Consider the following 56,223-nt stretch of genomic DNA (forward strand, 5'->3'; position numbering starts at 1 on the left):
AGTTCCTGAGAGGCCAAAAGCTGATCAGGGTCGACGGTGGCAAGAAAGCCCGTTCACCGGGGAGATCGCGTTATAAGTCGTAAAGCCATTGCGCAGGGAAGGCCGGGTGTTCTCCGCTGCCCTGTATGCTCGTGTGCAGCCTACCAAGTGCAAATCGCACACGAGACCGCGGGTGCAGCGCGCACCCGGTCTTCCCTGCGCCCTCTTACGAGAGGGCGGGAAGTTTCTGGCAAAGCTCGGGCTTATCAGGCCGCGAGAATGCGAAGCAGTGTCGCCTCGGCCCGAATGGGCAATTGCGCATGCAAAGCCGGTATCCCATAGCCGCCGATGCACATGTTGTATGGGGCGATGCCGAAGTTGGATTTGGCTGGAACTTCAATCCCTCTCACAATCAAGATGGAGGTCGGCGCCCGTTCACAATTGCGCCCCAGGCCGGGACGACAAGGGCTAAACGACGTCGTTGACGCCTGATTGCCTGGCCAAGACGAACGCCTGGCCTAGCTGGAACAACCCTACACAAGTTTGCAACGCGCCATCTAGATCGCGCCGTTTGGTTGCGCTATCACTAATCCAACCGGTCAAAAACCCCGGCAAAATTCAGGGAGAATAACGTGAGATTCAAGGGAATTGGTGCAGTTTCACTCGCGGTCGCGGCTGTCGGGCTGTTTTACGCCACAGCGCCTGCGATGGCCCAGCAAAAAACGATTACCGTCTGGTTCGGCAAGGGCTTCTACAAGTCCGAGGACGACGCGCTGCTTGAGGCGATCAAGAAGTTCGAGGCCAAAACCGGCATCAAGGTCGAACTGTCGCAATACGCCATTCAGGACATGATTCCAAAGACGGTGGCGGCGATGGATTCGGGCACCGTGCCTGACGTCGCCTATTCCGACAGCTACGACGTGCAGGCGCAGGGCAAATGGGCCTACGAGGGCAAGCTCGAGGACCTCGGCGACATTCTGCTGCCGATGAAGTCGGCGTTCGCGCCGAACACGCTGGAGACCGCGCTGCTCTACAACGATGTGGCCAAGAAGAAGGGCTATTACGGCTATCCGCTGAAGCAGCAGAGCATGCACGTCCAGATCTGGAGCGACATGCTGGAGCAGGCCGGCTTCAAGCAAAGCGACATTCCGACCAAATGGGAAGATTACTGGTCGTTCTGGTGCGACAAGGTGCAGCCCGCCATCCGCAAGGCCACCGGTCAGCGCATCTATGCCGTCGGCCAGCCGATGGGCGTGGAATCCACCGACTCGTTCCAGTCGTTCTACACCTTCATGGACGCCTACAACGTCAAGCTGGTCGATGACGACGGCAAGCTTCTGGTCGACGATCCCAAGGTGCGCGAAAACCTGATCAAGGCGGTGAAGGACTACACCGACACCTACACCAGGGGCTGCTCGCCGCCCTCCTCCACCACCTGGAAGGATCCGGACAACAACGTCGCGTTCCACAACAAGACCATCGTGATGACGCACAACTTCACGATCTCGATCGCGGCAAAATGGCTCGACGACGCCAACAACCCGGCGCTGACGCCGGAACAGCGGGCGCTCGGCAGGAAGAACTACGACGAGACCATCATCACGGCTTCGTTCCCCAACAAGCCGGACGGCACGCCGATCAAGTACCGCTCCGACGTCAAGACCGGGCTGATGTTCACCTCCGCCAAGAACAAGGCCGAAGGCAAGGAGTTCATCAAGTTCCTGCTGCAGGAGGAAAACCTTCGGCCCTATATCGAAGGCGCGCTCGGCCGCTGGTTCCCGGTGACGACCGCAAGCCAGCAGAGCCCGTTCTGGCAGGCTGACCGGCATCGCAAAGCCGTCTACACTCAGTTCACCGGCGGCACCACGCCGTTCGACTTCACCAAGAACTGGAAGTTCACGATCCTGAACAACGAGAACGTGTGGGCCAAGGCGATGAACCGGGTGGTGAGCGAGAAGGTCCCGGTCGACAAGGCCGTCGACGAACTGATCGCCCGCCTCAAGCAAATCGCGGGTTAAAGAGCAAACGATGCCGGCCGTCGCTACAGCATTTTCCACCACGTCGTCCCGGCGAAGGCCGGGACCCATACGCCGTGTCGCTTGTTGTGGAAGGTGCTGTTCGACGGCCTTTGTTCGACCACGAGGCCCTGTGGTTATGGGTCCCGGCCTTCGCCGGGACGACGGCGTGGCTGCGGCCGGCAGTTTCTAGGATTAGAGCAAGAACAATGGCGATTACGATCTCGGGCGATCAGGCGATGCCAGGCCCGCCGCTGTCGGCCCGGCTGACCACCCCGCAGGTCTGGGGCATCGTGCTGGTGGCGCCCTACCTGCTGGTGTTTCTGGCCTTCGTGGTCTACCCGGTCGGGTACGGGCTGTGGCTGGCGCGTCATCCGGCGAGCTATGTCGCGCTCTATCACGATCCGATCTTCGCGCGCGCCGCGATCAATACGCTGATCTTTCTCCTGGTCGGCATCAACCTCAAAATGATGATCGCGCTGCTCCTGTCCGGCTTCTTCGCCCAGCAGCGCCCCTGGATCAAATGGCTGTCGGTGCTGTTCATCCTGCCCTGGGCAGTGCCTTCGATCCCGACCATTCTCTCCGTACGCTTCATGTTCAACCCCGAATGGGGCGTGGTCAATACGCTGATCTTCAAACTCACCGGCGATGACGGCCCGAACTGGCTCAATGACCCCACCGTGGCGCTTTCCATGGCGATCGGTGTGCACATCTGGAAATCGCTGCCGTTCTGGACGCTGATCCTGATGACCGGGCGGCTCGCGATCTCGCACGATCTTTACGAGGCGGCCGAAGTCGACGGCGCGAGCCGGACGCAGAAGTTCCGCTTCATCACCTGGCCGTCGATGCAGGCGCTGTATCTGACCTGTACCCTGCTCTCGATGATCTGGACGCTGGGCGACTTCAACAGCGTCTATCTGTTGACCGGCGGCGGACCTGCCGATCTCACCCATGTGCTGGCGACCCTCGGGATTCGCTATCTGCGGCTCGATCAGCTCAGCCTAGCGATGGCGTCCATCGTCTGCGCGCTGCCGTTCGTGCTGCCGCTGATCTATTTCATGATGAAACGGTTGTCGCGATGAAACTGCCAACGCCAAAGCTTCCAACCTGGCGCGAAGTCGGCGTCGAAGCCCGCCTCCTGCTGATCGGGATTCCCGTGTTCCTCTGGACCATGATCCCGATCTACCACATGTTCCTGTTCGCGATTTCGCCGAAGGAGGATGCGTTCTCCGGAAAGCTCTGGCCGGCGCATCCGACGCTGAACAATTTCCGCATTGTGTTCCATCAGGAGCATTACTTCCTGCGTGATTTCTGGATCCAGTTCTGGAATTCGATCGTGATCGCATTGGCGGCCGGCGCGCTGACGCTGCTGATCGCAACCGCGGCGGCGTTTGCGATCTCGCGGCTCAAGGTGCCTGGCGGGCGGTGGGTGATGAATCTCGCGCTGTTCACCTATTTCATCCCGGCGGCGTTCCTCGCCGTGCCGATGTACCGGACGATGGGCAATTACGGCCTGCTCAACAATCACTGGTCGCTGATTCTGGCGATGGTGACGATCGCCTCCCCCTACGCGATCTGGGTGCTGAAGCAGGCTTCCGACAAGCTGCCGGTCGAGCTCGACGAAGCCGCTACCATGGACGGCGCGACCATCCCGCAGCTGTTCAGGCTGGTCTATGTGCCGCTGATGATGCCGTCGCTGGTGGCGATCGGAACCTACGCGATCCTGCTCGCCTGGAACGAATATCTCTACGCGTTCCTGCTGCTCTCCAAGGACACCGAGATCACGCTGCCCGTGGCGCTCGGCAATTTCCTTGCCGCGGATGATTCGCCCTGGGAATTGCTGATGACCACCGGCTTCATCTACGCGCTGCCGCCGGCCGCGATCTACTACGCGTTCAAGCGGTATATGGTGGGCGGGCTGACGGCGGGTGCGGTGAAGTCGTGAGGAACGAAATCTAGATTGGCGTCATTGCGAGCGAAGCGAAGCAATCCATTCCTCGGCTGCGGCACTAAGGATTGCTTCGCTCCGCTCGCAATGACGAAAAACTACAGCGGTGCCGCGCTCTCGCCCTGCGAGCTCGATAATTTTGAGGCGAACGACGCAATCACGATCACGACCGCAATCAGCGCGATTACCATGGTGCAGATCGCGTTGATCTGCGGCTTCACCCCGAGCCGCACCTCGGAATAGATCCGGATCGGCAACGTCGCCGAACCCGGTCCCGTCGTAAAACTCGCGATCACGACGTCGTCGAGCGACAGCGTGAACGCCAGCATCCAGCCGGCAACGATCGCCGGGACGATCAGCGGCAGCGTCACGGACAAAAACGCCTTCACCGGATCGCAGCCGAGATCCATCGCGGCTTCCTCGAGGCTGCGGTCGATCGAGGCGAGGCGCGACTGCACCACCACGGTGACGAAGCACATCGTCAGCGTGGTGTGCGCTGTTGTCACGGTCCAGAAGCCGCGCTCGGCGTTGAGCGCGACGAACAGCAGCAGCAGCGACAGGCCCGAAATCACTTCCGGCATCACCAGCGGCGCATAGAGCATGCCTGAGAACAGCGAGCGGCCCTTGAAGCGCTCGCCGCGCGCCAGACCAATCGCGGCCAGCGTGCCGAGCAGGGTTGCGACCGTCGCCGACACCGCGGCGACGCGCAGGCTCATCCAGGCCGCGTCCAGCATGGCGCGGTCGTTGAAGAACTCAGTGTACCAGCGCAGCGACCAGCCGCCCCACACCGTCACCAGCCGCGAGGCGTTGAACGAGTAGATGACGAGAATGACGATCGGCAGATAGAGAAACGCCAGGCCCAGCGCCAGCGAGGTGATGTTGAACGGCGACATCCGGTTCACCTGGCGCGTCATCAGCCCCCTCCCCGCAGCGTGCGGCGCTGCAGCCGGTCATAGAGCAGCAGCGGCGGTATCAACAAAAGCAGCAGCGCGACCGCAGCGGCAGAGGCGACCGGCCAGTCCTTGTTGGTGAAGAATTCGAGCCACAGCGTCTGTCCGATCATCATCGAACCGGAACCGGCCAAGAGATCGGGGATCACGAATTCGCCGACGATCGGGATGAAGCACAGCAGCGCGCCGGCGCCGACGCCGGGCAGCGACAGCGGAAACGTCACCAGCCAGAACGCGCGTCCCGGTGAGGCGCCGAGATCGGACGCCGCTTCGATCAGCGAGAAATCCATTTTGGCGAGCGTGGCGTACAGCGGCAGGATCATGAACGGCAGATAGGAATAGACGATGCCGATATACATCGCGCTGTCGGTCGACAGCCACACCACGGGTGTCGAGACGATATGCAGCGCCAGCAGCACCTTATTGAGCAGACCGTCATGCTGCAGGATGTTGATCCAGGCATAGATCCGGATCAGGAACGAGGTCCAGAACGGCACGATGACCAGCATCATCGCGATTGGTTGCCAGCGCTGCGGCAGCCGCGCCATGCCATAGGCGATGGGGTAGCCGATCAGCAGCAGGATCGCCGTCGAGGTCACCGCGACGAAGATGCTGCGCAAGTACGAGGAGATGTAGAGACTGTCCGAGACCAGCAGTTTGAAATTGTCCAGCGACAGTTCCGCCAACGCCGCCTTGATCGCGGCCCATCCCGCGGTGAGGTCGAACAGCGGCACGTAGGGCGGCTGCGCGATCGCGGTCTGCGACAGGCTTATTTTGAGCACGAATCCGAACGGCACCAGGAAGAACAGCACCATCCACAGATAGGGCGCGATCGCGGCCAGCCGCGCCGGACGGGCGAAGATGCTGCGCGCGCTCATTGTTCCAGCACCATGCAATCGTCAGGCGTGAACCAGGCCACGACGCGCTGGCCCGCGAGATAGGCGTCCATGTCGAGCCGCGCGGTATTGGCCATCGACACGCGCACCACCGCGCCCGACTCCAGCTTGACCTTGTACGCGGTGAGCCCGCCGAGATAGCTGACATCTGTCACCACGCCCTCGAGCCGGTTGATCGCATGTGTATTGGCCGCATCCGACACCGGGGCGCGGCGCGACAGTTTCACCTTCTCGGGGCGGATCGCGACACAGACCGTGGCCTTGGTAACCCGCTGGCGCGGCTCGGTGACCGCAAGCGTGACACCCTCCTTGGTCGTGACCAGCAGCCGGTTATTTTCGCGCCAGCCAACCTCGCCATCGAACAGATTGACGTCGCCGATGAACTCCGCGATCCAGCGCGAATGCGGTGCCTCGTAGAGCTCGCGCGGGCTGGCGACCTGTTCGAGGCGGCCGGCATCCATCACCCCGATCCGGTTGGCGACTGTCATCGCCTCTTCCTGGTCGTGGGTGACGATGATGAAGGTCATGCCGAGCCGGCGCTGCAGGTCCATCAATTCGAGCTGCGTGCTCTCGCGCAGCTTTTTGTCCAGCGCAGCCAGCGGCTCGTCGAGCAACAGCACCTGCGGGCGGCGGGCCAGCGAGCGCGCCAGCGCCACGCGCTGCTTCTGGCCGCCGGAGAGCTGATCGGGCTTGCGCTTCTCCATGCCTTCGAGCTTGACCAGCGCAACCATCTCGGCGACGCGGGTGGCGATCTGGTCGCGCGCCATGCCGGCGCGCTTCAGGCCGAACGCGATATTGTCCCGCACCGACAGATGCGGAAACAGCGCGTAGTTCTGGAACATCATGTTGACCGGGCGCAGATGCGGCGGCACCTGCGCGATGTCCTTGGCCCCAAGCAGGATGCGGCCCTCGTCCGGCGTCTCGAAGCCGGCGAGCATGCGCAGCAGCGTGGTCTTGCCGCAGCCGCTCGGACCCAGCAGCGCAAAAAATTCCCCGGCCCGGATATCGAGCGACAGCCGGTCCACCGCGCGGAAACTGCCGAACGTCTTGCCGACCCCCTCGATGCGCAGCAGCGGCATGTCGGCGGCCGGCTCGAACTGCGGCGCCGGGCTTACAGCCGCTTGAGGCGGCGGCTCCGGCTTCGCGGGGTCTGCGACCCCATCGGCCTTCGGCGTAATTTCCGGCGATTCCTCGGTCATGTCCCCTGCCAGCCCTCGCTGCCGCACGCTAGCGGCGGATCGGCACCGGCTCAACCGCTTCGCGCCGCACAGTCACAATATTATCGCTGTCGCCGGTCATGTCTCTGCTAGGCTTGGCACTCACCGCGCGCATCACGGAACAAGAAAATGAACCGGGACCGATATGATCTGCCGCTGACGACTACCTCTGACCGCGCCGCCGCGCATTATCGCGACGGCATGGACTGCATGTTGTCGGCCTGGCACGGCGCCGAGGACGCCTTCGACCGCGCGATCCGGGAAGATGGTGATTTCGCGCTGGCGCATATCGCGCGCGCCCGCCTGCATCAGCTCAATATGCAGGGGAATGAAGCACGCAACATGGCTGCCCATGCACGGCAACTGGCCGCCGGCGCCGACGCCCGTGAGCGCCAGCATATCGAGGTCATGGCTGCCGTGATCGAGGGCAAGCCGAAAGTGGCCGTCAGCGGCGCGGAAGCGCATCTCGAGGAATATCCCCGCGATGCGCTGGTGCTGTCGATGCTGCTTGGCGCCTTCGGGCTCTACGCGTTTTCAGGCCGCGCCGACCACGACGCCGCCAAGCTTGCGGTATGCGAGCGTGTCGCCAGGCATTACGGCGAGGATTGGTGGTTCCTGAGTTATCTCGGCTGGTCGCATACCGAAGCCGGCAATCTCGCCACCGGCCGTGCCTTGAGCGAACGCGCGATGGGGTTGCGGGCTGAGAACGCCAACGCCGCGCACGGCCTGTCGCACGCGATGTTCGAGCAAGGCGACCTGGCGGCGGGCCGCCAGTTTCTTTCCGCGTGGCTTCCCGCCCACGACCGCAAGAGCTTTCTGCACGGGCATCTGTGGTGGCACATCTCGCTGACCGCGCTCGACGAAGGCGATCTAGAAGGCGCGCTTGCGATCTACGAACGGCAAATCAAGCCGGCCGATCGGCCTTATCCGCCGCTGAATATTTTCACCGACGGCGCCTCGCTATTGTGGCGGTTGTCGCTCGCCGGCAAATCCGGGCTGGAGCCGCATTGGCGCGATGTCGCCGCCTATGGCGAAAAATATTTCCCGCAGGCCGGGGCGCATTTCGCCGACGTGCATCATGCGCTGGCCGCCGCAGCAATCGGCGGCGAGGCGCTGGACACGCGACTGGCGCAGCTGGAGGCCCGTGCCGCCGACGGTAAACTGCCGCCGGGCCGCGCGGCCATCGACATGTGCCGCGGCATGCGGGCCTTCACCGACGGTGATCATGACGGCGCGATCCGCCTGCTTGAACCCGCGATGGCCGAATTGGTGCGGATCGGCGGCAGCCACGCCCAGCGCGAATTGTGGGAGGACACGCTGATCGTGGCGTATTTGCGCGGTGGACACCGCGAGAAGGCCGCCGGGCTGATCTCCACCCGGCTCGAGCGCAGGCCGTCCGCACGTGACGCGGCCTGGTCGCGCGAAGTTCAGGCGCGGCGTTGAACGGCAAACACTTCGATCGCCGCCGTACGGCCGCGCAATTGGGCAGTACCGAGCGGTTCAACCAGGATATTTGAATTGGGCCGGACACGGCTGAGCAGATCGGCGGAGACCAGCAGATTGCGGCCGGCCTCCTTGCAATATTCCTGCAGCCGCGCGGTCACGTTCACGGTGTCGCCGAAATAGGCCAGCTGACGCCGCGAGTTGCCGCATTCGCTGATCACCACGGGACCGGCATGCAGGCCGGCGCGGAAGCCCGGCACCATGCCGAACTCTTCCCGGTAGGAAACCGCTTTTCCCGCGATCGTATCCGTGATCGCAAAGAAGCAGTCGATGCAATTTCCGCCCGACATTTTCTCGTCGAGCGGCCATGTAACGATGACCTCGTCGCCGACATAGGCATGGACTTCGCCGCCATGCGCGACGATGGCCTCATCGATGTCGTAGAAAAAGCGGGTGAGAAGGCTTTGCACGCGCAGTTCGCCCATCGCCTCGGCGAGCGAGGTGGAGCCCGCGAGGTCGAGGAACATCAGCACGCGTTCTTCCCGCACCGGGCTGCGATATCGCCCGAGAGCTACGTTGAAAAGAACCCGGCTGCCGACCAACCGGGTTAGTTCGAAGACCACCCCAACCAACAGCGACGGGAAAAATCCGATCGCAACGATCCAGGGAAATTCGTTAATCAGCCAGTGGGCCTCGATCCACTCTCCGTAAAGCACGATCTGCAAGGCCAGGATTGCCACCGCGATCGCAATCGCCATTGTCGCGGATCGCAACGCCAGATCCGCCAACAACGGCCATCTGGCGACCCACGCGCTCCGGCGCGACGTGAAATAGCGATGCACGCCCCAGCCGGCGAGCGTGACGCCCATCCCGTGAAAGCCGCTGCGGACATAGTTCGGTACCGAGGCTTCGATCGGAAGGTCAAAGAAATAGCGATAGGCCATTCCGAGAAGGAAGCCATTGACGGCAAGGACGATGGTCGGATTTATCGAGCGCCGCATGCCAGCTCCGATGACACCGTCGCCATGAACGCCGCCAGCGCGTCGCGGTCCGCCGCCGGCATGGTCAGGCCGAGCTTGGAGCGCCGCCACAAAATATCGTCCGGGAAGCGCGCCCATTCGTGCTTCATGAGATAGTGCACTTCCGCGCCCGTCAGTTCAGGCCCAAACGCCGGGCCGAGATCGCCGCGATCCCTGGCCTCGCCAAGGATCGCCTTGACGTACGACCCATAGGCGCCGACCAGGCGGCGGGCGTGTTCCTCGCTGAGAAACCGCCAGCGCGCGCGCACCTCATCGACTTCGTTCTCGAAGCGGCTCCAGGCAAAATCGCCGCCGGGCAGCGGCGCCGTCGCAGTCCAGCGCGGCGACATCGGATAAAACGGCGTCAGCCTGGAGACCGCCCTTTCGGCGCGCAGCCGCGAGGTGGTGACGTCGCCGCCGAAGATCGTGATCAGCGGCGCCTTGCGGCGACCGTGGTCGAAGCTCATCGCACCGTCCCACGCTGCCCGGCTGTTCGCGGGGTTCATCACCAGGTTGGCGCCGGAAACCGTCCGCACCACGTCGAACGGCTCGATCCGCTCGCGGAAATACCGGTTGGCGGCATCGCAGAGATAAGCGACGTCATTGGCCGCCATCGCGACAATGGCGGGATCACCCTTAAAGGCATGGCCAACCGTGCCGATCAGGGTGAAATCGCGCTCATAGGGGCTGGCGAAAATCAGCCGGCGGTCGCTGTTCTGGAATACGTAGACGTTGTCGGTGTCGAACAGGCGGCGAACGACGATCTGGCTCATCTGGATCGTGGCAAGCTTGGGTGGCGGCTGGCGCAGCACGGTCTCGGCGACGGTCGCGGTCCAGGCCCCGGTGGCGTTGACCAGCGCCCGCGCGGTCACGACCTGACGATGGCCACGATCGATCGTCACCAGCCGCCAGGTGTCGCCCCGCTCGGCGCGGGTGCAGCGGGCGCCGGTGCGGATCGCGGCGCCCCGTGCCGCGGCATCGACGGCGGTCAGCACGACCAGGCGGGAATCGTCGACGACGCAGTCGGAATATTCGAAGGCCGTTCCGAACGGCCGCTTCAGCGGATTGCCGACCGGATGGTGGGTGACGTCGACGGTGGCGGAGCGCGGCAACGGCGCGCGCGAGGCCAGCCGGTCATACAGCAACAGCCATGACCGCAACTGCCAGGCCGGGCGTTCGTCGGCGTGGGCGGGGATGGCAAAGCGCATCGGGCGCACCAGATGTGGCGCGATCCGGAGCCAAATGTCGCGCTCGGCCAATGCCGCACGGACGCGAAGGAAGCGACGTCGCTCGAGCCCCGCCAGATCGCCATGGACCAGCCGCGGCGAGGCCGAGGAGGCACCCGCACCGAGATCGCCCTGCTCCAGCAGGATCACGCGCAGGCCGCGGCCGGCGGCATCGCGCGCGATGCCAACGCCGTTCAACCCGCCGCCGATGATCGCAAGATCGTAATCCGCCATGCAACGCTTACAGTCGAGAACCGAGGTGCACGACAACATAGCGCTTTCGCGCGAAGTGGATACCGGTTCGCATCGCAATCAAGTAGATTGCGTAGACTTATCTGCGGTAGAAAACGCGTCAAACAAAAGCGTAGAGCCTGCGCGCAGGCTCTAGCCGGTCTTGCGCGTGGACTCGATACCGTTGATGACGTTGCGCCCGACCAGCGCGGCGTATTGCCCGATCGGCAGGGGCTTGCCGATGAAATAGCCCTGCACCGCGTCGCAGCCCTCTTCCGACAGGAAGCCGAGCTGTTCCTGGGTTTCGACGCCCTCGGCGACGATCGACATTTCGAGGCCGTGGCCGAGGTCGATGACGGCGCGCACGATCGCGGCCGATTGCGGATTGCGCCCGAGATGCATGACGAAGGCGCGGTCGATCTTGATCTTGTCGAACGGGAACGCCTGCAGGTAGCTCAGCGAGGAGTAGCCGCTGCCGAAATCGTCCATCGAGATGCGCACGCCGAGCGCCTTGAGCCGCCGGAGCAGCGCCAGGCCGCGATCGAAATCCTCGATCAGCACGCCTTCGGTGATTTCGAGCTCGAGCCGATCGGGAGCCAGCCCGGTTTCGAGCAGGATCGAATGCACCAGACTGACCACATCGCCGTGCATGAACTGCGCCGGCGACAAATTGACCGCGATCTGCATCGGCACCGGCCAGGAGGCCGCCTCCCGGCAGGCCTCGCGCAGGATCCATTCGCCCATTTCGACGATCAGGCCGCTTTCTTCCGCCAGCGGAATGAAATCGCCTGGTGACACGAAGCCGCGTACCGGGTGCATCCAGCGCGCCAGCGCCTCGAAGCCGATCACTTCGCTGGTGGCAACCGTCGGACCCGAAGTGGCCTGCGGCTGGTAGTACAGCGACAATTCGCCGTTCTTGATCGCGACCGAGAGGTCCTGGTGCAGCACGCGGCGGTCGCGGATCTGCTGGTCCATCTCGGGCTCGAAGACGCTGATGGAGCCGCGCGATTTTGCTTTCGCCCGGAACAGCGCCGCCCCGGAATTGGCGAGCAGGGCTGCCGCGTCCGACCCGTTGTGCGGAAATACCGAGATGCCCGTGGTGGCACCGGCCCGAACCGGCTTGCCGTCGATGTGGAACTCCTTCGCCAGCGCGATCGCGACCTGCTCGGCCAGCGCGATGCCCGCGGAGGGCTGTTTGCCGTCGATGATCAACCCGAATTCGTCGCCGCCGAGCCGGGCCACCACGCCGCCGCGGGCGCAGTCCTGCAGGCGCTGGGCGACCTCGGTCAGCACCTTGTCGCCCATCGCGTGACCGAACACGTCGTTCACTTCCTTCAGCCCGTCGAGGTCGATGCAGAGCACCGCGAATTCCTCTTCGGTACCCTCGCAGGCCTCGATCATCTGGGCCAGCGCCTGCAGGAAGGCGGCGCGGTTCGGCAGATCGGTCAGGCCGTCATGATAGGCCATGTGCGCCATCCGCGACTCGGTCTGACGGCGGTCGGTGACGTCCTCATGGGTCTTGATCAGATATTGCGGCTCACCGGCATCATCGAGCACCGTCATCCGGCGGGTCAGGAACAGCCGCAGGCCATCCTTGGTCGAAATCGGGTGTTCCTCGGTCAGAAGGCCGCGCTTCTTGATCGCCGCCTCGTCGCGCGCGATGATCAGCTTGGCTTCGCGCGGATTGAAGATATCGGCAGCCGTCAGTCCGGTGGCGTCCTCGCGGCGGCGGTTGAGGATGGTTTCGGCGCTGCGGTTGGCGAGCAGGTATTTTCCGTCCGAGACGCGCTCGACGATCAGCGAGACCGGAATGTTGTCGACCACGAGTTCGAGGAACTTCTTGGTACTCTCCAGTTCACGCGACAACGAGCGGCGGTCGGTGACGTCGTCGAACAGTGCGATCAGGAATTCGGGCTGGTTGTTCTCATCGCGCGCGATCACGCGGTTGGAGGCGAGGACGCGCTTCTCGGAGCCGCGCTCGACCTCGAACTCACTGCGGTGGTAGCCTTCCGGCGCCTTCAGCGCCGACTGGTCCGCGGTGTCGATAGTGCGTGCGGTCTCGGGTTGGAATATCTCGTCGGCGCGCTTGCCGACGATATGGTCGCGCGAGAAGCGCGAGAAACGCTCGAACGCGCGGTTGGCGAAAATATAGCGGCCGTCCTCGATGTTCTTGGCGGCGACACAGACCGGAACGTTGTCGAGCACCGATTCCAGGAACTGCGTGGTCGACGCAAGCTTGCGCGAAAGCTTGCGCTGCTCCGTGCAATCCTCATGGGTCGCGACCGACCCGCCATTCGGCAGGCGGAAATACTTGACCAGAACCGATTTGCCGTTTGGCAGTTCGGTGATCAGGCCGTCCGCGGTGGCGGCCTGGGCATAGAATTCGTCGACGCTGACATCCAGCGCGCCGCGCTTGCGCCGCTCTTCCAGCAGTTCCGGCCCGGTCATGTTGCGGGGAATGTCCGAGCGGACCAGGCCATAGATTTCGAGATAGCGGTCGTTGCAGTAGATGATGCGCTGACGGACGTCGGTCATCACCACGCCCTGGCTGAGATTGTTCAGGGCTGAGCTGACGAACGCACTGCGCCGGAGTTGCGAACGCTTGACCCGGCGCAGCGCCGACAGCACCCACAGCCCGGCCGCAGCCAGAAACGATACGGCCACGATGCCGCCGATCAGCATCTCCCAGATCATGCTGGGGTCGAGTTCGCCGAAATAGCTCGACGGCGCCAAGCCGCCGGCAACGGGCGGCGCGGCCCATGCCAACCCGCACGACGCAGAGGTGGCGAGCAGACACACGAGGGCCAGCGCCGGAATCGAATCCCTCCCGCCTGCCTGCCAATTCTTGCCAGCCATCATTCACCCGCGGATTTCCCGGTGGAGTGTCTGGCTTGACGGGTTTGGATCGGGTAAACGCCTACCCTTGCAATCGGAAAATGCGACTCAAATTACGGCAATTGCCCTGACATGATTAATGCTTCACTAACAGGATCGGACCTCAGGGCATATGTCGAGGCAATCCAACGGGTTGTTGGGGCATACTTCTGAACGAAACGATAATAAAACAAGCGCGCCGCGGGCGTGATGGCGCGCCAAATTTCCGGACCTGAAGCTTACATGGACAAGGTTGATTGCGTCGTCATCGGAGCGGGAGTGATCGGGCTCGCGATCGCGCGGCGGCTCGCCCAGTACGGCCGCGAAGTCATCGTGCTGGAGGCGGCCGAGGGCATCGGCACCATCACCTCATCGCGCAACAGCGAAGTGATCCACGCCGGTATCTATTACCGCGCCGGCAGCCTGATGGCGCAGATGTGCGTCAGTGGCAAACGGGCGCTCTACGAATATTGCCGCGACCACGGCATCCCGCATCGCAATTGCGGCAAGCTGATCGTCGCGACGACACCTGCGGAAACCGAAAAGCTGCAATCGATCCGCGCCCATGCCGAAGCCAATGGCGTCGACGACATGCAGCTCCTGACCGGCGAAGCGGCGCGGGCGCTGGAGCCGGCGCTGAATTGCGACGCGGCCCTGCTCTCGCCGTCGACCGGCATCATCGACAGCCACGCCTACATGCTGGCGCTGCGCGGCGATGCCGAGGAAGCTGGTGCCGCCTACGCGTTTTACACGCCGCTGCTGCGCGCCCGGGCAAACGCGGGCAGGATTGAAATCGAGACGGGCGGCGAAGCGCCGATGGTTCTGGAATGTAACCTGCTGGTCAACGCGGCGGGATTGGGCGCGCCTTCGGTCGCGCGCAGCATCGAGGGCATGCCGATCGAGCTGATACCGCCGGCGTATCTCGCCAAAGGCAATTATTTCAGCTGCAGCGCGCGGGCGCCGTTTTCACGGCTGATCTATCCGGTGCCGGAGCCCGGCGGGCTTGGCGTCCACCTCACGCTCGACATGGCCGGACAGGCGCGCTTCGGTCCGGACGTGGAATGGGTCGAGAGCATCGACTACGCCGTCGACCCGGCCCGTGCCGACAGGTTCTATCCCGCGATCCGGCGCTATTGGCCGACGCTGCCGGACGGTGCGCTGATGCCGAGCTATTCCGGAATCCGGCCGAAGATCGTGCCACCTGCGGTTGCCACGCAGGATTTCCTGATCCAGGGACCGCGCGCGCACGGCGTCACTGGACTGATCAACCTGTTCGGGATCGAATCGCCGGGACTGACGTCGTCCCTGGCGATCGCTGATCATGTTGGTGAGCTGGCAGAGCAGTAAGCGATAAATGCAAGATAATTTCGCAATACAACCTATACGGATGAGCGCAAAAGCGCCCATCCGGCGGTGAATTACGTTTCGCTATTCTGCTGGAGACCGGTTTAGTGGACCGTATCGCTGGCGGTTTGTTTCAACCGCTCGATCTCGTCCTTGACCATCAACTTGCGGCGCTTCAACTCGACAATGTGCAGATCGTCTGTGGAAAGGTGCACGAGCGCTTCGTGCAATTCGTTTTCGAGGATCTTGTGTTTACGTTCAAGTTCAACAAGATGCGCCTGTAGAGCCATACGAAATCTCCTCGGTGGGTGAAACCTCAGATTCGATCCGGACGAAGGAGTGTACACCAGCCGCCGAATCTGTCGATGGCTATCCAGAATCGGGCCTCTCATTTTTTCGGATTTATCTGTAACCAATCGTGACTATGGAACCGGGTCAGCTTGCGGACCGGGCCCGCAGGGACGATATTTCGCTGGCGGCTTCGCAAGCCGTCTACAACCTCATCGTGCTTTTGCAGTAAGCGTACGCCATGACCGACGAAGATGAGCGCGAGCTCGAAAACGAGCTTGCCCGGCTGCAGCAGGAGCATCGCGATCTCGATGCGGCGATCGACGCGCTGCATCAGTCGCCGGCGCCGGATCTGCTGCGGCTGCAGCGGCTGAAGAAGCGCAAACTGCAATTGCGCGACCGCATCGCCTTCATCGAAGATCAGATCACGCCTGATATCATTGCCTGATCGCAGGCTGATCGCGCGGGCGGCGGATGCTGCGGAGGACAAGCGGCACGAAGATGAACAGCCGCAACCTGGCTGCCGCCGATCGGTTCACCCGGCAGGTGCGAGTTTTTTTCGGAACGGTGGGGCTATAGCCAAGAGACCGCCGGCCTGCGGCAAATCCCTTTTCCCCGACATCCACAAGGCGCCGCGGTTGCGACGAACATTCAGGGTCTCGATCGCGTCGCCGGCAGCCGGTTGAGCACGGGAAAACGAATTTTCGCGCACGCTCTTCGCTTGACTCCAAAAGAACAAAAGAGGAACATGCCTCCCTGCCGCCAGCAAAGGGAGTTCTGTCATGTCCGCACCACCGTCCCTGTCCGACAACAACCGCTACGAGCAAGCCTGCGATCAGGCGATCGCGATGTGCGACGGCAATCTGCGCTCGACCATCAAGGCGCTGATCATGGCCAACGAATATCTGGAAACCGAGCTGGAGGAATTGCAGGCGGCGATATCCGCCGGCTGCGTGCCGACCCAACCCTTGCGCACCAGCAGCACCGCTGCCTGACCAGCGAAACCGGAGCGACGATGATGGCCGATGTCACCTATTACGTTGCATTGCCATTCCTGCAGGACGATGACGGCTCGCCGGTTGCTGGCGCTGCCGAGGAGTGCCAGAGTCCGACCACCGCGCTGCGCCGCGCCGAGATCCTGTCGCGAGCCCCCGGCAGCATCGGCGCAGTCGCGTTCAGCCGCAGCGGCGATCCCATGATCGGCGAATTCGGCGACGCGCAATTGCTGCGGAAGTTCGGCAACGTGCCGGAAGATTTGAGCGGGCTTTGATCGTTTGCGAGCATTCGTAGGGTGGGCAAAGCGAAGCGTGCCCACCATTCAGTGCGATGATCAAAGATGGTGGGCACGGCGCAAGTGCGCGCCTTTGCCCACCCTACGAACTCCGTTCACACCTCATGCCGCCGCTGCGCCTTGCGGACATACATCGCGCTGTCGGCCTCTTCCAGCGCGCGGCCCAATTCCGCGTGAGGACCGAGGATCGCGACGCCGGCGGAGGCGCCCGCAGTAACGGTGCTGCCACCAAACACAAAGGTGAGGCGATCGATCGCCCCCTCCAGCAACGCCGCCTTGGCCCTGGCATCGGTTTCGCTGAGATTCCACAACAGCAGCGCGAACTCGTCGCCGCCGAGCCGGCCGATCACATCCGATGCGCGCACATGGGCCAGCAGCGTCTTCACGATGGCCTTGAGCACCTCGTCGCCGGCGGCATGACCGAAAGCGTCGTTGATCGGCTTCAGGCGATCGACGTCGAGCACGATCAGGGCGCCGCTCGCGTGGTAACGCTTGATGAATGCGATCGCGCGGTGCAATTCGCGCTCAAAACCGCGCCGGTTCGGAATATCCAGCAGGAAGTCGGTATCGGCTGAGGCCTGCAGCTCCTCGATTCGTGCCCGAGCCCGCGCCAATTGCGTCTTGAGCCGGCGGATCGTCGATTTGGGGTCAACGGACGGAGCCGAGGACGGGCTTGCGGACTTGCGGATCCCGCGCGGCGCGGCTTTTCGTCCTGCCGGGGCCGTTTTCGGGCGTTTTGCGGTTCCCGCAGCCGCTGCCCTGGTTTTCTTCTTCATGACCTTCCCTGTGCAGGCATGCGTAAGAAGGCTTGCCCGGATTCACCAAGACAGGATAGTCCATTCCTTATCCCTTGCCATGCCTTGGATGACGCCCGGGCCGCCCCTATAATCGGCCTATGTTTCTGGATTCCCCAATAGAATTGACGAGATGACCGCACCGATCGCCATCATTATGGGAAGCCAGTCGGACTGGGAGACCATGCACCACGCCGCCGACACGCTGGCGGCGCTCGGGGTCGATTGCGAAAAACGCATTGTCTCGGCCCATCGCACCCCCGACCGGCTGTTTGCTTTCGCCAAGGGCGCCAAGGCGGCCGGCTTCAAGATCATTATCGCCGGTGCCGGGGGTGCGGCGCATCTGCCGGGCATGGCGGCGGCGCTGACCGAGCTCCCGGTGTTCGGCGTTCCCGTCGAATCCAAGGCGCTGTCCGGCGTCGATTCGCTCTATTCGATCGTGCAGATGCCCGCGGGCGTCCCCGTGGGCACCCTTGCGATTGGCAAGGCCGGCGCGATCAACGCCGCCCTGCTCGCCGCCAGCGTATTGGCGCTGCACGATCCGGCGCTGGCGACGCGCCTGGCTGCCTGGCGCAAGCAGCAGACCGATGCGGTCAAAGAGCGGCCGGAGGGCTTGGCGTGACGGCTTCCAACAATGTGAAGCTGAAGCCCGGCGACACCATCGGAATTCTCGGCGGCGGGCAACTGGGCCGGATGCTGGCGATGGCCGCGGCGCGCCTCGGCCTCCGCTGCCAGGTGTTTTCGCCGGACCCGGATTCGCCGGCCTTTGACGTGGTGCTGAACGCCACCTGCGCGGAATATGCCGATGTCGAGGCGCTCGAACTGTTCGCCAACGACGTCAACGTCATCACCTATGAATTCGAGAATGTGCCGGCCGCCACCGCCATGGTGCTGGCGGCGCGCCGTCCGGTGCTGCCAGCCCAGAAGATCCTCGAGACCACGCAGGACCGGCTGGTCGAAAAGGATTTTGTGATGCGCCTCGGTATCGGCACCGCCGACTATGCCGACGTGTCGTCGGTGGAAACCCTGCGGGCGGCGATCAAGAAGATCGGCCTGCCCGCCGTGATCAAGACCCGCCGCTTCGGCTATGACGGCAAGGGCCAGGCGATCATCCGCGACGGCGACGATTTCACCCGGGTCTGGGAAGACCTCGGCACCAAATCGGCGATCCTCGAGGCCTTCATTCCGTTCGAACGCGAGATCTCGGTGATCGCTGCGCGCTCGGTCGACGGCCAGGTCGAGAGTTTCGACGTCACCGAAAACGAGCACCGCGATCACATCCTGAAAATCTCGCGCGCGCCGGCGCAGATATCGGATGCGCTGGCGACGCAGGCACGCGGCATCGCCGAGCAGATCGCAACCGCGCTGAACTATGTCGGCGTGCTCGCGGTCGAAATGTTCGTGGTAGCGGAAAATGGCGGGCCGAAAGTGCTGGTCAACGAGATCGCGCCGCGGGTGCATAATTCCGGACACTGGACGCTGGACGGCGCCTCGATCTCGCAGTTCGAGCAGCACATCCGCGCCATCGCCGGCTGGCCGCTCGGCAAACCGGTCCGTCACGGCGAGGTCACCATGACGAACCTGATTGGCGACGACATCCTCGGCTACGAGCAGTGGCTGACGGTTCCCGGCGCCACCGTGCACCTTTACGGCAAGGGCGCGCCGAAGCCGGGCCGCAAGATGGGTCACGTCACCGAAGTGTCGCCGCGCAAGAAATAGCAGCAAGCCCGCATCACGCAGGCTTGCGCCAGGCGGCCTTGCGCTAGGCCGGCTTGCGGCCCTCGACGACGCCGGAGGGCTCCTCGCTGAGCCAGCGATAGATCACCCCGCCCAGCACGCCGCCGATCAGCGGCGCCACCCAGAACAGCCAGAGCTGCGCCAGCGCCCATCCGCCGACGAACAGCGCAGGCCCGGTGCTGCGTGCCGGATTCACCGAGGTGTTGGTGACGGGAATGCTGACGAGGTGGATCATGACAAGCGCCAATCCGATCGCCAGCGGTGCAAAGCCCGCCGGCGCCTTGCCATGGGTCGCGCCCATGATGATGAACAGGAACATCATGGTCATCACCACCTCGGTGATGAAGCAGACAACCATGCTGTACTTGCCGGGCGAATGCGCGTCATAGCCATTCGACGCAAAACCCTTGGTGACGTCGAAACCGGCAGCGCCGCTTGCGATCACATAAAGCAGCGCCGCCGCCGCAACGGCGCCGATTACCTGCGCGATGATGTAAGGCGCGATTTGCCCGGTTGGAAAGCGCCCGCCTGCGGCAAGCCCCACCGTGACGGCCGGATTGAGATGGCAGCCGGATACATGGCCGATCGCATAGGCCATGGTGACGACGCTCAGCCCGAACGCAAAGGACACCCCGACCAGTCCGATACCCACCTGCGGAAAGGCGGCGGCGATGACGGCGCTGCCGCATCCCGCAAATGTCAGCCAGAACGTGCCGATGGCCTCGGCGGCATATTTCTTCGTATCCATGGTTGTCTCCCCAGATTGTTGTTGCCGGCTTGCTCAAAACTCCGGGAACAGCCTCGATCTTGGCACATAACTTCCCAAATCAGGGCCGAACAGCGTCAGATTTGCCGCATTTCATGGCTTAACTTGGTCCGGCTGTTCGCTTCACAGGTGGACATCCCAGGTTTTGTCTGGTAAATGCCCGCGTTCAGGTTAAGGGCTAGGCCTTTTGCCAGCTCTTCGCTTTACCAGAATTCCTATCCGATCAATTGAAAGAGGATGCCGCGTGCAGGTTCTCGTCCGCGATAACAATGTCGATCAAGCCCTCAAGGCGCTGAAGAAGAAGATGCAGCGCGAGGGTATTTTCCGCGAGATGAAACTCCGCGGCCATTACGAAAAGCCCTCCGAGAAGAAGGCCCGTGAAAAGGCCGAAGCCGTGCGCCGCGCGCGCAAGCTGGCTCGCAAGAAGCTGCAGCGCGAAGGCCTGCTGCCGATGAAGCCGAAGCCGGTGTTCGGTGCTGGCCCCGGTGGCGACCGTGGTGGTCCCGGTGGCGGTCGTGGCGGCCCGGGTGCAGGTCCGCGCGGACCGCGCTGAACGACCCAGCAGATTTGAATTGGAAAGCGCGGGCCCCGGCTCGCGCTTTTTTCATTTGGCTTTTTTCTTTGGGTTTTTTGTTTGTCGGTCCGTGGGCTTGACGGGTTCGGTCCGCCGGTTGCGGCTATTTTGACCGATGCATTTTGCGGCGTGCCGGGCTACCTATGCGCCATGAACGCGCGAGCATTCCGCCATATGGCCATCCCGGCCTCCTGTTCGTTTTCTCGTGGCGTGCGCCGTACGGCCGTACTTGTCGCGCTGCTGACGATGCCGCTTGGCGGCTGCTCGTTCGATCTGGGATCGTGGGGTGCGGACAGCCCAAAGCCGCAGCCCGTGGCGCAGAAACCGACCGACAATATCAGCGCGCGTAGCGTCAGAGACTCGCAAGGCTATGCCACCCGCGGCCAGGTGCTCGCCAAGTCCGGCAAGAACGAAGAGGCGCTGGCGGAATTCGATCGCGCCCTCGCACTCGATCCGTACAACGTCCAAGCGCTCTACGGCCGCGGGCTGATCTATCAAGGCGAGAAACAGTACCAGCAGGCGATCGAGGATTTCACCGCCGCCAACGGCCTGACGCCGCAAAAGGTCGAACCGCTGCTCGGCCGCGCAACAAGCTATCTCGCGATCGACAAGGCCAAGGAAGCGGCCGCCGACCTCGACGAGGCGGTGCAGGCCGATCCCAACAGCGCACCGGCGTGGTCAGCCCGCGGGCAGGCCTATGAACGGCTCGGCGACAAGGGCAAGGCGGCTGCTTCCTATGGCCGCGCCATTGCAATCCGCCCCAAGGACGACGCCGCACGCAGCGGCCTGGCCCGCACCGGCGGGTAGCGCGTTTTCCAGCGAAGCATGCCCTCGGACTTGATCCGGGGGTGGATACCGGTTCGCGTCGAGAAAACGCGTAAAATCAAGAATCCAGAGCCCCGTTCCGATTCAATCGGAACGCGGCTCTAGACGCAAAATCGCGAAAACAACCCCATGCAAAGTAGAGACCCGGTCGCGGCGATGCCTGCGTCCGGGGTACGAGAAGACACGATCCTATGGATTATTTCGGCAGGACGGCGTGAAACACCGACTTCGCCGCCGACAGCACGTCCTCGGCCACCGAGGTCTTCTCGCGCACGGACGGCTCCGCCATATCGGCCCGCAAATCGAGCGGACGCGAGACCGGAATTTCGGCCGGCGGCGTCGGACGGCGCGGATCGACAGACGCATTGGCTGCGTAAGGCGGCCTGCCCTGGTCGAAGGTCTCCCCTCCTGAAGGCGTCGAGACCGAGATCGGCGGCGGCAGCGGGCGAAGCGCCGGCGCGGTTGCGACCCGCGGCGTTTCGCTTCGTGGCGTCTCGATCCGCGGGGTCTCGATCCGCGGCGTCTCGACTCGCTGAGCTTCTGGGCTGCGCACCACTTCGGGTGCACGTGGCGAACCATCATTGTTGACCCGCAGACGCTCGATCGCAGCGCGCGCGAGGTCGTTGGCGTCGCGGCGCTCATCCGGCACCGACGCGGTTTCGACCGGCGGCGCGGCGACAGGCGCCGGCGGCGCGGCCGCGACGGCCGGCGCTACGGGCTGCACCGGTGACGGCAGCACGACCCTGATCTTTTCCTTTTCGCGTTCGCGCGGCGCGGCGCGGGTGGCGCGCGGCTCGGCCGGAACGCTCGCGGTCTCGGCCGGCGCGTCGGCGGGCTTCGCGTCAGCCTTTACGTCAGGCTTCACGTCCGCCTTCACATCCGCTTTGGCTTCAACCTTCTCGACCACCGCCGGCCGTTCGGCCGCGGTCTTCTCGAGGAGGGCTTTTTCGGAAATGCCCTTGGCCCTGACGCCCGCCGCCGGCGGGCTACCGGTTTCCGCGGCCTTGGTGTCCTGGGTCTTGGCTGCAGCTTTGGGGTCGGCAGCCGATACGGCGGCGGCGACAGGGGCGTCCGTGCCCGGCCTGGTGACGATGTAATGATTGACGATGTAAGCCCCGATGACGGTCGCTGCCACCGAAGGCAGGATGTCGATCGTGAATTTCGAAATATACTTCTTCAGCATGCCGGCCACTCCCCGCGGCAAGTTTGATGCTGGAACTTCTGGGCATATTGAGGGATCAACTAAGACGGATCGGTGGCAATTGTGCAGTTCCTCATTAGGCCCGCGGGCTGCCCCTGTTCCGGCGCCCCCGGGGCGGTGGCGGTCAGGGCTTTAGCTCGACCTCCAGGAACACGATCTCGGTTGCCGTTTCGTTGAGCACGTCGTGCTCGACGCCCGCTTTGCGGAAATAGGACTTGCCGACGGCAAGCTGCGCCTTCGAGCGTTCGCCGTTCGGCGCCACGATGGTCATTTCGCCCGATGTCACCGGCACGATGACATAATCCATCCCATGGGTGTGGTGGCCGGTGGCGCTGCCCGGCGCCAGCCGCCATTCGGTGACGCGAACTTCCGGTGTGTCGACCTGAACGTCTGACGTGGCGCTGAGCATTTTGGATGAACTCCAGGGAACGACAAGGGAACTACGGCACGAATACCATGAACAGGAATACGGCGAACACCACCATGTGGACCAGCCCGAACAGGATGTTGGTGCGTCCGGTGCCGAAGGTGAGCATGCTGAGGACGAAGGTCAGCACCAGCAGCACCATCTCCTGCGTGTTGAGGCCGAGCACCAATTGCTTGTCGAGCGCGTAAGCGGCGACGGCGACGGCGGGGATCGTCAGCCCGATGGTCGCAAGCGACGAGCCGAGCGCCAGATTGATGCTCTTCTGCAGGTCGTTCTTGCGGGCGGCAGAAATGGCGGCGACGCTTTCCGGCAGCAGGATCAACAACGCCACCAGCACGCCCGCGAAAGCCGGCGGCGCGCCGATGCTGGCAATCGCGATATCGACCACAGCTGAGAATTTCTTGGCCAGCAGCACCACCGCCAGCAGCGACAGCAGCAGCAGCGCGATGCTGATCGCCAGCATCCGGTTCGACAGCAGCGATCCGTCGGCCGCATCGCCCGTGGCATCGTTGATGAAATAATCGCGATGACGGATGGTCTGGGTATAGAGAAACACGCAATAAAGAATGAGTGTGACGACGCTGACAAATCCGAGCTGTGCCGCCGAATAGATCGGGCCTGGCGCCGTCAGTGTGTAGTTGGGCATGATCAGCGTAATAGTCGCCATCACGAACAGCACGCTGAGATAAAGGTTGGCCCCGGAGACCTGGAAATCCTGCTCGCGATAGCGCAGCCCGCCGATGAAGATGCAGAGACCGACCAGGCCGTTGCACACGATCATCACCACCGCGAACACGGTGTCGCGCGCCAGCGCCGGCACCGGTTTTTCACCGAGCATGATGGTCGCGATCAGCGCAACCTCGATGATGGTGACCGCCAGCGTCAGCAGCAGCGTGCCGTAGGGCTCGCCGATCCGTTCCGCGATCATTTCGGCGTGATGCACGGCTGCGAACACCGTACCGAACAGGATCGTCAGCAACAGCGCCGCAAACAGCAATCCGCCGGCCGTCGGCGCGAACGTCAGCCCGAGTGCGGTCGCGATCGCAAAGAGCGCCATCGCCAATGCGGGGAAAATCCACGCCGATTTCGGCATCGGGCCGTGCGCGCTCATGCGATTAGATCCTTGAAATCACTGCGGTCCGACTATGCAGCAAACCATCGCCGCCGTCAGCCTTTTGCGGCGTTGATGAATTGCCGCGCTGCTGCCGTTGCACCATAAGCATCGAGATCGTTGTGGCCGCCGTCAGGGAACCTTACGAACGTCTTGGGCTCGTGCGCCTGCGCAAACAGGCGTTCGCCAAATGCGATCGGGATCGTGGCATCGAGCGCGCCATGCAGGACCAGTAGCGGCGCGTTCACCCGCGCGATGCGCTGCTCGGAATGGAATGGATCCTTCATCGCCCAACGAACGGGGAAGATCGGAAATGCGGCAGCGCCAACGTCGGCAAGCGATGTATAGGGCGCCTCCAGAATGATCTTTCCAACCGGCTGCTCCGCCGCCAGCGCCACCGCGACGCCGGTGCCGAGCGAAAAACCCCAGGCCACGATCTTGTCCGCGCTGTATCGCGCCGTCGTGAAGGCATAGGCCGCGGCCGCATCCTGCAGCAAACCGCGCTCGCTCGGCTGTCCGCTCGAGCCGGCATAGCCGCGGTAGGACATCGCGACGACACCAGCGCCGTCGGCGATCAGCTCGCGAAAGCGGCCAAAGAAGCCGGCGAGGAAATCACCGTTGCCGTGGAAATAGAGAATGACCGGATAGCCGGGCTTGGCGGGAACATGCCAGACGATGATCTTCTCACCGTCCGCCGTGGTCAGAACGTGCTCTTCGGCTTCCGGGAAACCGGCCGCCTGCGGCGTCGTGCGTGTGGCCGTTGGTATCGGAAACAGGAACGAGCGCTGCAAGAAGAACAGCGCGGCAAGCCCGCAGGCATAACCGACCGAAACGACAATCAGCAGCCATTTCAGGACGGTCATGACTTCCCGTGAGCGGAGTTACATCCCCTTGACGATGTTCTCGGTCACCTTCTTGGCGTCGCCGAGCAGCATCATGGTGTTGTCGCGATAGAACAAGGGATTGTCGATGCCGGCATAGCCCGACGCCAGCGAGCGCTTGATGAACATCACGGTGCCGGCCTTCCAGACCTGCAGCACCGGCATGCCGTAGATCGGCGAGGTCTTGTCGTCCTCGGCCGCCGGATTGGTGACGTCGTTGGCGCCGATCACGAAGGCGATGTCAGCCTGCGCGAATTCGGAATTGATGTCCTCGAGTTCAAACACCTCGTCATAGGGCACGTTGGCTTCGGCCAGCAGCACGTTCATGTGCCCGGGCATGCGGCCCGCGACCGGGTGGATGGCGTACTTCACCTCGACGCCTTCCTTCTTCAGCAGATCGCCCATTTCGCGCAGCGCGTGCTGGGCCTGCGCCACCGCCATGCCGTAGCCGGGCACGATGATCACCTTCTGCGCGTTCTTCATGATGAAGGCCGCGTCGTCGGCCGAGCCGAGTTTGGCGGGCTTCTGCTCGCCACCGGCACCGCCGGCCGCCGCGGTCTCGCCGCCGAAGCCGCCTAGAATGACCGAGATGAAGGAACGGTTCATCGCGTGGCACATGATGTAGGACAGGATCGCGCCCGACGAGCCGACCAGCGCGCCGGTGATGATCAGCGCGGAATTGCCGAGCGTGAAGCCGATGCCGGCCGCGGCCCAGCCGGAATAGGAGTTCAGCATCGAGATCACGACCGGCATGTCGGCGCCGCCGATCGGAATGATCATGAGCACGCCGAGCACCAGCGCGATGATCGTGATCAGCCAGAAGTCGAGCGCGCTGCCGGACCGCACCAGACCGAAGATGAAGAACACCAGCGCCAGACCCAGCGCGATGTTGATGATGTGGCGCGCCGGCAGGATGATCGGCGCGCCGCTCATGCGGCCGGACAGCTTCAGGAACGCGATCACGGAGCCGGTGAAGGTCAGCGCACCGATCGCGACGCCGAGCGACATTTCGATCAGGCTCGCGGCGTGAATCTGCCCGGGCTTGCCGATGTCGAACGCTTCGGGCGCGTAGAACGCGCCGGCGGCCACCAGCACCGCGGCCATACCGACCAGCGAGTGGAAGGCGGCGACCAGTTCCGGCATCGAGGTCATCGGCACCCGCCGCGCGATCACGGCACCGATGCCGCCGCCGATGGCGATGCCGAGGATGACAAGCACCCAGGCGATGCCGTCCGTCGGCGGATGACTGGCGAGCGTGGTCGCGACCGCGATCGCCATGCCGACCATGCCGAACAAATTGCCCTGGCGGGACGATGCCGGACTGGACAAGCCGCGCAGCGACAGGATGAACAGCACACCCGCCACGAGATACAATACTGCAGCCAGATTGGCGTTCATCTCAGGTCCCCTATTGTCTTCGCCACCCCGAGGTGCACGCCGCTCACTTTACCTTCTTCTTGTACATCGCCAGCATGCGCTGGGTGACAAGGAAGCCGCCGAAGATATTCACGCAAGCGAAGATCAGCGCGATGAAGCCGAAGCCGCGCGCCCAGCCGCTGCCGCTCGAGATCATGGGAACGCCGACCGCGAGCAGCGCGCCGACCACGATCACCGACGAGATCGCGTTCGTCACCGACATCAGCGGCGTATGCAGCGCGGGGGTCACCGACCAGACCACGAAGTAGCCGACGAAAACGGCAAGGACGAAGATCGACAGCCGGAACACGAAGGGATCGACGGCCTGTGCAATATGATCCATGGCGGCTCTCCTAGGCTGGCTATTTAGGCTGGAAGTTCGGATGGATGACGGCGCCGTCTCTGGTCAGCGCGGTGGCCTTGACCAGTTCGTCTTCCCAATTGACCGCAAGCGCCTTGTTCGGCTTGTCGATCATGGTCTCGATGAAGGAAAACAGGTTGCGGGCGTACAGGCTCGAGGCGGACTGCGCGACACGGCCCGCGACATTGGTGTAGCCGACGATCTTGACGCCATCGGTATCGACGACTTCGCCCGCCCTGGCGCCCTCGACATTGCCGCCGCGCTCAATCGCCAGATCGATCAGGACCGAGCCGGGCTTCATCGACTTGACCATGTCAGCGCTGACAAGCTTCGGCGCCGGGCGGCCCGGGATCAGCGCGGTCGTGATGATGATGTCCTGCTTCTTGATGTGTTCGGCGGTGAGGGCGGCCTGCTTGGCCTGATACTCTTTCGACATTTCCTTGGCATAGCCGCCGGCGGTCTGGGCGTTCTTGAACTCCTCATCCTCGACAGCGAGGAATTTGGCGCCGAGACTTTCGACCTGCTCCTTGGTGGCGGGCCGCACGTCGGTCGCGGTGACGACGGCGCCAAGCCGGCGCGCGGTCGCGATCGCCTGCAGGCCGGCGACGCCGACGCCCATCACGAACACTTTTGCCGCGGGAACCGTGCCCGCTGCGGTCATCATCATCGGGAAAGCGCGGCCGAACGCCTCAGCGGCCTCGATCACCGCGCGGTAGCCGGCAAGGTTGGCCTGCGACGACAACACGTCCATCACCTGCGCGCGGGTAATGCGCGGCATCAATTCCATCGCGAAGGCAGACACGCCGGAGTCGGCGATGGTCTTGAGCGCCGCCTCGTTGCCGTAGGGGTCCATAATGGCGATGACCAGGGCGCCGCGCTTGTATTGGCCGAGTTCAGAGGCCTCCGGCCGCTTCACCTTGATGATGATGTCGGCATCCTTCAGCGCGTCCGCACTGATGGTAGCGCCGGCCGCGGTATATTCGGAATCCGGCAGGCCCGACTTGATGCCTGCTCCCGGCTCCACCACCACTTCGGCGCCAATCGCCTTGAACTTCTTCACGGTGTCGGGGGAAGCAGCCACCCGCGGTTCGGACGGATCGATTTCCTTGGCAACGGCAATCTTCATGGGGCCTCCGGCGGCGCGATGGGCGCGCGCGCAAGCAAACTAGCGTTATTTCCGCTTAGTTGGATACCGGTTTCATGACCGGGCGACGTGCAAATTTTTCTGGTCACCGCCGCCCGGGCGGTGCAGCCGGCGACGCATCAGGTCAGGAAGTAGCCCATCAGGGCGACGATCACGACAACGGCCAAGGTGCCGTATTTGACCAGCATGATGAACCCTTCATAGGTCTGCTCATGGGCCGGATAATCGTTGCCGTCAGCGGTCGTGTAGGCCACTTCGCTATGGTCTGCCATCGGTATCCCCAGTCAATCCACGATCTGGCGTGCAATTACCGCAAAGCCGCCAGCAGGGCAACGGGACAAAGCCTATCGGGTCATTCGGAAGGCCAATTATCCCGGATCCAGCGGGTCAGGCTTTCCTCGCTGACCTCGCCCGCGGCGAGGGACAGGATGATGGCCGCCGCCTCCGCCTCCGGCACGATAAAGTCGATCCCGTTGACGCCGAGGAAGGTATACAGCGCCAGCAGCGAAGTACGCTTGTTGCCGTCCACGAACGGATGATTGCGCGCGATGCCGAAGGCATAGGCTGCCGCCAATTCGGCCAGCTCAGCCTGCTCGTATGACCATCGGTTTTTCGGCCGATCGAGCGCTGATTCCAGCATGCCTTGATCGCGCAAACCGCTGGCGCCGCCATGGATCGTGAGTTGCTCGTCGTGGATCGCGACGATCATCTGACTGGTGAGCCAAAACGGCTCGGTCATTTGGCAAGTTCAGCCAGCGCATTGTGATAGCGCTTCATGCCTCGCCGGGCGACTTCCATCGCCTTCTCAAAATCCGGGTCGTGCGGGGTGAGAATCAGGCCGCCGCCAGGCTGCTCAATTGGAAACAGCTTGTCGCCCTCCTTGAGATTGAGCCGGGCAAGGAGCTCTTTCGGCAGAATTACGCCAACCGAATTGCCGATCTTCCGGATTTGCAGGACGGTATCCGCAGGCTTGTATTCGCTGGGGGCTTCGTTCAGGCCGCGAGGGGTTTTGGTCATGACACCGGCTCCGTTATACAGAATGTATAACATATCTTTGGGGTCCGTTCAACAAATGTATTACGGCACCTGACAACCGATCTACCTAAGCAACCCCAGCGCTCCGCGGGCGGTGCGAGCCCCTAGCCGACCACAAAATCGAACCGCCCGGCGAGCCATCCGGCGTTCTTGGCGGTGCGCACCAGCAACTCCTTGCGGAACAGGCCATCGGAGCGGTTTTGTGCCTCGCCGGGGAAATAGAGCTGGGTGGTCAGCACGCGGCCGCCGCGCGGCTGTACCTTCACATGGATGTGGCGGGTGCGGCCGGGATAAACGCCGGGCACGACGCTGCGCAATCGATAGCGCCCTTCCGCATCGGTGAATTGATGACCGCGCAGCCGGAAGCCGGAATTGTCATACTGGCCCCGGCCGTCGGCCTGCCAGAAATCCAGCAAGGCGCCAGAGACCGGCTTGCAGTCGCGGGAAAGGACAAACCCGACCAGTTCGATCGGCTGCCCCGCCATCCCCTCTTCAAACAGTTCGACCCGCTCCGGCGAGGACGGCTTGAAGTACGGCCCTTCGGTCTGCGCCAGCGTTGCCGCCTCGCTGTCGTGGCAGGCGGGCGTGGGGGGAAGCGGCGCCTGGGCAACACTGCTTTCGATCCCGAACAGCGAACCGGCCACCAGGGCGCCCGCTCCAAGCACTGCGCGTCGTGTCGGCGTGTCGACCATGAGCACTCCACTCCTGACGTCGCCGCCATGATGGGATGCGATGACGGCCGAAGTTTGTCGCCGCGGCGCGTGCGTCAGCCCATCGTTTCCAGTTCGTCGATCATGCCGGCGATGACCGACAGCCCGCCGTCCCAGAACTTGGGATCCTTGGCATCGAGCCCGAACGGCTTCAGCAGTTCGGAATAATGCTTGGTGCCGCCGGCCGCCAGCATCGCAAGGTAGCGCTCGGCAAAGCCGTCGGAGGCGTTCTCGTAGACCGCATAAAGCGAGTTCACCAGGCAATCGCCGAATGCATAGGCGTAGACGTAGAACGGCGAATGGATGAAGTGCGGGATGTACATCCAGAAATTCTCGTAGCCCGGGCGGATGTCGATGGCCGGCCCGAGGCTTTCGCCCTGCACGCTGAGCCAGATCTCGCCGATGCGCTTTGCGGTCAATTCGCCGTTCTTGCGCTCGGTGTGGATGGCGCGCTCGAACGAATAGAACGCGACCTGCCGCACCACGGTGTTGATCATGTCCTCGACCTTGCCGGCGAGCAGCGCCTGACGCTGCTTGGCGTTTTTGGTCTGCCCGAGCAGCCGCTTGAAGGTCAGCATTTCGCCGAACACGCTGGCGGTTTCGGCGAGCGTCAGCGGCGTCGGCGCCATCAGCGCTCCATTTTTGGCCGCCAGCACCTGGTGCACGCCGTGGCCGAGCTCATGCGCCAGCGTCATCACGTCGCGCGGCTTGCCTTGATAGTTCATCAGCACATAGGGATGCGCCGACGGCGTGGTCGGATGCGAGAACGCACCGGGCGCCTTGCCCGGCCGCACCGGCGCGTCGATCCAGCGGTCGGTGAAGAAACGCTCGGCGATATCGGCCATCTCGACCGAGAAGCCGCGATAGGCCGTCAGCACCATGTTGCGGGCCTCGGGCCAGGCGATCGTGCCGGTCGCCGCGAACGGCAGCGGCGCGTTGCGATCCCAATGCGCCAGCTTCTTCTTTTTGAACCAGCCGGCCTTGAGCGCGTAATAACGATGCGACAGCCGCGGATAGGCTGACCTGACCGATCCGACCAGCGCATCGACCACCTCGCGCTCGACGCGGTTGTTGAGATGCCGGGAATCCGCGACATCCGCAAAGCCGCGCCAGCGATCGGAAATCTCCTTGTCCTTGGCGAGCGTGTTGGTGACGAGCGCAAAGGTCCGCTCATTCTCCTTGAAGGTTTTCGCCAGCGCCTGCCCCGCGGCCTTGCGCTTTTCCGGTGCGCGGTCCTGCAGGAAATTGAGCGTCGGCTCGATCGCCAGTTCTTTTCCACCGACCTTGAAGCGCAGGCCGGAGATGGTCTGGTCGAACAGCCGGTTCCAGGCGGCATAGCCGCTCTGGGATTTTTCGTGAAACAACTGCTCGACGCGATCCTCGAGCTGATAGGGCTTGTCCTTGCGCAGATCCTCGATCCACGGGCGATAGTAGGCGAGTTCGGGCGTCAGCAACGCGCGCTCAATCACGGCATCGTCCACGCGGTTGAGTTCGAGCCCGAAGAACAGCAGATGCACCGATGCGGCCGTTAGCCGCTCCGAAACGTCGCCGTAGAATTTCGTGATCGCGGGATCGACGCTGTCGCCGGCGTGGACAAGGCCGGCATAGGAGCCAAGGCGGCCGGCGAGGTCGTCGATCGCCTCGTAGCGCTTGACCGCAGCGGCGAGCCACTGCCCGCCACTATCCTTTGCAACGTTTTCGGCCAGTTTGCCCTTGTAGTCCGTCTCGAACGCGATGCATTCGGCATCCATCTCCTGCAAGTCACGCGCGACTTCGGGGGCGTCGATGCCGGAATAGAGGTCGGCCAGATTCCATTCCGGCAGTTTGCCGGTTTTCGATTTGGCTGCGGTGGCCTTGCTGACGGCAGTTCCCTTGCTGATTGCGGTTTTGCGGGACGTCTTGCTGGCGCGGGATGTCGCAGATTTCGCGTTCATGAACACTTTCAAATTGGCGTGATGATTTTTTTTGACGAGGCGATCAGGCGAACGCTGCCAGCTGCGGCGCCAGCTGCACCAGCAGCTCTTCGCCTTCCGCGATCAGCTCGAGCTTTTCGTAAACCGCGCTCCGAATCGCGCACCACAGCATGATCGCCCGAACCATCAGCCACGACGTGGACGGGACCGCGGCCCTCGCGTGCAGCGCGACGAGATCGAGGTTTCGATGCTCGAACAGCAGCCGGCCCGACCCGTCTTCCAGAACATAGCGCGCCCCGATCCGGGACACACACAGCTCGCAGGCCTGATCCGGAAGCGGGCCCAACAGATAGAACTGGGCATCGCCTCTTTCGGTCGTGCCGGTTTCCCATTCGCGGCCGGTGGATGGCGCGAGCGCAGCCTGCAATGCCGCGCAGATTGTATTGAGTTCCCGTTCGCTCCAGATGCCGGTTTCCTGTGTGCGCTCGAACGCAACCACACTCATTTGCTTTCCGCTCCGAACAGCAGCCGGTGCAATTCCGGCTCGTAGTACAATAATAGATGCCTAGCGAACGCCGCCTGTTCAAGACCCAGCTCGCTGGCCCACGCGCCCATAATTTCAGTTGGAACGCGGCTGAACCCGTTCTCGACCTGTGAGATGAACGTATAATATTTGAGACCGAGCCGCGCGGCGAGATCAGCCTGCGACAATCCGGCATCGGCCCTGCGCAGCTTGAGCCAATCCCCAGCCTGTTTCCGCAATTGCCGGGCTTCCGTGGCGACCTTGCCCGGCAGCTGTCCAGCGAAAACATCTTGATGTTTTGCTCGTTTCATGATTACTAAACTACCTAGATTGAATTCCGGAACAGCCAATGTTCCCTACCACAATCTTGCGGTTTCCCTCAGTTCGCGAATCTTTGGGAGGACAATAATCCATGGCTATCGCAGATCGCAGTCAGATTGTCCGGACCAAGGGCCAGGAAAACACCACCCGCGGCAAGGAGCTGATGGCCGGCATCCTGCTGGTGGCGCTGATCGCGACGCTCGGAATCCGCAACCTCGTGCCTGTTGATGCGCTGACGCCCGCGATTGTCACCATGCTGTTTGCGATCGGCGCGACGACGGCCGGCTTCGCGCTGCTGTGCCGACGCGACCGGTTCCGCACCATGTGGTTCGACCTCGCCGGCAGCCTGACTTTCATCGGCATCGTGCTGTCCGTTCTGATCGAGCCGGACCAGATGATCAGGCTCTTCGCCCTTTCGGACCAACCTGAGTAGCGGGAACAGTTTTTCCGCAGATCGACCTTTTCGTCTTTTTTGACTGTGCACGTCCAAGCCCGGGCCCCTCTGGCAGTTCAAGCGAACTGCGATGTCGGATTGGACTCCTGAACGGAGTGGCCCCGCATGCTGGACTTAATTACCTCGCAACACCTGACAGCGCTTTTCCAGGTCATCATGATCGACCTGGTGCTCGCGGGCGACAATGCGATCGTCATCGGGCTTGCAGCCGCCGGGCTACCCGAGGGTCAGCGCAAGAAAGCGATTGTGATTGGCATTCTGGCCGCCACGGCCCTGCGGATCGGCTTCGCCTCCATTACGGTCCAGCTGCTGCAACTCATAGGACTGTTGCTCGCCGGCGGCATTCTCCTGCTTTGGGTGTGCTGGAAGATGTGGCGCGAATTGCACACGTCGCATCAACCGAAGTTTCAGAGTTTGTCGTCCGCAGCGATCGATACATCACCCGGTGCGGGCCGCCAGAAGACGCTTGGCCAGGCCGTCTGGCAGATCACGCTCGCCGACGTGTCGATGTCGCTCGACAATGTGCTCGCCGTCGCAGGTGCGGCGCGCGAGCATCCAATGATCCTGATATTCGGTCTGACACTTTCCATTGCGCTGATGGGGCTCGCCGCCAACTTCGTCGCGCGCCTCCTGGAAAAGCATCGCTGGATCGCCTATGTCGGCCTCGCGATCATCCTCTATGTGGCTTTCGACATGTGCTATCGCGGCGCTCTGGAGGTGTGGCCACACATCAACGTTTAGCCGCTCCCCACACAGCCGGCCCTCCAACAATTAAGTGTGCGTTAATCGCCATAGGCGAGAGTGCCCCGATTCGATACAGTTAGCGTAACGTGCGGGGTAAACCATGGCTGCTACCATTCTGATTGCTGATGACGACGCGGTGCAGCGCCGTCTGGTAGAAAACATGGTGCAGAAGTGCGGTTATGAGTGCCTCGTCGTCGACAGCGGCGACGCCGCCGTGGCCTTGCTGACCGCCCCCGACGCGCAAGCGATCGATGCCGTCGTTCTCGATCTCGTGATGCCCGGCCTCGACGGGCTCGGCGTGCTCGCAAAAATTCGTGATGCCGGATTGACCGTTCCCGTCATCGTGCAGACCGCCCATGGCGGCATCGACAATGTGGTTTCGGCGATGCGCGCGGGCGCGCAGGATTTCGTCGTCAAGCCGGTCGGCTTCGAACGGCTGCAGGTGTCGCTGCGCAACGCGCTCAACACGCAGGCCTTGAAGGGCGAATTGCAGCGCATCCGTCACAGCCGCGAAGGCCGGCTGACCTTTGCCGATATCATCACCCGCAGCGAAACCATGGCAGGCGTGCTGCGCACCGCGCAGAAGGCCGCCTCATCGGGTATTCCGGTGCTGATCGAAGGCGAGTCCGGCGTCGGCAAGGAATTGTTTGCCCGCGCCATCCACGGCAGCAGCGAGCGCAAGGCCAAGCCGTTCGTGGCCGTCAACTGCGGCGCGATCCCCGACAATCTGGTGGAATCGATCCTGTTCGGTCACGAGAAGGGCGCTTTCACCGGCGCCACCGAACGCCACATGGGCAAGTTCGTCGAAGCTTCCGGCGGGACGCTGTTCCTCGACGAGGTCGGCGAACTGCCGCTTGCAGCCCAGGTAAAGCTGCTTCGCGCATTGCAGGAAGGCACGGTCGAGGCCGTCGGCGGCCGCAAGCCGGTGAAGGTCGATGTCCGCATCATTTCGGCGACCAACCGCAAATTGCTCGACCTCGTGAAGAACGGCGCATTCCGCGAGGACCTGTTCTATCGCCTGCACGTGCTGCCGCTGACCATTCCTCCGCTTCGCTTGCGCCGGGAAGACATCCCGCATCTGTTGCGGCACTTCCTGGCGCGGTTCAGCGCCGAAGAGAACCGCACCATCACCGGCATCAGCGGTGAAGCCATGACGCATCTGGCGCAGCTCGATTGGCCCGGCAATATCCGCCAGCTCGAAAACACCGTGTATCGCGCCGTGGTGCTGAGCGAGAGCGACCAGCTTGGCCTGTCGGACTTCCCGCATGCCGCCGCCCACCATATCGTCCCGGACACGGACACCCAGGCTCTACACGGCGAACCGCTGATCGTGGGTCCGTCGACGGCGCCTGCGATGGTGTCAGGTAATGAGATACCGATTGCGCCGCTGAGCAACACCGGCAGTCTCGCGATGCTGACCTCCGCGGGCGAGGTGCGGCCGCTCGAGGAAATGGAAAATGAGATCATCCGTTTCGCGATTTCGCACTATCGCGGGCAAATGTCGGAAGTGGCGCGCCGGCTGAAGATCGGCCGCTCCACGCTCTATCGCAAACTCGATGAGGCCGCCGCCAACGATCCGGCTGAGGGCGCGCAAGATAACTAATTGGGTAGCATTGACCCCGACGGAGGATTGTGGCGCTCCGGTGGCAAGCGCTATCGGTGTTCTGGAACCTTCGGACCGTGGCTTGCCGGTGACAGACAAATGCCGGGGGGCATGGCAAAACCGCGCCACCCGAATTGCAACTGGTGGTTTGAGGTCAGTTTGTCGTGAGTTGCCCCCCATGGCGCTGGCTGCATGAAAGGGGCGCATGTATCGTCTGCGTTTGAATCGTTGCGTGCAGGCGTACCGACTTAAAGCGATCGAGGCCGGCGCTTTCGCGCAAGCTGTGACGAGCGATACCTGAAGGACTGCTCCATGCCGGGGCGGTTCCGCCCAAGGGGGTGTGACGATGCGTGACTGTTCGACCAACCGTGCTGGATTTGACCGCGTGCTGATCGCTGTCGCGGCAACCTTCCTCGCGGTGTCCGCGACCTCTGCACTGGCCGGTCAGAGCGATACGCCCCGGGCCAGTGCTGCAGAGCTCGCAATCGATGCAGCGGTCCCGCGTCCCGAGCCGGCCAACGTTCCACCGCCGACCATCGGCGATTTCAAGATCGAGAGCACCGCTTCGGTGCCCGATCCGGCCAAAACGACAGCGCCGGCGCCGGGCATGACCGCAACCGTTCCCGATCCGAAGCCGGCGGAAACCGTCACCGCGCCCGCGGCCGACGCCCCCAAGAGCGACACTCCCAAGAGCGACACCGCGACCACGACGCCCGCAACGCCTGCGCCCGCAACGGCTGCGGCGCCTGCCGCGGAGCCGGTGAAGGCCGCGAGCAGTGTCGCGCCGGCCGATCAGCCGGTCGCCGACAAATTGCGCGACATGCTTGCCAGCAAGGCGCTGCGCACGTTCGATCGCAAGGGCGAGCGCGCCGCGGTCGAAAAATTCTACAGCGCCCGCGAATATGCTCCGCAGTGGACGCAGGCGGGCAAACTGACCGCCAGCGCCAAGGGCGTCGTCGCGCGCCTGAAGGATGCTGCTGCCGACGGCCTCAATCCCGCCGACTATCCGGTGCCGGATTTCGCAGCCGCCACCTCGCCCGACCAGCTGGCCGACGCCGAACTGAAGCTGACCGCCAGCATGCTGGACTATGCACGCCAGGCGCAGAGCAGCCGGATGCACTGGTCGCAGCTCTCGTCCGACATTCTCTACCCCGAGCATCCGACCGATCCGGCCGAAGTTCTGGCCAACATCTCGACCGCCAAGGATGCTTCCGCAGCGCTCGAGGGCTACAACCCGCCGATCAAGCTGTACAAGGATTTGAAGGCCAAGCTCGCCGAGCTGCGCGGTCAGGGTGAAGGCCCGGTGGTGCAGATCGCCGAAGGCGCTCCGCTCGCATTCAAGGCCGCCACCAAGAAACAGCCGGAGGTCGCCCCCGAAGATCCGCGTGTGCCGCAACTGCGCGCCAAGCTCGGCGTCACCGAAAATCCCGACGACACCAAGTACGATGCCAAGGTCGCCGCAGCGGTGCGCAAATTCCAGGAAGGCGCCGACCTCAAGCCGACCGGCGTGCTCGACGACAAGACCGTCAAGGCCATCAACAGCCCGAAGCGTGACCGCCAGATCGACACCGTGATCGTCAACATGGAGCGGTTGCGCTGGCTGCCGCGCCAGCTCGGCGTGCCGTCGCTCAACAATGCCTACGTTATCCTCAACGTGCCCGACTTCACGCTCAAGGTGATGCAGGGCGGCGCCCAGGTCTGGACCACCCGCGTGGTGACCGGAAAGCCGGGAAACCACGCCACGCCGATGCTGACCGAGACGATGAAGTTCATCACCGTCAATCCGACCTGGAACGTGCCGCCGTCGATCATCTACAACGAATATTTGCCGGCGCTGCAGCAGGATCCGACCGTGCTGCAACGCATGGGACTGAAGCTCGAACGCAACCGCGACGGCTCGATCCACATCTCGCAGCCGCCGGGTGAGGCCAATGCGCTCGGCCGGATCCGCTTCAACTTCCCGAACAAGTTCCTGGTCTATCAGCATGACACCCCGGACAAGCACCTGTTCGCCAAGGATGAGCGCGCCTTCAGCCATGGCTGCATGCGGGTGCAGAATCCGGATCAGTACGCCTCGACGCTGCTCAACATCGTCATGCCGAACGACAAATACACGCCGGAAAAAATCCGCAGCATGTATGGCCGCAGCGAGATCGACCTGAGATTCCCGACGCCGATCCCGGTCCACATCACCTATCAGACCGCGTTCGTGGATGATTCCGGCAAGCTGCAGCTGCGCAGGGACGTCTACGGCCGCGACGCAAGGATGCTGCCGCTGCTCAAGAATTCCGGGAGCAGGGATCTGGAGAATGTTGTGGCCCATGCCAACCCGAGCTACGTCCGGCCGAGCGGCGCGTCACTGCCCTCCAACGTCGCCTTCAACAACGATTTCGGCAGCTCTGGTCCTTCGTTCTTCGAGCGGCTGTTCGGCGGACCATCGGTCACGCCCCCCGCGCCGGTCGGCCGCCGGCCGCAAGCGCAACCCCAGCAGCAGCGGCGGGTGTTCACCCGTTAATCCCCGGTGTCTTAATCCCCGGGTCCGGGTCTCCTGTCGAAATTTTTAAGTAAAATCAACGATCTCGCCGCTTTGGCGAGATCGTTTACGTTAACCATTATCCATCTCGGTTTTTGCACAGGGCACTTTTTCGCCACAGTCGACGGGTTAGGTTAAGCCTAACTTGGGGACGGGTCGGTAAACTTCGGTTAACCCTCCCGCTTTAATAAAGCGTTCACCCTCTTTCGCCCGGGGTTTGCGGAAGAGATTCATGATCGCTCGTCGACTGGGTGGGCTCATACGTGCTGGCTGGTTTCGCGCGCCAATTCAATTCGCTTCGTCTACCGAAGGCCGGATATCAAATCGGCCTGACTTCCCTGTTGCTCCTTGCCGGAGCCGGGTCGGTGCATGACGCGACCGCGCTGAACGAGACCCGGACGCTTTCTTTCCACCACACCCACTCCAACGAAGACCTCACCGTCACCTTCAAGCGCGACGGGCGCTACGACGAAGAAGGGCTGAAGAAACTCAATCACTTCCTCCGCGACTGGCGCAGCCAGGACCAGACCACGATGGATCGTCACCTCTTCGACATCCTCTGGGAAGTCTACCGCGACGTCGACGGCAAGCAGCCGATCCAGATCATCTCCGCCTACCGCTCCCCCGCCACCAATGCCATGCTCCGCCGCCGCTCGTCCGGCGTGGCCCGCTTCAGCCAGCATACGCTCGGCCACGCGATGGATTTCTTCATCCCGGGCATTCCGCTCGAGCAGATCCGCGCCGCCGGACTTCGCCTGCAGCGCGGTGGTGTCGGCTTCTACCCGACCTCGGGATCGCCGTTCGTTCATCTCGATACCGGCAGCGTCCGCCACTGGCCGCGCATGACCCATGACCAGCTGGCCAGGGTGTTCCCCAACGGTCGTACCGTCCACCTGCCCTCGAATGGTGGTCCGCTGAAGGGTTATGAACTGGCCCGCGCCGACATCGAGAAGCGCGGCAGTGGCGACGACGCCGCAACGGTGGGTAAGAAGCCCAGCCTGTTCGCCTCGCTGTTCAAGGGCGGCAAATCCAGCGACGAGGATGATGAGGGCAGCGCCCCCGTCACCGTCAGGAACGAGAAGCCCGCTCCTTCTGTGGTGGCCTTGGCCGCCGCCCCGAAGGCCGCCGAAGTCGTGCCGACGCCGCGCGCAAAGCCGGTTGCGGCAGCGATCCAACTGGCCTCGGCTGATGCGCAGATCGTTCCGGCGCCCAAATCCAAACCGGAGCCATCCAAACCGGCCGCGCAGGCTTCCGCCGACAAGCCAGCCGAGCCGAAACCGCAGACACCCGCCGACATCATCAACGCCCGCGGCTTCTGGGGCGATGCGCCGACGACGGCCAATCAGCCCACCCCCGTGCAGCTCGCGGCCCTCAGGGCCCGTCAGGCCGTCGGCGCCGCCGATCCCCAGCCGACCGCCAGCGTTACCGAGGCTTTCAACAAGGCGCTGGCCTACGCGCCGGCCGCCTCCTCGCCGGTTGACCGCGCCAACGTGGTTGCCGCCTCCGCGCCGATCCCGCGCACCGTGCGGCCGGCACGCAACGCTGCCGCTGCCGCCACCGAAATCAACACCGTCGTCGCCAAGGGATCGCAGGGCCAGGGCAGCGTGATTTCGACCTCGACGCGGCTTGCCGCCGCCAAGGGCAACGATGTCTGGATGCGGGTCGTGATGCTAGCGCCGAGCGCAAGCAACGCGATGTCGACGACCGTGCTGGGCGATACCGACATGACGCTGATGCGCAGCTATTTCATCAAGCCGCCGTTTGCGATCACGATGGGCTTTTCGGAAGATCCGATGCTGGGGATGACCACCGACCGGTTTACCGGATCGGCGACCGCCAAGCTCACCACGCAGTCTTTCGTCGTGCGCACGGCGTCACTGCGCTAAGCGCGCACAACTTCCATTAGCCTCGAAATCATCCGCGCGAGAGCGCGGGCCCTCAACGCTGTGATCACCGTGTTCGTGCTCGGCTGCGTCAGGCCGGCAAGCCCGCCTTGAGCAGGCCAGCCTCGTGACGCTGGCGGTCAACCGCGTGCTTGTAGTGCTGGGTGGCGAGGTAAACCGCCACCGAGAATGTCGGCTCTGATTTTAGGACCTCGGCCGCGTGCGCAGCGGCCGCAACCGCGTTGCCCATTTGCGCAAACGTGGCTGCGAGGAAGGCATGATGGGTGTAGTCGGGCCGTGTGATCCGCGAAAAGGCCTCGATGGCGTCGGCATACTTCTCGGCGCAGTAGCAGGCGCGCCCGAGGTGGCTCCAGAAGCGCTCCGGGTGGTACGGGTTGAGGCGCATCGCCTTCTTGATCCAGTCGATGCCTTCCTCCGGCCGCCCGAGCCAGGTTAGAAGCTCGCCCTGCTGCACCACGACAAGGTCGTAGTTGGGGTTGAGCGCGAGCCCTCGCTCCTGGTGATACGCGGCCTTGTCATGGTCGTTACGGTTCAGGTTCAGCGCGGCGAGAATCCGGTGCACGTCGCTGTCATTGTCGTCGAGCGCCAGCGTGACCTCCAGCTCCGCGGCCACCTGATCGAAGGTGGCATCGCGATCGGCACACCAGCCATAGACCCACGTCTGGCCCAGGACGCATGCTTTCCAGGCGTGGGCATGCGCATAGTTCGGGTCGAGCGCGAGGGCGCGGTCGAGCAGGCGCTGCGCTTCGGCGTTGTCCTCGCGCGTCGAGCGGTGGTGCCGCACCTTGGCAGCCAGCACGCACTCATAAGCCGCCATGCTCTCGGTCGGCTTGCGTTTTGCGCGGTCGTGCCTGGCGGCCTCGACCCTGCCGGGGAGCGTCGCGACGATCGCATGGGTGATCTCGTCCTGGATGGCGAATATGTCCTCAAGCTCGCGGTCGTAGCGTTCGGCCCAAACGTGCTGGTCGGTTTCTGCATCGATCAGCTGCACGGTGACGCGGACGCGATCGCGCGCCTTGCGCACGCTCCCCTCGAGGACGTAATCGACGCCAAATTCGCGCGCGACCTCGCGCACGTTGACCGCCTTGCCCTTGTGCACGAACGTCGAGTTGCGCGAGATGACGAGCAAATCGCGGAAGCGTGACAGCTCGGTAATGATGTCCTCGGTGAGGCCGTCCGCGAAGAATTCCTGCTCCGGATCGCCGCTCATGTTGGCGAGCGGCAGCACGGCGATCGACGGCTTCTTGGAGGCCGGCGCCGCCACCGCAGCGTCCTTCGCGCCCTCTGGCGCAGCTTCGGCGTCGAGCCGAACCCGGAAGACGCGGATCGGACGGACGATGTTCTTGACGCTCTGCTCGCCGAGATCCTCGAATGCGACGTCATCAAGCCGTTGGCCGACCTGATCGCGCACTGCGCCGGAGACACAGATGCCGCCAGGCTCGGCGAGCATTTCGAGACGCGCCGCCACGTTGACGCCGTCACCAAAGATGTCGTTGTCCTCGACGATTATGTCGCCAAGATTGATGCCGATCCGGAACTGTATCCAGCGTGCCGGCGAGACGTCGGCGTTGCGCCGCGCCATCCGGCGCTGAATCTCGGCAGCACACAGCACGGCGTCGGCGACGCTGCGGAATTCGACCAGCATGCCGTCGCCGGTGGTCTTGATGATGCGGCCATGGTTCTTCGTGATGACCGGATCAATGAGTTCGATCCGGTGGGTCTTGAGACGGGCAAGCGTCCCCGTCTCGTCAACCTCCATGAGCCGGCTATAACCGACCATGTCGGCGGCAAGGACCGCTGCGAGCCTCCGCTCTGGTCCAGGCACGTCCATTTCCAGTTTCCCTTGCGGGCAGCCTAACAGACGCGGGGCCGTGCCCCAAGCTGGTTTGCGCCGGAAATGCCTACTAGAGCGTTTTCCAGCGAAGTGGACGCCGGTTCGCGTCAAGAAAACGCGTCAAACCAAAAATCTAGAGCCCCGTTCCGATTCCATCGGAACGGGGCTCCAGCTGGCGCCTCACAGCATCCCGAGCGCCTGCATGTAGGTTTCCAGAATCGTCTCCTGCTCGGCGCGCTCATTGGCGTCCTGCTTGCGCAGGCGCACGATGGTGCGCAGCGCCTTGACGTCGTAGCCATTGCCCTTGGCTTCAGCATAGACGTCGCGGATATCGTCGGAGATCGTCTTCTTTTCCTCTTCCAGCCGTTCGATGCGCTCGACGATGGCCTTGAGCTGGTCTTTTGCGAATTTCGTCGCGGGTTCTTCCTGGACGGCGGCGGCAGAGGTGGCCATCGGGTACTCCTGAGTGGAACTGAATGGTAGGGCTGAAAGATCAAGCGCCGCACGCTTCACCGCGCGGCGCTTTCTGAGATTGACCCTCAAGAGTGCGGCGCCTTGCGTCAAGGCACCATCGCGCTCATCCACAGCGAGCCCACAGGAAGGTAGGAAGTGGTGCGCCGCTATTCCGCCGAAGCGGAGTGGATTCTTTCCCTCTCCCCTTGTGGGAGAGGGAAAGGCAGCGCGGCGGATAAAGCTCTAATGCCCGCTATGGGTCTTCTTCATCGCTTCCAGCTGCTCGGGACTGGCGGCGCCCTGAAACTTCGACTTCCAGGTCTCATATGGCATGCCGTAGACCGCCTCGCGGCTCTCATCCTTGCTGATCGCCACGCCCTTGCCGTCGGCCGCTTCCTTCATCCAGTTCGACAGGCAGTTGCGGCAGAAGCCGGCCAGGTTCATCAGGTCGATGTTCTGGACGTCGGTCCGGGTGCGCAGGTGCTCGACCAGGCGCCGGAAAACGGCGGCTTCCAGTTCTGTTCTGGTTTTGTCGTCAATTGTCATGGCTTGGTCCCGCAGGGTTGTTCCTGAGCATATTGATATCAGGTGGGAATTGTCACAGATTTTGCCATATCGGCGCGCAAACCAGCGCGGATCGGGTTGAATCCGGACGTCCCGCATCGTGGGAAACGCGCTTGCCGGGCGTTGACAGCTCCCGCCGGGCACGCGAAATCGTCAATGATTTGATATAGCTTCGCCATATGATCGGAACAGATTCTCTGCCTTCACGCCCCTTCCCCGCTCGCCTGACCGCCGGCCTCCTGCCGGCGCTGGCGTTGGCGGTGACGGGCCTGTGGAACAGTTCGGCGGCCGCTGACTTTCGCCTCTGCAACAACACCTCGAGCCGGGTCGGCATCGCGCTCGGCTACAAGGACGCCGAGGGCTGGACCACCGAGGGCTGGTGGAACGTCTCCTCGCGCAGTTGCGAGACGCTGCTGCGCGGAACGCTTGTCGCACGGTTCTATTATATCTACGCGCTCGACTATGACCGCGGCGGCGAATGGTCGGGGCAGGCCTTCATGTGTTCGCGTGACAAGGAATTCACCATCAAGGGTACCGAGAATTGCCTGGCGCGCGGTTTTGACCGCACCGGGTTCTTCGAGGTCGACACCGGCGAACAGAGAGCATGGACCGTGCAATTGACCGAAGCCAATGAACAACCCGCGCAGCAGCGCGTGCCGGGGATTCCGGGAACAGTCGGTCCCGGCGGTGTGCCGGGCCTGTCGCCGGGCGGACCGCCCCAAGGCGGATCCGGAGGCGGATCCGGGCAGCCGCCCGCTTCGGCGCCCAAGCAATGAGGCGTCTCCGTCGGATCAAGATCCTCGCCACCCTCGGCCCGGCATCGTCGGACAGCGCGATGATTCGCAAGCTGTTCGAGGCCGGCGCCGATGTGTTCCGCATCAATATGAGCCACACCTCGCACGACAAGATGCGCGAACTGGTCGCGACCATTCGCAATGTCGAGTCTAGCTACGGCCGGCCGATCGGCATTCTGGTCGATCTGCAAGGACCGAAGCTGCGTCTTGGCTCGTTCAATGAAGGCGCCACCCAGCTCAAGAACGGCCAGAGCTTTGTTCTGGATTCCGACAAGGCACCTGGCGACAACGGCCGCGTCCAGCTTCCGCATCCGGAAATCCTGGCGGCGCTGCGGCCGGGTCACGCATTGCTGCTCGACGACGGCAAGGTGCGGCTGATCGCCGAGGAAACCTCGCCCGATCGCGCGGTGACGCGGGTGGTGATCGGCGGCAAGATGTCGGACCGCAAGGGCGTCAGCCTGCCCGACACCGACCTGCCGGTCTCGGCGATGACGCCGAAGGATCGCGCCGATCTCGAAGCGGCGGTGACGACCGGGATCGACTGGGTCGCGCTTTCCTTTGTGCAGCGCGCCGAGGACGTCAATGAGGCCAAGCGGCTGATCCGCGGCCGTGCCGCCGTGATGGCCAAGATCGAAAAGCCGCAGGCGATCGACCGGCTCGGCGAGATCCTCGAGGTCTCCGACGCGCTGATGGTGGCGCGCGGCGATCTTGGCGTCGAACTGCCGCTAGAGCGGGTGCCCAGTCTTCAAAAGCAAATGACGCGCATGGCGCGCCGCGCCGGCAAGCCGGTGGTGATCGCAACGCAAATGCTGGAATCGATGATCCAGGCGCCGGTGCCGACGCGCGCCGAAGTCTCCGACGTCGCGACCGCGGTCTATGAGGGCGCCGACGCCATCATGCTGTCGGCGGAATCCGCTGCCGGCAAATTCCCGGTCGAGGCGGTCTCGACCATGAACCGCATCGGCGAGGAAGTGGAGCGCGATCCGACCTATCGCTCGGTGCTGACGGCGCAGCGGCCCGAGCCGGAGCAGACCGTCGGCGACGCCATCGCGGATGCCGCGCGGCAGATCGCCGAGACGCTGGAATTGTCCGCGATCATCTGCTGGACCAGTTCGGGCTCGACCGCGATCCGCGTGGCGCGTGAACGGCCGAAGCCGCCGGTGGTGGCGATCACGCCGAACCTGGTGACGGGGCGCAAATTGTCCGTCGTGTGGGGCGTACATTGCGTGGTCGCGGAAGACGCCCACGACCAGGACGACATGGTCGATCGCGCCGGCTCGATTGCGTTCCGCGACGGCTTCGCCAAGGCGGGCCAGCGCGTGATCATCGTCGCCGGGGTGCCGCTCGGCATCGCCGGCACCACCAACATGGTGCGCATCGCCTATGTCGGACCGGAAGGCAAAGCGGATAAGTGACGGCGTGCCGTCATTCCGGAGAAAGTAGGGTGGGCAAAGGCGCTCTTGCGCCGTGCCCACCATCTATCCCCGCGCAATTAGCCTGAATGGTGGGCACGCTTCGCTTTGCCCACCCTACCGCTACGGCACAACTAAGCCAGCGTCGCATCCAGCGTGATCTTGGTGTTCAGCAGTTTCGACACCGGGCAGCCGGCCTTCGCCTTGCCCGCCAGTTCCTGGAATTTCGCGTTGTCCGCGCCGGGAATTTTCGCCGCTAGCGTTAGATGAACGGACGTGATGGCAAAGCCGTCGCCTTGTTTCTCAAGCGTCACGTCGGCCTTGGTTTCCATCTGCTCGGCGGTGAGCTTGGCTTCACCGAGGATCAGCGACAGCGCCATGGTGAAGCAGGCGGCGTGCGCGGCGCCGATCAATTCTTCTGGGTTCGAGCCCGGCTTGCCCTCGAAGCGGCTGGCGAAACCGTAGGGATATTCGTTCAGCGCGCCGCTCTTGGTCGAGATCGCGCCCTTGCCGTCCTTGATGCCGCCCTGCCACTTGGCTGAGCCTGATGTCGTCGTCATGGAATGCTCCTTCACCGGTGAATGACCGATCACGCGCAATCTGGCTGATGGTTGCGTCAGAGCGATGTCAATTGCCGGTGATCTCCGCGCAAACGCATTCCGCGTTTGTCGCGAGCGATCATGCCCTACGCACCCACCAGCGCCTTGGCCGGCAGTACCGCCTGCACCACGAGGCCGCGGGCGCGGGCGTCCATGACGCCGACCGCGCGCAACGCCAATAGCGTCACGGTCTGCACGGCGTCGCGCAGTTTTGCGGAATCGTCCATATTGTCAGGGGCCAGCGGGCCGACCAGTGCCTCGTGCAATGCGCCGAGCAGCGCGGTGGCGGCGAGCGCGGTATCCTGCGCCGGCAGATGTCCGGCGCGCACGGCCGCCTCGATCCTTGCGGCGATCTCGCCGGAGATTTCGCGGCGGCTGGCGAGCCGCGAAGCTGACACATCGACATCGACCGGCTCCGCGAGAATCCCCCAGGCGAGCTTGCGCTGCGACAGCACATGGACGGCAACTGTCGTGACCGCCGCGGCCAGTGCCGAGGAAGGTCCGGGCGCCGCCTCCGCCGCGCGGCGGATCGCGGCCAGTTCGTCGCGCGAAACTTCGGCGATCAATTCGGAAATCAGTTCCGCCTTGGACGGGAAATAGCGGTAGACGGTTCCGGCCGCGACATTGGCGCGGACCGCCACGGGGGCGATCTGCACGGCCGCCATGCCGCCGTCCGCCGCAGCGTCCCGCGCCGCCGCCAGAATGGCGCTGCGCCGCGCCGCCAGCCGTTTCACCACTTGCTGGGTTCGCCGATAGACCATGGCGCGCTTCCCCATCCCCGGCGCGTCCGCACCCGGGAGGGGGTTGCAAGATCGCGCTGCGTCTTCAATGTTTTGAACGATTGTCCCCAATCGCTTTGAAGAACTGAACAACTATTCAGGCCGGAAGACAAGAAGCAAATGTGACGGTCTGGGGCACAAATGGCCGCTGAACGCAGCGTCCAATTGGTGGGCCGATAACCATAGCCGTTTCCCGAATATTAAGCCTTCCCGCGCCACTGTGCCCTACAACCTCGCAGGGTGCGGCATGGTCAATTCGAACGCTTTCACGGCCTGGCGGCTGTTTCAGCTGAACTGGATTCCGATTGCCGCCATGGGCGCCGTGGTGCTGCTCGGGGGCGCGCTCTGCGGTTTCACAATGAAACCGCTCGCACTGGCCGTTACCCTGGGAATCGTCGCAGCATTGGCGCTGATCGCCTACCTCTATGCCTTCGCCAAGGGCGATCAGGCGGATCCCAAGCTGATCTTTCCGCTGGGGGCGATTTCCCAGCTGCTGTTGATCGCGACGATCATGGGGCCGCTGACCTACGTCGCTGCTGTGACCAATTGGCCGCTGCAGGACCGCGCCTTGCTCGCGATCGATCGCGCCATGGGCATGGATCCGGAAATGATCGCGCGATACGTCAACGACCGTGACTGGCTGGGCGCTTTGCTGGTGCGCAGCTACACGCTGATCAAGATCATCCTGCTCGCGATCCCGCTGGTCCTCGCCCTGACATCGCGTTTTGTGCGGCTGCAGGTGTTCGTGCTTGCGTTCAGCCTGACGCTGATCATGACGCTCTTGATTTCGACGTTTACGCCGGCGATCGGAACCTATTACGGCCTCAACATCGACCCTGCGCAATTCTCGTCCCTGGATGCCTCGATGTATCAGGCGCAGCTGCGCGACATGCTGGCGCTGCGCGATGGCTCGCTGCGGCATCTCGAATTGCTCAAGATCACCGGCATCGTATCCTTCCCGAGCTTCCACGCGGCTTCCGCCGTGCTCTACATCTGGGCGCTTTGGCCGGTGCGCTATGTCGGAGGGGCTGCGGTCGTCCTCAATATCCTGATGATGGCTTCGACGCCCGTGATCGGCGCCCACTACATGATCGACGTGTTCGGCGGTGTCGCGCTGGCCGTGATCGGCATCTGCCTTGCCAAATATCTCGTGAACATCGTGGCGCCCTCGTCGGCGAAGGCACAGGCTGCGCCGCAGGTAGCCCTGGTGCCGGCATTGGATTAACCCGCCATCGTCGTGCTTTGCGATGGTAAATTCTGACTAAAACGCTTATCCGCCCGGTTAACGGCTTCTTCGCCAAACATCGTCATTGTCAGCCGCGTGAGCCCGCAATTCACCGAAATGTATCGCGGCCGTGGTCAGGTAGCGGAAATTCCTGAGGCACGCCGTGCCTGTCACACCAACGCAAGAAGCCGGCCCAAAATCCGATGTCCATTTCCTTCGCCAATCCGATTGTTAATGGCGCCAGTGTCCGCAGCCTCGGGCGCGTGTTGATTCCGCTGTTGACCGGGCTCGTCGCCTATCTGATCTTCCTGTCGCTCGGGGAAATCCTGCTGCGGGATTCCGACACGCTCTGGCAGATCAGGATCGGGCAGTGGATCGTCGAGCATGGCGCCGTGCCCTACACCGACGTTCATACCTTCACCCGGTTTGGCGAACCCTGGATGTCGAGCTCCTGGCTGTCCCAGGTGCTCTATGCCGTTTCCTATGAATCGTTGGGCTGGGCCGGCCCGGTCATCCTGACCTCGCTCGCGATCGGGGCGACGGTTGCGATCTTCATGTACCTGTTTGCCGACTATCTCGACCCCACCCGCGCGATCCTGCTGGTCACGCTTGCGGTGCTGGAGTCGGCGACCCACTTCCTGGCACGCCCCCACATGCTGGCGTTCCCATTCATGGTCGCGTTCCTCGGCGGGCTGCTGGCGGCCGCGGATCGCCGGAGCGCGCCGTCATGGTGGCTGCTGCCGGTGCTTGCGCTTTGGGCCAATCTGCACGGCGGTTTTGTTCTCGGACTGGCACTGATAGGACCGATTGGCCTGGAAGCGCTTTGGACCTGCGAGCGCCAGGACCGCGTCAAACTGGCGATGCGATGGGCGCTGTTCGGCATTGCTGCAGTCGTTGCCTGCTGCTGCACGCCCTATGGCTGGAACACGCTGCTCGGCGCGGCGAAGATTCTCAGCCTCGGCAAGCTGCTGTCCATGATCTGGGAATGGATGCCGGCCAATTTCTCCACCTGGAGCTTTTTCGAATTCACGCTGCTCGGCCTGATCGGTCTCGGCTTCTATCGAGGCCTCTCATTGTCGGTGCCGCGAATCATCCTGCTGCTCGGCCTGCTCTGGATGGCGCTGTCGCATTCCCGGAACATCGAAATCTTCGCCTTCATCGCGCCACTGGTCGTGGCCAAGCCGTTTGCCGAGCAGTTGGGAACGCTGCGCACGGCGATGGTGCCGGTTCGGGAAGGGCAGTCGCGGGCGCCTGTCGTGATGCTTGCCGCGCTCGCGGTGGCGGTGGCCGGATGGGCATCGACGCAAGTGTTCATCGCGCACCACCCGTTCTCGTTCCTGCCGTCCCAGACGCCGGTCGCAGCGGTGGACGTCCTGCAGAAGCGGCAGGTTCAGCGCATCTTCAGCACGTCGCCGTTTGGCGGCTATCTGCTGTCTCGCGACATCAAGGCCTTCATCGACGGCCGCGCCGAACTCTACGGCGAACAGTTCGTCCTTGACTATTTCGACGCGGTCACCGCCAAGGACGTCTACATACTGCTCGCCACGCTCGACAAGTATCAGATCGACGCCACCTTGCTGGGGCCGGATTTGCCGGCCACCAAGGTGCTGGATCATATCGCGGGGTGGAAGCGGGTGTATGCGGACGACGTCGCCGTGATCCACGTCCGCGACGATCAGCGCAAGGCCGCTCCATCTTCCGCGCCGGGCTCGTCGAACTGACGCCCGGCTCTCATTCCCAGGTCAGAGCGCCACCGTTCTGATATTCGATGACGCGGGTCTCGAAGAAGTTCTTCTCCTTCTTCAGGTCCATCGCTTCCGACATCCACGGGAATGGATTTTCGGTTTCATCGAACACCCGCGCCAGCCCAAGCTGCGCGCAGCGGCGGTTGGCGATGAAGTGCATGTAGGTCTCGCACAAAGCCGCGTTCAGCCCGAGAAAGCCGCGCGGCATGGTGTCCCGGCCATAGGCGGCTTCGAGCTCCGCCGCAGTGCGCACCATGTCACGAACCTCGTCCTGGAACGCCGTGGTCCACAGATGCGGATTCTCGATCTTGATCTGGTTGATGACGTCGATGCCGAAATTCAGATGGATGGATTCGTCGCGCAGGATGTACTGGTACTGCTCGGCAATCCCGACCATCTTGTTGCGGCGGCCGAGCGATAGGATCTGCGCAAAGCCCGTGTAGAACCACATGCCCTCGAAGATCACATAGAAGGCCACGAGATCGCGCAGGAACGCCTGGTCGGCTTCCGGCGTGCCGGTCTTGAAGTCGGGATCGTCGAGATGCTGGGTGTGCTTCAGCGCCCAGGCGGCCTTGTCGGTGATCGACGGCACCTCGCGGTACATGTTGAACAGCTCGCCTTCGTCCAGGCCCAGGCTCTCCACGATGTACTGGAAGGTGTGGGTATGCACCGCTTCCTCGAAGGATTGCCGCAGCAGATATTGCCGGCATTCCGGATTGGTCAGATGGCGGTAGATCGCCAGCACGATGTTGTTGGCGACCAGACTCTCGGACGCCGCGAAGAAGCCGAGATTGCGCTTGATGGCGCGGCGCTCGTCCTCGGTGAGGCCGTCGCGCGACTTCCATAGCGCGATGTCGGCCTGCATCGAGACTTCGGTCGGCATCCAGTGATTGTTGCAGCCGGCGAGATATTTCTCCCACGCCCATTTGTATTTCAGCGGCAGCAATTGATTGACGTCGGCACGGCAATTGATCATCCGCTTGTCGTCGACCGACACACGGCCACCGCGGCGGTCGATGGTTCCGAGCCCGGTTTGATCGGCCTCGGCAGGAGGTGATGCCGCAAAGGGCGGCGGCGCGTGACGAACGGGCGCGGAAGGTTCGGACCAGTCGAGCATTGGGTTTATTTCCTTATGTTTCTTGCTGCTTACTGGCAGGCTTCGCATTCGGGATTATCGATGGAGCACGCCACCGCACCGGTTAAGTCCGGCGCGGTGGCGGCCTGCGGGACGATGATTGGGGCTGGAGCCATCATCGTCACGGAGGCGACACTGTTGAGCTTGCCGTCGGTGCCCTTGAGCGTGGACTTCTCGACATGCGTCGCGCTGCGCGAGCGTAAGTAATAGGTGGTCTTCAAGCCGCGGGTCCACGCCAGGCGATAGAGCGCGTCGAGCTTCTTGCCGGACGGGTTGGCGATATAGAGGTTGAGCGACTGCGACTGGTCGATCCATTTCTGGCGCCGCGCCGCCGCCTCGATCAGCCAGGCGCTGTCGATCTCGAACGAGGTGGCATAGAGCGCCTTGAGATCATCAGGGATGCGGTCGATCGAGCCGACGCTGCCGTCGAAATATTTGAGGTCGTTGACCATCACCTCGTCCCACAACCCGCGCGCCTTGAGGTCGCGCACCAGAAACTCGTTCACGACGGTGAAGTCGCCGGACATGTTGGATTTGACATAGAGGTTCTGGTAGGCGGGCTCGATCGACTGCGCGACGCCGCAGATGTTGGAAATCGTCGCCGTCGGCGCGATCGCCATCACGTTGGAATTGCGCATGCCGGTCGATCTGACCCGTTCGCGCAAGCTGCCCCAATCGAGCGTCATGGAGCGGTCCATCGCGACGCCGCCGCGCGCTTCCGCCAATAGCTCGATCGAATCGATCGGCAGGATGCCCTGGCTCCACAGCGATCCGTCGAACGAGGGATAGCGACCGCGCTCAGCGGCGAGATCGACCGAAGCCGAGATCGCGTAATAGGAAATCGCCTCCATGCTGGTGTCGGCGAACGTCACGGCCGCATCGGACGCCACCGCGATGCGCATTGCCTGCAGCGCGTCCTGGAATCCCATCAACCCGAGACCGACCGGACGGTGCCTCAGGTTGGAACGTCGCGCTTCCGGAATCGTGTAGAAATTGATGTCGATGACGTTGTCGAGCATCCGCATAGCGATCGTCACGCTCTTCTTCAGCCGCGCCTCGTTCAGGCGACCGCCCTGGATGTGATTGAGCAGGTTGATCGAGCCGAGATTGCAAACCGCGGTCTCGTCGTCGGAGGTGTTGAGCGTGATTTCCGTGCAGAGATTGGAGGAATGGATGACGCCGGCATGGCGCTGCGGCGAACGGAGATTGCAGGGATCCTTGAACGTGATCCAGGGATGCCCGGTCTCGAACAGCATGGTCAGCATCTTGCGCCAGAGGTCAGTGGCGCGGACCTGCTTGAAGACGCGGATTTCACCGCGCGCCGCCTTGGCTTCATAGGCGGCATAGCGTTCGGCGAATTTTGTGCCGTAGAGGTCGTGCAGGTCGGGCGTCTCGTCAGGCGAGAACAAGGTCCATTCGCCGTCGGTTTCGACGCGCTGCATGAACAGGTCAGGCACCCAGTTCGCGGTGTTCATGTCGTGGGTACGGCGGCGGTCGTCGCCGGTGTTCTTGCGCAGATCGAGGAATTCCTCGATGTCGATATGCCAGGTCTCGAGATAAGCGCAGACCGCGCCCTTGCGCTTGCCGCCCTGGTTGACCGCAATGGCCGTGTCGTTGGCGACTTTCAGGAACGGCACCACGCCCTGGCTTTCGCCATTGGTGCCCTTGATGTGGGCCCCAAGGCCGCGCACGCGGGTCCAGTCATTGCCGAGCCCGCCGGAATATTTCGCCAGCAGCGCGTTGTCCTTGACCGATTTGAAGATGCCGTCGAGATCATCCGCGATCGTGGTGAGGAAGCACGACGACAATTGCGGCCGCAGCGTTCCGGAATTGAACAGCGTCGGCGTCGATGCCATGAAATCGAACGACGACAGTAAATCATAGAATTCGATCGCGCGGGCCTCGCGATCGATCTCGCGGGTCGCAAGTCCCATCGCGACGCGCATGAAGAATGCCTGCGGCAGCTCGATGCGGTTGCCGCCTTCATGCAGGAAATAGCGGTCGTACAGCGTCTGCAGGCCGAGGAACTGAAACGCCAGATCGCGTTCCGGCTTCAGCGCCGCGGCGATTTTCTTCAGGTCGAAACGCGCCAGATCCGGATCCAGCAGTTCGGCCTTGATGCCGGTCTTGATATAGGCCGGGAAATATTCGCCGTAGCGGCCGGCCATATCGGCCTGCGAGGCGTTGGTCGGCACCCCCTGCACGTAGGACAGCACTTCGGTGCGCAGCTTGTCGAGCAGCAGCCGCGCGCTCACGTAAGCGTAATTGGGCTCCTGCTCCACCAGCGTCCGCGCAGCCATCACGGAAGCGAGCGCCAGTTCGCCCTGGCTGATGCCGTCGTAGATATTGCGCTGGGTTTCCGCGATGACAGGCGCGGCGTCGACGCCGTCAACACCGGCGCAGGCCTCGCCCACGATCAGCGCGAGCCGCGCGGTATCGAGCGGCACTTTGGTGCCGTTCGCCAGCGTCACATGTAGCACAGGTCCTGCCGCAGGGTGGGCCGATTTGGCGGCCTCCTGCTCGGCGCGCTGCCTGGTGCGCTCGTCGCGGTACAGCACATAGGCGCGCGCCACCTTGTGGTGCTCGCTGCGCATCAGCGCCAGTTCGACCTGGTCCTGCACGTCTTCGATGTGAAAGGTGCGGCCTTCGCTCATCCGGCGTGACAGCGCGCCGACGACCTCAGCGGTCAACTGCTCCACCACCTCGTGCACCCGGCGCGAGGCCGCCGCGGTGTGGCCCTCGACGGCGAGGAACGCCTTGGTCATCGCGACCGAGATCTTGCTGGCATCGAATTTCGAAACCGTGCCGTTGCGGCGAATCACCTGCATCGGAAGTTCGGCGTCCGGCGCGGCGAGCGTTTCGGGACGCAACTGGAACAAGGGAGCGGTTTTGGTTTCGAGAGAAATGAGACCGGAAGATTCGGACATCGGCAGACCCCGTGGTGTTGTTGAGGCCGGATGTCTTTGGGGACGCTGCATCGAATGCGCGACGGCAAACGCCGGCATGGATCTGCAAGCGACCGCCGGGACACCCCGCCCGTGGACGTTTTTTCGGTGTCGCGGCAGGTCTCCTGGCTCGCAGGTCGTCGTTGTTCCCTTGTCTTCCCAATGCGAAGCCGCATCAGTGACGTGAAAAAGCGGGAGCAACTCACTGCTTACAGTTGCGGGGGCAGCGCCGGAATCTCGCGAACTACCGCGATTCACCGGCTTCCCTCTTAGCCACCAAATCTTGCGACGGGGTGGACCGTGACGTCTACATGTCGTGTTATTCGGCGGCCGGTGTCAATGGGCACGGATGGCGATAGCCAGAAAATTTGGCAAGTTCCTCCGCAGCTGTGAACAACGATGGCGGCTGTGCACCCGCACCGGTCGAGTTGACGGGCGCGCCGAGTTGCAAGTAAGTGGACGTGTCGTGGTTCTTCGGGATGGTTTTCCCGAAGCTAAGAGGGAAGCCGGTGTGAAGCCGGAGCTGCCCCCGCAACTGTAAGCGGCGAGCCGCTGTCCAACAAAGTCACTGAGACCCGCAAAGGTTTTGGGAAGACCGGACAGCAGCATTGACCCGCGAGCCAGGAGACCTGCCTCGACAACATAAACGTCCTCGGGCGGGGTGTCCCGGTGGTGCGGTTGCGATTCCGCGCGCCCTATCGTCCGGAATCCAGACGTGTCACTTCGGCCTTTGCCCCCAACTTTTGGGGTTAAGCCATGACTTCTTTCAAAGCGACTGCTTCTACAAATTCTACCTCCTCACTTCCCGTCGCTTCGCTCGGCACGCCGCGCATCGGTCCGCGCCGCGAGCTGAAATTCGCGCTGGAGAGTTTCTGGTCGGGTACGACCGACGAGAAAGCCCTGATCGAGACCGGCATCGGGCTGCGCGCGGCCAATTGGGCGCGCCAGAAGAAGCTTGGTGTCAGCATCATCCCGTCCAACGACTTCTCGTTCTACGACCAGGTGCTCGACACCTGCGTGATGGTCGGCGCGATTCCGAAAAGCTACGGCTGGAACGGCGGCACGGTTCCGCTCGCCACCTACTTCGCGATGGCGCGCGGCGCCCAAGGCGCGGCGCATGATGCCGACTGCGGCCACGCCCACCACGACACGGCCCACGGCGTGCCGGCGCTGGAAATGACAAAATGGTTCGACACCAATTACCACTACATGGTGCCGGAACTGGAGAAGGATCAAACCTTCACGCTCGCCTCGCGAAAGCCGATCGAGGAGTACCTGGAAGCCAAAGCGCTCGGCTACCAGACCCGCCCGGTGCTGGTCGGCCCCGTGACGTTCCTCAAACTCGCCAAGTGCAAGGATGCGGGATTCAACACGCTGTCGCTGCTCGACCGGTTGCTGCCGGTTTATATCGAGGTGCTGAGCGAACTCGCGAAGGCCGGCGCGGAATGGGTGCAGATCGACGAGCCGTGTCTGGTCCTCGACCTCGACATCATCGCGCAGCAGGCGCTGCATTATGCCTATGCGGAAATCGCCAAGGCGGTGCCTGGGCTCAAGATCATGCTGGCCACGTACTTTGGCGGGCTCGGCGCCAACCGCGACACCGCGATGGCCCTGCCTGTCGCTGGCCTGCATCTCGACCTCGTGCGCGCCCCGGAGCAACTCGACGATCTCGCCGGTCTTCCAAAGGACCGCGTGCTGTCGCTCGGCATCATCGACGGCCGCAATATCTGGCGCGCCGATCTGAGCCGGCTGCTCGACCGGCTGGAACCTGTGGTCACCAGGCTCGGCGGCGACCGCGTGCAGCTCGCGCCATCCTGCTCGCTGCTGCACGTCCCGATCGACCTTGCGCTGGAAACCAGCCTCGATCCCGATGTGAAGAGCTGGCTGGCATTTTCGGTGCAGAAGATCGAGGAACTGGCGGCGCTCGGAACGGCATTGGCGCGCGGCCGCGTCCACGCCGACGCCATCCTGAAGGCCTCCGATGAAGCCGCAGCCGCGCGCAAAGCTTCGCCGCGGATCCACGATGCCAAGGTGGCGACGCGTGCCGCCGGCATCGATAGCGCGATGCGCCGCCGCCTCAACGCGTTTACCGATCGCGCCGGCGTGCAGCACAGCCGCTTCAACCTGCCGGCCTTCCCGACCACAACCATCGGCTCGTTCCCGCAGACCGCGGATGTCCGAAACGCCCGCGCCGCGCATGCCAAGGGCGAGCTGACCGACGACGCCTATAAACTCTATCTGCAGAACCAGACCGCGCGCGCGGTGCGCTGGCAGGAGAATATCGGGCTTGATGTGCTGGTTCATGGCGAGTTCGAGCGCAACGACATGGTGCAGTATTTCGGCGAACAGCTCGAAGGTTTCGCCTTCACCGGGCATGGCTGGGTGCAGTCCTACGGATCGCGCTACGTCCGCCCGCCGGTGCTGTTCGGCGACGTGTCCCGCCCGAAACCGATGACGGTCGAGTGGTGGCAGTATGCGCAGTCGCTGACCAAGCGGCCGATGAAGGCGATGCTGACCGGGCCGGTGACCATTCTGAACTGGTCGTTCGTCCGCGACGATATTCCGCGCAGCGAAGCCTGCCGCCAGGTCGCGCTGGCGATCCGTGACGAGGTCGCCGACCTGGAGGCCGCCGGTGCCGGGATGATCCAGATCGACGAAGCGGCGCTGCGGGAGGGCCTGCCGCTGCGCCGGTCGGAGTGGAAGACCTATCTCGACTGGGCGGTGGACGCCTTCCGCATCTGTTCGTCGGGCGTGCGCGACGACACCCAGATCCACACCCACATGTGCTACTCGGAGTTCAACGACATCATCGATGCGATCGGTGCGATGGACGCCGACGTGATCTCGATCGAGACCTCGCGCTCGAAGATGGAACTGCTCGACGCTTTCAGGAACTACCGCTATCCGAACGAAATCGGCCCCGGCGTCTACGACATCCATTCGCCGCGGGTGCCTGAAACCGCTGAGATGACCGACCTGCTCAAGCTGGCGCGGCTGCGGCTCTCCGACGCCCAGCTCTGGATCAATCCGGATTGCGGAT

52 protein-coding genes and 2 riboswitches (1 of these 54 only partly in view) are annotated in these 56,223 nt (G+C 63.3%); of the genes, 22 read left to right on the forward strand and 30 right to left on the reverse strand.

All coding sequences use genetic code 11. The annotated features are described in order from the left end of the window. Positions 1-611: 611 nt before the first annotated feature. From JQ567_RS08025 to JQ567_RS08035, 3 genes are all read left to right on the forward strand, one after another. Positions 612-1,997 carry an ABC transporter substrate-binding protein gene (locus JQ567_RS08025; RefSeq protein ID WP_212438330.1) on the forward strand — a complete coding sequence of 462 codons (1,386 nt, stop codon included), beginning with the start codon at positions 612-614 and terminating at the stop codon, positions 1,995-1,997. 206 nt (positions 1,998-2,203) lie between these two features. Further along, positions 2,204-3,076, forward strand: coding sequence for a carbohydrate ABC transporter permease (locus JQ567_RS08030; protein ID WP_212438331.1), 873 nt, complete (start codon positions 2,204-2,206; stop codon positions 3,074-3,076). Continuing rightward, positions 3,073-3,939 carry a carbohydrate ABC transporter permease gene (locus JQ567_RS08035; RefSeq protein WP_212438332.1) on the forward strand — a complete coding sequence of 289 codons (867 nt, stop codon included), beginning with the start codon at positions 3,073-3,075 and terminating at the stop codon, positions 3,937-3,939. Before JQ567_RS08030 ends, JQ567_RS08035 begins: the two co-directional genes overlap by 4 nt. Before the next feature lie 101 nt (positions 3,940-4,040). On the opposite strand, the gene JQ567_RS08040 is transcribed toward JQ567_RS08035, so the two are convergent. From JQ567_RS08040 to JQ567_RS08050, 3 genes are read right to left on the reverse strand one after another with little or no spacing between them, the layout of a single operon-like run. Further along, on the reverse strand, positions 4,041-4,856 hold the full coding sequence (locus tag JQ567_RS08040) for an ABC transporter permease (protein WP_212438333.1): 816 nt from the start codon (positions 4,854-4,856) through the stop codon (positions 4,041-4,043). Then, the gene (locus JQ567_RS08045) at positions 4,856-5,770 is read right to left on the reverse strand and encodes an ABC transporter permease (protein WP_212438334.1); all 915 of its coding nucleotides are present in this window, start codon (positions 5,768-5,770) and stop codon (positions 4,856-4,858) included. The genes JQ567_RS08040 and JQ567_RS08045 overlap by 1 nt, the downstream gene beginning before the upstream one ends. Further along, positions 5,767-6,867 (reverse strand): ABC transporter ATP-binding protein, encoded by a 1,101-nt coding sequence (locus JQ567_RS08050; RefSeq protein WP_249165340.1) that lies wholly within the window; start codon positions 6,865-6,867, stop codon positions 5,767-5,769. Before JQ567_RS08050 ends, JQ567_RS08045 begins: the two co-directional genes overlap by 4 nt. A gap of 267 nt (positions 6,868-7,134) precedes the next feature. Between JQ567_RS08050 and JQ567_RS08055 the strand changes: the two genes are divergently transcribed. Beyond that, positions 7,135-8,448, forward strand: a complete 1,314-nt coding sequence (locus tag JQ567_RS08055; protein ID WP_212438336.1) for a tetratricopeptide repeat protein — start codon at positions 7,135-7,137, stop codon at positions 8,446-8,448. Here JQ567_RS08055 and JQ567_RS08060 read toward each other — a convergent pair. The 3 genes from JQ567_RS08060 to JQ567_RS08070 form a co-directional block, all read right to left on the reverse strand. Then, on the reverse strand, positions 8,433-9,449 hold the full coding sequence (locus JQ567_RS08060; protein ID WP_212438337.1) for an adenylate/guanylate cyclase domain-containing protein: 1,017 nt from the start codon (positions 9,447-9,449) through the stop codon (positions 8,433-8,435). The genes JQ567_RS08055 and JQ567_RS08060 overlap by 16 nt on opposite strands. Then, a complete protein-coding gene (locus JQ567_RS08065) occupies positions 9,434-10,927 on the reverse strand; it encodes a glycerol-3-phosphate dehydrogenase (protein WP_212438338.1) in 1,494 nt (497 codons plus the stop codon). The genes JQ567_RS08060 and JQ567_RS08065 overlap by 16 nt, the downstream gene beginning before the upstream one ends. A 150-nt stretch (positions 10,928-11,077) precedes the next feature. Then, positions 11,078-13,780 carry an EAL domain-containing protein gene (locus tag JQ567_RS08070; protein WP_212438339.1) on the reverse strand — a complete coding sequence of 901 codons (2,703 nt, stop codon included), beginning with the start codon at positions 13,778-13,780 and terminating at the stop codon, positions 11,078-11,080. A gap of 261 nt (positions 13,781-14,041) precedes the next feature. On the opposite strand from JQ567_RS08070, the gene JQ567_RS08075 reads away from it, so the two are divergent. Next, positions 14,042-15,145, forward strand: a complete 1,104-nt coding sequence (locus tag JQ567_RS08075) for an NAD(P)/FAD-dependent oxidoreductase (RefSeq protein ID WP_212438340.1) — start codon at positions 14,042-14,044, stop codon at positions 15,143-15,145. A 101-nt stretch (positions 15,146-15,246) separates the two neighbouring features. Here JQ567_RS08075 and JQ567_RS08080 read toward each other — a convergent pair whose 3' ends face one another. After that, entirely contained in the window at positions 15,247-15,432 is a 186-nt protein-coding gene (locus JQ567_RS08080) for a YdcH family protein (protein ID WP_192736781.1), read from the reverse strand. Between the two features lie 239 nt (positions 15,433-15,671). On the opposite strand from JQ567_RS08080, the gene JQ567_RS08085 reads away from it, so the two are divergent. The 3 genes from JQ567_RS08085 (at position 15,672) to JQ567_RS08095 (ending at position 16,700) form a co-directional block, all read left to right on the forward strand. After that, entirely contained in the window at positions 15,672-15,878 is a 207-nt protein-coding gene (locus JQ567_RS08085; protein WP_027538800.1) for a YdcH family protein, read from the forward strand. A gap of 334 nt (positions 15,879-16,212) precedes the next feature. Further along, positions 16,213-16,425 (forward strand): hypothetical protein, encoded by a 213-nt coding sequence (locus tag JQ567_RS08090; protein ID WP_212438341.1) that lies wholly within the window; start codon positions 16,213-16,215, stop codon positions 16,423-16,425. A gap of 23 nt (positions 16,426-16,448) precedes the next feature. Next, positions 16,449-16,700, forward strand: a complete 252-nt coding sequence (locus tag JQ567_RS08095) for a hypothetical protein (protein WP_212032854.1) — start codon at positions 16,449-16,451, stop codon at positions 16,698-16,700. Between the two features lie 116 nt (positions 16,701-16,816). On the opposite strand, the gene JQ567_RS08100 is transcribed toward JQ567_RS08095, so the two are convergent. Continuing rightward, complete coding sequence (locus JQ567_RS08100) at positions 16,817-17,497, reverse strand: GGDEF domain-containing protein (protein WP_212438342.1); 681 nt, start codon at positions 17,495-17,497, stop codon at positions 16,817-16,819. Between the two features lie 151 nt (positions 17,498-17,648). Between JQ567_RS08100 and purE the strand changes: the two genes are divergently transcribed. Further along, a complete protein-coding gene (purE, locus tag JQ567_RS08105) occupies positions 17,649-18,137 on the forward strand; it encodes a 5-(carboxyamino)imidazole ribonucleotide mutase (RefSeq protein ID WP_212438343.1) in 489 nt (162 codons plus the stop codon). Beyond that, positions 18,134-19,234 carry a 5-(carboxyamino)imidazole ribonucleotide synthase gene (locus tag JQ567_RS08110; protein WP_212438344.1) on the forward strand — a complete coding sequence of 367 codons (1,101 nt, stop codon included), beginning with the start codon at positions 18,134-18,136 and terminating at the stop codon, positions 19,232-19,234. Before purE ends, JQ567_RS08110 begins: the two co-directional genes overlap by 4 nt. 43 nt (positions 19,235-19,277) lie before the next feature. Here the strand turns inward: JQ567_RS08110 and aqpZ are convergent, their stop codons facing one another. Continuing rightward, positions 19,278-20,000 (reverse strand): aquaporin Z, encoded by a 723-nt coding sequence (aqpZ, locus tag JQ567_RS08115; RefSeq protein WP_212438345.1) that lies wholly within the window; start codon positions 19,998-20,000, stop codon positions 19,278-19,280. A gap of 262 nt (positions 20,001-20,262) precedes the next feature. Here aqpZ and rpsU point away from each other — a divergent pair, with 262 nt between their 5' ends. Both rpsU and JQ567_RS08125 read left to right on the forward strand, forming a co-directional pair. After that, on the forward strand, positions 20,263-20,571 hold the full coding sequence (gene rpsU, locus JQ567_RS08120; RefSeq protein ID WP_192736788.1) for a 30S ribosomal protein S21: 309 nt from the start codon (positions 20,263-20,265) through the stop codon (positions 20,569-20,571). A 195-nt stretch (positions 20,572-20,766) separates the two neighbouring features. After that, the gene (locus tag JQ567_RS08125) at positions 20,767-21,399 is read left to right on the forward strand and encodes a tetratricopeptide repeat protein (RefSeq protein WP_212438507.1); all 633 of its coding nucleotides are present in this window, start codon (positions 20,767-20,769) and stop codon (positions 21,397-21,399) included. Positions 21,400-21,613: 214 nt separating this feature from the next. Here JQ567_RS08125 and JQ567_RS08130 read toward each other — a convergent pair whose 3' ends face one another. From JQ567_RS08130 to JQ567_RS08195, 14 genes are all read right to left on the reverse strand, one after another. Further along, complete coding sequence (locus tag JQ567_RS08130; RefSeq protein ID WP_312017370.1) at positions 21,614-22,600, reverse strand: hypothetical protein; 987 nt, start codon at positions 22,598-22,600, stop codon at positions 21,614-21,616. 142 nt (positions 22,601-22,742) lie between these two features. Further along, entirely contained in the window at positions 22,743-23,027 is a 285-nt protein-coding gene (locus JQ567_RS08135; RefSeq protein WP_192736790.1) for a cupin domain-containing protein, read from the reverse strand. A 31-nt stretch (positions 23,028-23,058) separates the two neighbouring features. After that, positions 23,059-24,156 carry a calcium:proton antiporter gene (locus tag JQ567_RS08140; RefSeq protein WP_212438346.1) on the reverse strand — a complete coding sequence of 366 codons (1,098 nt, stop codon included), beginning with the start codon at positions 24,154-24,156 and terminating at the stop codon, positions 23,059-23,061. A 56-nt stretch (positions 24,157-24,212) separates the two neighbouring features. Next, complete coding sequence (locus JQ567_RS08145) at positions 24,213-25,019, reverse strand: alpha/beta hydrolase (RefSeq protein ID WP_212438347.1); 807 nt, start codon at positions 25,017-25,019, stop codon at positions 24,213-24,215. A gap of 18 nt (positions 25,020-25,037) precedes the next feature. Further along, positions 25,038-26,435, reverse strand: coding sequence for an NAD(P)(+) transhydrogenase (Re/Si-specific) subunit beta (locus JQ567_RS08150; RefSeq protein ID WP_212438348.1), 1,398 nt, complete (start codon positions 26,433-26,435; stop codon positions 25,038-25,040). 43 nt (positions 26,436-26,478) lie between these two features. After that, positions 26,479-26,796, reverse strand: a complete 318-nt coding sequence (locus JQ567_RS08155; protein WP_009398926.1) for a proton-translocating transhydrogenase family protein — start codon at positions 26,794-26,796, stop codon at positions 26,479-26,481. A 19-nt stretch (positions 26,797-26,815) separates the two neighbouring features. Next, complete coding sequence (locus tag JQ567_RS08160) at positions 26,816-27,940, reverse strand: Re/Si-specific NAD(P)(+) transhydrogenase subunit alpha (RefSeq protein ID WP_212438349.1); 1,125 nt, start codon at positions 27,938-27,940, stop codon at positions 26,816-26,818. A gap of 137 nt (positions 27,941-28,077) precedes the next feature. Further along, on the reverse strand, positions 28,078-28,230 hold the full coding sequence (locus tag JQ567_RS08165; protein ID WP_211999441.1) for an aa3-type cytochrome c oxidase subunit IV: 153 nt from the start codon (positions 28,228-28,230) through the stop codon (positions 28,078-28,080). Between the two features lie 80 nt (positions 28,231-28,310). Further along, on the reverse strand, positions 28,311-28,697 hold the full coding sequence (locus JQ567_RS08170) for a type II toxin-antitoxin system death-on-curing family toxin (RefSeq protein WP_212438350.1): 387 nt from the start codon (positions 28,695-28,697) through the stop codon (positions 28,311-28,313). Continuing rightward, complete coding sequence (locus JQ567_RS08175; protein WP_212438351.1) at positions 28,694-28,975, reverse strand: AbrB/MazE/SpoVT family DNA-binding domain-containing protein; 282 nt, start codon at positions 28,973-28,975, stop codon at positions 28,694-28,696. Before JQ567_RS08175 ends, JQ567_RS08170 begins: the two co-directional genes overlap by 4 nt. A gap of 122 nt (positions 28,976-29,097) precedes the next feature. After that, positions 29,098-29,685 (reverse strand): intradiol ring-cleavage dioxygenase, encoded by a 588-nt coding sequence (locus JQ567_RS08180; protein WP_212438352.1) that lies wholly within the window; start codon positions 29,683-29,685, stop codon positions 29,098-29,100. A 74-nt stretch (positions 29,686-29,759) separates the two neighbouring features. Beyond that, positions 29,760-31,637 (reverse strand): M3 family oligoendopeptidase, encoded by a 1,878-nt coding sequence (locus tag JQ567_RS08185; protein WP_212438353.1) that lies wholly within the window; start codon positions 31,635-31,637, stop codon positions 29,760-29,762. A gap of 43 nt (positions 31,638-31,680) precedes the next feature. Then, a complete protein-coding gene (locus JQ567_RS08190) occupies positions 31,681-32,115 on the reverse strand; it encodes a hypothetical protein (RefSeq protein ID WP_212438354.1) in 435 nt (144 codons plus the stop codon). A 2-nt stretch (positions 32,116-32,117) separates the two neighbouring features. Continuing rightward, positions 32,118-32,450, reverse strand: coding sequence for a helix-turn-helix domain-containing protein (locus tag JQ567_RS08195; RefSeq protein WP_212265615.1), 333 nt, complete (start codon positions 32,448-32,450; stop codon positions 32,118-32,120). A gap of 101 nt (positions 32,451-32,551) precedes the next feature. On the opposite strand from JQ567_RS08195, the gene JQ567_RS08200 reads away from it, so the two are divergent. The 5 genes from JQ567_RS08200 to JQ567_RS08220 all read left to right on the forward strand — a co-directional run bounded on the left by JQ567_RS08200 (position 32,552) and on the right by JQ567_RS08220 (position 39,680). Further along, positions 32,552-32,893 carry a hypothetical protein gene (locus JQ567_RS08200; RefSeq protein WP_212438355.1) on the forward strand — a complete coding sequence of 114 codons (342 nt, stop codon included), beginning with the start codon at positions 32,552-32,554 and terminating at the stop codon, positions 32,891-32,893. A 126-nt stretch (positions 32,894-33,019) separates the two neighbouring features. Then, a complete protein-coding gene (locus JQ567_RS08205; RefSeq protein ID WP_212438356.1) occupies positions 33,020-33,655 on the forward strand; it encodes a TerC family protein in 636 nt (211 codons plus the stop codon). A 103-nt stretch (positions 33,656-33,758) separates the two neighbouring features. After that, positions 33,759-35,261, forward strand: coding sequence for a sigma-54 dependent transcriptional regulator (locus JQ567_RS08210; RefSeq protein WP_212438357.1), 1,503 nt, complete (start codon positions 33,759-33,761; stop codon positions 35,259-35,261). Between the two features lie 346 nt (positions 35,262-35,607). Further along, positions 35,608-37,776 (forward strand): murein L,D-transpeptidase, encoded by a 2,169-nt coding sequence (locus tag JQ567_RS08215; protein WP_212438358.1) that lies wholly within the window; start codon positions 35,608-35,610, stop codon positions 37,774-37,776. Positions 37,777-38,045: 269 nt separating this feature from the next. After that, positions 38,046-39,680: a DUF882 domain-containing protein gene (locus tag JQ567_RS08220; protein WP_212438359.1), complete on the forward strand. Its 1,635-nt coding sequence runs from the start codon at positions 38,046-38,048 to the stop codon at positions 39,678-39,680. An 88-nt stretch (positions 39,681-39,768) separates the two neighbouring features. Here JQ567_RS08220 and JQ567_RS08225 read toward each other — a convergent pair whose 3' ends face one another. The 3 genes from JQ567_RS08225 to JQ567_RS08235 all read right to left on the reverse strand — a co-directional run bounded on the left by JQ567_RS08225 (position 39,769) and on the right by JQ567_RS08235 (position 42,531). Beyond that, complete coding sequence (locus JQ567_RS08225; protein ID WP_212438360.1) at positions 39,769-41,529, reverse strand: adenylate/guanylate cyclase domain-containing protein; 1,761 nt, start codon at positions 41,527-41,529, stop codon at positions 39,769-39,771. 183 nt (positions 41,530-41,712) lie between these two features. After that, entirely contained in the window at positions 41,713-41,985 is a 273-nt protein-coding gene (locus JQ567_RS08230) for a DUF2312 domain-containing protein (RefSeq protein WP_079600063.1), read from the reverse strand. A 243-nt stretch (positions 41,986-42,228) separates the two neighbouring features. Next, complete coding sequence (locus JQ567_RS08235; protein WP_212438361.1) at positions 42,229-42,531, reverse strand: DUF1244 domain-containing protein; 303 nt, start codon at positions 42,529-42,531, stop codon at positions 42,229-42,231. A 197-nt stretch (positions 42,532-42,728) separates the two neighbouring features. Here JQ567_RS08235 and JQ567_RS08240 point away from each other — a divergent pair, with 197 nt between their 5' ends. Together JQ567_RS08240 and pyk are read left to right on the forward strand one after the other, a co-directional pair. Continuing rightward, a complete protein-coding gene (locus JQ567_RS08240) occupies positions 42,729-43,325 on the forward strand; it encodes a DUF1036 domain-containing protein (RefSeq protein WP_212438362.1) in 597 nt (198 codons plus the stop codon). After that, entirely contained in the window at positions 43,322-44,758 is a 1,437-nt protein-coding gene (pyk, locus tag JQ567_RS08245; RefSeq protein ID WP_212438363.1) for a pyruvate kinase, read from the forward strand. Before JQ567_RS08240 ends, pyk begins: the two co-directional genes overlap by 4 nt. A 131-nt stretch (positions 44,759-44,889) precedes the next feature. On the opposite strand, the gene JQ567_RS08250 is transcribed toward pyk, so the two are convergent. Beyond that, the gene (locus tag JQ567_RS08250) at positions 44,890-45,315 is read right to left on the reverse strand and encodes an OsmC family protein (protein WP_212438364.1); all 426 of its coding nucleotides are present in this window, start codon (positions 45,313-45,315) and stop codon (positions 44,890-44,892) included. Positions 45,316-45,440: 125 nt separating this feature from the next. Then, complete coding sequence (locus JQ567_RS08255; RefSeq protein ID WP_192736811.1) at positions 45,441-46,115, reverse strand: TetR/AcrR family transcriptional regulator; 675 nt, start codon at positions 46,113-46,115, stop codon at positions 45,441-45,443. Positions 46,116-46,380: 265 nt separating this feature from the next. Between JQ567_RS08255 and JQ567_RS08260 the strand changes: the two genes are divergently transcribed. Then, positions 46,381-47,358, forward strand: a complete 978-nt coding sequence (locus JQ567_RS08260; RefSeq protein ID WP_212438365.1) for a phosphatase PAP2 family protein — start codon at positions 46,381-46,383, stop codon at positions 47,356-47,358. A gap of 203 nt (positions 47,359-47,561) precedes the next feature. Beyond that, positions 47,562-49,079 carry a hypothetical protein gene (locus JQ567_RS08265; RefSeq protein ID WP_212438366.1) on the forward strand — a complete coding sequence of 506 codons (1,518 nt, stop codon included), beginning with the start codon at positions 47,562-47,564 and terminating at the stop codon, positions 49,077-49,079. A 10-nt stretch (positions 49,080-49,089) separates the two neighbouring features. Here JQ567_RS08265 and JQ567_RS08270 read toward each other — a convergent pair whose 3' ends face one another. Both JQ567_RS08270 and JQ567_RS08275 read right to left on the reverse strand, forming a co-directional pair. After that, positions 49,090-50,220, reverse strand: a complete 1,131-nt coding sequence (locus tag JQ567_RS08270; RefSeq protein WP_212438367.1) for a ribonucleotide-diphosphate reductase subunit beta — start codon at positions 50,218-50,220, stop codon at positions 49,090-49,092. A 29-nt stretch (positions 50,221-50,249) separates the two neighbouring features. Next, the gene (locus JQ567_RS08275) at positions 50,250-53,165 is read right to left on the reverse strand and encodes a ribonucleoside-diphosphate reductase subunit alpha (RefSeq protein WP_212438368.1); all 2,916 of its coding nucleotides are present in this window, start codon (positions 53,163-53,165) and stop codon (positions 50,250-50,252) included. A 115-nt stretch (positions 53,166-53,280) separates the two neighbouring features. Continuing rightward, positions 53,281-53,501: riboswitch (cobalamin riboswitch) on the reverse strand. Positions 53,502-53,633: 132 nt separating this feature from the next. Further along, a riboswitch (cobalamin riboswitch) is annotated at positions 53,634-53,835 on the forward strand. Positions 53,836-53,939: 104 nt separating this feature from the next. Here JQ567_RS08275 and metE point away from each other — a divergent pair. Continuing rightward, positions 53,940-56,223, forward strand: partial view of a 5-methyltetrahydropteroyltriglutamate--homocysteine S-methyltransferase gene (metE, locus tag JQ567_RS08280; protein ID WP_212438369.1) — the 5' portion only. It continues 83 nt past the right edge of the window; only the first 2,284 of its 2,367 coding nucleotides appear in the window; it begins with the start codon at positions 53,940-53,942; the stop codon falls past the right edge of the window.

Source organism: Bradyrhizobium sp. AUGA SZCCT0431, assembly GCF_018131065.1.
In the GTDB taxonomy this organism is placed as follows: domain Bacteria; phylum Pseudomonadota; class Alphaproteobacteria; order Rhizobiales; family Xanthobacteraceae; genus Bradyrhizobium.

What these genes read in the sequence shown, in the direction of transcription:
- JQ567_RS08030 (WP_212438331.1), top strand. Translation starts at nt 2,204, where the DNA reads ATGGCGATTACGATCTCGGGCGATCAGGCGATGCCAGGCCCGCCGCTG.
- JQ567_RS08035 (WP_212438332.1), top strand. Translation starts at nt 3,073, where the DNA reads ATGAAACTGCCAACGCCAAAGCTTCCAACCTGGCGCGAAGTCGGCGTC.
- JQ567_RS08040 (WP_212438333.1), bottom strand. Translation starts at nt 4,856, where the DNA reads ATGACGCGCCAGGTGAACCGGATGTCGCCGTTCAACATCACCTCGCTG.
- JQ567_RS08045 (WP_212438334.1), bottom strand. Translation starts at nt 5,770, where the DNA reads ATGAGCGCGCGCAGCATCTTCGCCCGTCCGGCGCGGCTGGCCGCGATC.
- JQ567_RS08050 (WP_249165340.1), bottom strand. Translation starts at nt 6,867, where the DNA reads ATGCCGCTGCTGCGCATCGAGGGGGTCGGCAAGACGTTCGGCAGTTTC.
- JQ567_RS08055 (WP_212438336.1), top strand. Translation starts at nt 7,135, where the DNA reads ATGAACCGGGACCGATATGATCTGCCGCTGACGACTACCTCTGACCGC.
- JQ567_RS08060 (WP_212438337.1), bottom strand. Translation starts at nt 9,449, where the DNA reads ATGCGGCGCTCGATAAATCCGACCATCGTCCTTGCCGTCAATGGCTTC.
- JQ567_RS08065 (WP_212438338.1), bottom strand. Translation starts at nt 10,927, where the DNA reads ATGGCGGATTACGATCTTGCGATCATCGGCGGCGGGTTGAACGGCGTT.
- JQ567_RS08070 (WP_212438339.1), bottom strand. Translation starts at nt 13,780, where the DNA reads ATGGCTGGCAAGAATTGGCAGGCAGGCGGGAGGGATTCGATTCCGGCG.
- JQ567_RS08075 (WP_212438340.1), top strand. Translation starts at nt 14,042, where the DNA reads ATGGACAAGGTTGATTGCGTCGTCATCGGAGCGGGAGTGATCGGGCTC.
- JQ567_RS08080 (WP_192736781.1), bottom strand. Translation starts at nt 15,432, where the DNA reads ATGGCTCTACAGGCGCATCTTGTTGAACTTGAACGTAAACACAAGATC.
- JQ567_RS08085 (WP_027538800.1), top strand. Translation starts at nt 15,672, where the DNA reads ATGACCGACGAAGATGAGCGCGAGCTCGAAAACGAGCTTGCCCGGCTG.
- JQ567_RS08090 (WP_212438341.1), top strand. Translation starts at nt 16,213, where the DNA reads ATGTCCGCACCACCGTCCCTGTCCGACAACAACCGCTACGAGCAAGCC.
- JQ567_RS08095 (WP_212032854.1), top strand. Translation starts at nt 16,449, where the DNA reads ATGGCCGATGTCACCTATTACGTTGCATTGCCATTCCTGCAGGACGAT.
- JQ567_RS08100 (WP_212438342.1), bottom strand. Translation starts at nt 17,497, where the DNA reads ATGAAGAAGAAAACCAGGGCAGCGGCTGCGGGAACCGCAAAACGCCCG.
- purE (WP_212438343.1), top strand. Translation starts at nt 17,649, where the DNA reads ATGACCGCACCGATCGCCATCATTATGGGAAGCCAGTCGGACTGGGAG.
- aqpZ (WP_212438345.1), bottom strand. Translation starts at nt 20,000, where the DNA reads ATGGATACGAAGAAATATGCCGCCGAGGCCATCGGCACGTTCTGGCTG.
- JQ567_RS08125 (WP_212438507.1), top strand. Translation starts at nt 20,767, where the DNA reads ATGGCCATCCCGGCCTCCTGTTCGTTTTCTCGTGGCGTGCGCCGTACG.
- JQ567_RS08130 (WP_312017370.1), bottom strand. Translation starts at nt 22,600, where the DNA reads ATGCTGAAGAAGTATATTTCGAAATTCACGATCGACATCCTGCCTTCG.
- JQ567_RS08135 (WP_192736790.1), bottom strand. Translation starts at nt 23,027, where the DNA reads ATGCTCAGCGCCACGTCAGACGTTCAGGTCGACACACCGGAAGTTCGC.
- JQ567_RS08140 (WP_212438346.1), bottom strand. Translation starts at nt 24,156, where the DNA reads ATGAGCGCGCACGGCCCGATGCCGAAATCGGCGTGGATTTTCCCCGCA.
- JQ567_RS08145 (WP_212438347.1), bottom strand. Translation starts at nt 25,019, where the DNA reads ATGACCGTCCTGAAATGGCTGCTGATTGTCGTTTCGGTCGGTTATGCC.
- JQ567_RS08150 (WP_212438348.1), bottom strand. Translation starts at nt 26,435, where the DNA reads ATGAACGCCAATCTGGCTGCAGTATTGTATCTCGTGGCGGGTGTGCTG.
- JQ567_RS08155 (WP_009398926.1), bottom strand. Translation starts at nt 26,796, where the DNA reads ATGGATCATATTGCACAGGCCGTCGATCCCTTCGTGTTCCGGCTGTCG.
- JQ567_RS08160 (WP_212438349.1), bottom strand. Translation starts at nt 27,940, where the DNA reads ATGAAGATTGCCGTTGCCAAGGAAATCGATCCGTCCGAACCGCGGGTG.
- JQ567_RS08165 (WP_211999441.1), bottom strand. Translation starts at nt 28,230, where the DNA reads ATGGCAGACCATAGCGAAGTGGCCTACACGACCGCTGACGGCAACGAT.
- JQ567_RS08170 (WP_212438350.1), bottom strand. Translation starts at nt 28,697, where the DNA reads ATGACCGAGCCGTTTTGGCTCACCAGTCAGATGATCGTCGCGATCCAC.
- JQ567_RS08175 (WP_212438351.1), bottom strand. Translation starts at nt 28,975, where the DNA reads ATGACCAAAACCCCTCGCGGCCTGAACGAAGCCCCCAGCGAATACAAG.
- JQ567_RS08180 (WP_212438352.1), bottom strand. Translation starts at nt 29,685, where the DNA reads ATGGTCGACACGCCGACACGACGCGCAGTGCTTGGAGCGGGCGCCCTG.
- JQ567_RS08185 (WP_212438353.1), bottom strand. Translation starts at nt 31,637, where the DNA reads ATGAACGCGAAATCTGCGACATCCCGCGCCAGCAAGACGTCCCGCAAA.
- JQ567_RS08195 (WP_212265615.1), bottom strand. Translation starts at nt 32,450, where the DNA reads ATGAAACGAGCAAAACATCAAGATGTTTTCGCTGGACAGCTGCCGGGC.
- JQ567_RS08200 (WP_212438355.1), top strand. Translation starts at nt 32,552, where the DNA reads ATGGCTATCGCAGATCGCAGTCAGATTGTCCGGACCAAGGGCCAGGAA.
- JQ567_RS08205 (WP_212438356.1), top strand. Translation starts at nt 33,020, where the DNA reads ATGCTGGACTTAATTACCTCGCAACACCTGACAGCGCTTTTCCAGGTC.
- JQ567_RS08210 (WP_212438357.1), top strand. Translation starts at nt 33,759, where the DNA reads ATGGCTGCTACCATTCTGATTGCTGATGACGACGCGGTGCAGCGCCGT.
- JQ567_RS08215 (WP_212438358.1), top strand. Translation starts at nt 35,608, where the DNA reads ATGCGTGACTGTTCGACCAACCGTGCTGGATTTGACCGCGTGCTGATC.
- JQ567_RS08225 (WP_212438360.1), bottom strand. Translation starts at nt 41,529, where the DNA reads ATGGACGTGCCTGGACCAGAGCGGAGGCTCGCAGCGGTCCTTGCCGCC.
- JQ567_RS08230 (WP_079600063.1), bottom strand. Translation starts at nt 41,985, where the DNA reads ATGGCCACCTCTGCCGCCGCCGTCCAGGAAGAACCCGCGACGAAATTC.
- JQ567_RS08235 (WP_212438361.1), bottom strand. Translation starts at nt 42,531, where the DNA reads ATGACAATTGACGACAAAACCAGAACAGAACTGGAAGCCGCCGTTTTC.
- JQ567_RS08240 (WP_212438362.1), top strand. Translation starts at nt 42,729, where the DNA reads ATGATCGGAACAGATTCTCTGCCTTCACGCCCCTTCCCCGCTCGCCTG.
- pyk (WP_212438363.1), top strand. Translation starts at nt 43,322, where the DNA reads ATGAGGCGTCTCCGTCGGATCAAGATCCTCGCCACCCTCGGCCCGGCA.
- JQ567_RS08250 (WP_212438364.1), bottom strand. Translation starts at nt 45,315, where the DNA reads ATGACGACGACATCAGGCTCAGCCAAGTGGCAGGGCGGCATCAAGGAC.
- JQ567_RS08255 (WP_192736811.1), bottom strand. Translation starts at nt 46,115, where the DNA reads ATGGTCTATCGGCGAACCCAGCAAGTGGTGAAACGGCTGGCGGCGCGG.
- JQ567_RS08260 (WP_212438365.1), top strand. Translation starts at nt 46,381, where the DNA reads ATGGTCAATTCGAACGCTTTCACGGCCTGGCGGCTGTTTCAGCTGAAC.
- JQ567_RS08265 (WP_212438366.1), top strand. Translation starts at nt 47,562, where the DNA reads ATGTCCATTTCCTTCGCCAATCCGATTGTTAATGGCGCCAGTGTCCGC.
- JQ567_RS08270 (WP_212438367.1), bottom strand. Translation starts at nt 50,220, where the DNA reads ATGCTCGACTGGTCCGAACCTTCCGCGCCCGTTCGTCACGCGCCGCCG.
- JQ567_RS08275 (WP_212438368.1), bottom strand. Translation starts at nt 53,165, where the DNA reads ATGTCCGAATCTTCCGGTCTCATTTCTCTCGAAACCAAAACCGCTCCC.